The organism is Anabaena sphaerica FACHB-251 (assembly GCF_014696825.1).
Classification (GTDB): Bacteria; Cyanobacteriota; Cyanobacteriia; order Cyanobacteriales; family Nostocaceae; genus RDYJ01.
Genome location: NZ_JACJQU010000022.1, coordinates 1 through 57,671 on the forward strand (window position 1 = coordinate 1; position 57,671 = coordinate 57,671).

The window sequence follows — 57,671 nt, forward strand, 5'->3', positions numbered from 1 at the left end:
ATCTACTGTAGTAGATATTTCGGTTTGAGGTTGAGTTGGTAATTGAGGTTGAACAGCAATTTCATCTACTGTATTTGTAGATATTTCGGTTTGAGGTTGAGTTGCTAACTGCGGTTGAACAGCAATTTCATCTACTGTAGTAGATATTTGTGGTTGAGGTTGAGTTGGTAATTTTGGTTGAACCGGAATTTCATCTACTGTATTTGTAGATATTTCGGTTTGAGGTTGAGTTGCTAACTGCGGTTGAACAGCAATTTCATCTACTGTAGTAGATATTTGTGGTTGAGGTTGAGTTGGTAATTTTGGTTGAACCGGAATTTCATCTACTGTATTTGTAGATATTTCGGTTTGAGGTTGAGTTGCTAACTGCGGTTGAACAGCAATTTCATCTACTGTATTTGTAGATATTTGTGGTTGAGGTTGAGTTGGTAATTTTGGTTGAACCGGAATTTCATCTACTGTAGTAGATATTTGTGGTTGAGGTTGAGTTGGTAATTTTGGTTGAACAGAAATTTCATCTACTGTATTTGTAGATATTTCGGTTTGAGGTTGAGTTGGTAATTGAGGTTGAACCGGAATTTCATCTACTGTATTTGTAGATATTTCAGTTTGAGGTTGAGATGATAATTGAGGTTGAACCGGAATTTCATCTACTGTATTTGTAGATATTTCAGTTTGAGGTTGAGATGATAATTGAGGTTGAACCGGAATTTCATCTACTGTATTTGTAGATATTTCAGTTTGAGGTTGAGATGATAATTGAGGTTGAACCGGAATTTCATCTACTGTATTTGTAGATATTTCAGTTTGAGGTTGAGTTGGTAATTGAGGTTGAACCGGAATTTCATCTACTGTATTTGTAGATATTTCAGTTTGAGGTTGAGTTGGTAATTGAGGTTGAACCGGAATTTCATCTACTGTATTTGTAGATATTTCAGTTTGAGGTTGAGTTGGTAATTGAGGTTGAACCGGAATTTTATCTACTGTATTTGTAGATATTTCGGTTTGAGGTTGAGTTGGTAATTGAGGTTGAACCGGAATTTTATCTACTGTAGTAAATATTTCTGGTTGAGGTTGAGTTGGTAATTTTGGTTGAACCGGAATTTTATCTACTGTAGTAGATATTTGTGGTTGAGGTTGAGTTGGTAATTTTGGTTGAACCGGAATTTTATCTACTGTAGTAGATATTTCGGTTTGAGGTTGAGTTGGTAATTTTGGTTGAACCGGAATTTTATCTACTGTAGTAGATATTTGTGGTTGAGGTTGAGTTGGTAATTTTGGTTGAACCGGAATTTTATCTACTGTAGTAGATATTTCGGTTTGAGGTTGAGTTGGTAATTTTGGTTGAACCGGAATTTTATCTACTGTAGTAGATATTTGTGGTTGAGGTTGAGTTGGTAATTTTGGTTGAACCGGAATTTTATCTACTGTAGTAGATATTTCGGTTTGAGGTTGAGTTGGTAATTTTGGTTGAACCGGAATTTTATCTACTGTAGTAGATATTTGTGGTTGAGGTTGAGTTGGTAATTTTGGTTGAACCGGAATTTTATCTACTGTAGTAGATATTTGTGGTTGAGGTTGAGTTGGTAATTTTGGTTGAACAGCAATTTCATCTACTGTAGTAGATATTTGTGGTTGAGGTTGAGTTGGTAATTTTGGTTGAACAGCAATTTCATCTACTGTAGTAGATATTTGTGGTTGAGGTTGAGTTGGTAATTTTGGTTGAACAGCAATTTCATCTACTGTAGTAGATATTTGTGGTTGAGGTTGAGTTGGTAATTTTGGTTGAACCGGAATTTTATCTACTGTAGTAGATATTTGTGGTTGAGGTTGAGTTGGTAATTTTGGTTGAACAGCAATTTCATTTACTGTATTTGTAGATATTTCTGGTTGAGGTTGAGTTGGTAATTTTGGTTGAACCGGAATTTCATCTACTGTTGTATTTGTAGATATTTGTGGTTGAGGTTGAGTTGGTAATTTTGGTTGAACCGGAATTTCATCTACTGTTGTATTTGTAGATATTTGTGGTTGAGGTTGAGATGATAATTGAGGTTGAACAGCAATTTCATCTACTGTCTTTGTAGATATTTCGGTTTGAGATTGAGTTGGTAATTTTGGTTGAACCGGAATTTTATCTACTGTATTTGTAGATATTTCGGTTTGAGGTTGAGATGATAATTGAGGTTGAACCGGAATTTCATCTATTGAATTTATAGATATTTGTGGTTGAGGTTGAGTTGCTAACTGCGGTTGAACCGGAATTTCATCTACTGTATTTGTAGATATTTGTGGTTGAGGTTGAGTTGCTAACTGCGGTTGAACCGGAATTTCATCTACTGTAGTAGATATTTCGGTTTGAGGTTGAGTTGGTAATTTTGGTTGAACCGGAATTTTATCTACTGTAGTAGATATTTCGGTTTGAGGTTGAGTTGGGAATTTTGGTTGAACCGGAATTTTATCTACTGTAGTAGATATTTCGGTTTGAGGTTGAGTTGCTAACTGCGGTTGAACAGCAATTTCATTTACATCTATACTTGCTGAAGTGGAAGTTGGAAAGGTCGGCGAATTTGTAACTTGATTTTTAGAAAAATCTGCGCTTGGTGGATCAGAAAATCTTACCCGTTCTAATTCTGTTGTTTCGTTAACATTGAAAGGTTCTGTTTGAGTTTGAAGCAATGGTGACAAAAATTCGTTTCTCCGCAAGTTCTGTCCCAACGGAGGCTGTGGTTTGAGTAATTTAAATTTCTGTCCAAGTGTCCGAGGAGCTAGTAAATAGTTTTGAATTCCAAGGGGGTTGAGAGTCATAATTGTTCCCCCATTAAAAGGGAAATGATAATAAGTTTTAACCCTGTTTAGAAGTAGGAAAAGTTAGCTATTTCTTAATAGCAATATTAGGTAATAAAATATCCAGATGTATGGCGTTTAGAGAGATTCAAAGCACCTCCTCCTCCTCCTCCTTTTGTAATTTTCAATCCTTCGTATGCTAGAGTTAATTCTTCAATAGCTACTGTAGTAGAAGAAGCTTGTAATGCTGGTGCTTTCCAACCAATGGGAACAGCCGCAACTAGTGTCCAACACTGCATAGTTTCTCCAGCTTGGTTGAATAGTAAAATATTCACGTTACGGCGTTGAATTTTAACATTACTTATCCACTCCCAAAAACTTAAATCATCAGTAATACCTCTTTTAAGTGTCACATCAGAAAATTGAGGTTGACTTAAAATAACTCTTTGTTGTTCATTGACACCACCTTCATAAAAAACTTCTTTCTTAATTGTTACGCCTATACCACCGCATTCACTAAATGAAGCAGTAATATTACTTTGCATTTCTACATAAAAACGATTGGCTGTAACGTAATTCAGTTCGTAGTTCGTACTATTATTTCTTACCATGATAATTACACCTGATAATTTTGAGAGCGATCTCGTTGTAGTCTTAAATCTTGTAACATTAATTCGTAAACCTTATCACTCAATTTTTGGATAATGAATCTGTCTTGTAAGGCTTTATTCGCTAACTCAGAAATGGATGATTTTTTATTCATGATATTTTGAAATTCAAGTTACTAGTTTTCTTTTCTAATCGGTACTAAGCCTGTTGCACGTATTAAATATTGTCCCTCATCAGTCTGTAAACTTTCAGCGAATTTTGCCCCCACTGCAATAACTGGAGAAACTCCAGAAGATTGGGGATAAACTACTACAATTTCATATCCTAGAGGATATTTTTTTTGAGCAAAAACATCAATATTTGGGTAATAACTTCCCTTATCATTGCACAAATCAGTTTTTGGGTTTATGTCATTACCATCCTTTTGAATTAATGTTTGTATTTCTTTACCAGGTTGACCTAAACTTAAAGGATAAACCGAGCATTGACCAAAAACTTTACTTAAAAGTCCAAACCCAATACCAGCATTTCTATCATTTTCAAAATCACCCAGAATTTGCTTTCCTAGTGTTTCTCTTGTTTCTTGTTTTATAATTTCTCCTGTTGCAATTAATTCTTGAAAACGTTTAAGTCCCTCTGGATGATTATTGAATGTGGCCGCTTTAAATCGATTTATTACCTCTTCTTCATTCGGTATATAGAGTTGGACTTTTAAATCTGGTAAGTTTTTATCTAGTTGTTGCCAAGAAGTTATTTGACGAGTATAGAGTTTACGTAATTGTTCAAAAGTAATTTTTCCCTTCAAAGCTTCAGAAATACTTCCGCTTCTTTGTGAATCACTAAAGGGTACAAATATCACTATGCCATCATAAGCAATTGTTGAATAACTAAATTCATTTGCTTTAAGTTTGTTGTCAAACTTATTCACTAAATTGATTATCAAAAAATCAGTTTGTTTGTTTTTCAACATAGCAAAGGTATTATCATTAATCACTGAAACAGGTCGATAGGTTAGATTCAATGCCATACCACGTTGCTGAAGCTCTTCTTCAAATGTTTTGCCAAAAGATACTAAGCTAGTACGCTTAATACGCTTATTTTTATTCATATAATATATTAATGAATCCCACGTTCCTTCCGATTTTGATGCCGTATATCTAAAATTAGAGGGTGGAATACCCTTTATATCTACATCTTTTATCTTCTTGTATTGGAAAGAGCTTGCATTTAAAATAAGCGGTTTTCCCGTAAAGAATTTATTGATTAATGCCTGTATAAATAAAAACAATATCAAACCAAAAACACTGCTAATTATACAAAATATCAGAATTCTAGAATTAAATATTTGAGCATATTTTGCTTGAGGTTCTGTTATTTTTTTTTCGGTCTGTGGATCGATTAATAAGGGTAAGAATGGTGCTGCTAATAGGGCTTGACGAGCTTGTTCTGCATTAGCAAAAGGAGAGTTAATACCTATAAGAGACTGAATAAAATTTTTGAGGTAAATATCATCTACTGTTGACCAATGTTGTTCATGTTTAGGATTAAGTGCTTGTCCAAATAAGGGGTCTTTATCTCCTCCTAATAATAAATAAAAGCTAAGATATCCCAATTCACTTAAATCTTTGTTAACTGAATGATTAACACTTGGAAGATTGCGCGGTTGGAACAAATCTTCCCAAAGAGCTAAATCACCTAAATAGATAAAAAACTGCGGAGTTTCAGCCAGAGATTTTTCTTCATTTTGGACAATGAGTATACTATTAAGTGAGAGATTTCCATGAGGTAAACCATAACGTACTTCACCATTGGGTAAACGTATTTTTTGGTTGTGGAGAAACCACAAAGTTTGTAATACCTGTTTTAGAAATTCTCGTACCTGTAGAGAAGTCATAGGACAGTTTTTTTGCTCTATGTATTCTCTTAGGGTTATGCTATTTTCAATCGGTTCAGTAATGAGATAACAGCGTCTTTCATCTCTAGGTGCGATCGCATCCCAAGGAATTATTAAGCGAAAATCCTGTCCGCCAATTTTTTTGAGATTTACACCAGCTAATTCTTCAAATTGTTCTTTACATTTTCTTGCTTCCTTGAGATTAAAGTCTGCTTCAGGTAGTAAATATTCCTTAATCAAAATTGGTTTATTATTTGTAACTTGAGTACCTTCATACAGCCTCGCTCTATCTAAATTTTTGATTGGATTATTACTATTAACTCTATACCTGCCTCTACGTCCTCGAATTTCATCATTTCTTTTTAGAGGTAAAATATCAATTTCATTTGTTGATTTTGGTGGTAATAGCAACTCTACTTTTTGAGCTAATGATCCATTAGATAGATGATTATCTCTGACAGGTAGAGTGCTTTCTCGATTATTTTTGGCAGAAGATTGAGATTGAGTATTTTCTACAAATTGCTTTTTTTTATCATGTTCTTGACCAATAAAAGGAACCTCAATTTTATCATACTCTCCCTGAATCCTTTGCCGCATGATTCGAGATACGTTTTCAACAGGGTAGCGAATAAAATTGGTCACTTCTCTTACCCTAGTACCAACTGAGTTAACTAGCTCATTTAGTTTCATAAATTTTCTTTCCTTTTCAAATAAATTCCTAATTTTCCCATATTTTTTGGCTGTTATCTTTTAATGCCTACTTGATGTTCTAGCAGTTTGATCTGATGGAACTGATCTATATTCAATTGACAACAACATAAGCCAAAATCAACCGTCTGAATTTAATGATTCTAATGATGCTAAGGATTCTAATGATTTTGAGTTTATGTTCGTTGATATTGTTTTTTCATCTTTATCTAATTCATTAATGTGACGATAAAAATGATATAGGTAGTTGAGATCAGCAGCAAAAAGCTCTTCAATTATTACAGGTGTAACCTCTTCTAAAGCTCCCAAACAAGTAATCACACGAGAAAGAATAATCACAGTAGAATAAGCGGGATTTGACTGAACACGGGGGTCGCGTAGTGGCACAATTTCATCCATTGCTTTGGCTAAACGCATTACCCCTATGCGGTGTAAGTTACCATCTGCATCAAGATATCCTTTAGGTAAACGAAACTCAAATTCTGTTTGCAACATAGAAATTTACTTTTTTTACTTTTCTCGTTTGAACATTTCTACAGCTATTTCCATTTCTTCAACTTCAATTTCGGTGCTATTGGATAGCAAATCAGAAGCCATATAACTGACAGGCCAAGCACCCCGAAATTGAAATATTGCTTCTGCTTCTCCTGACTGATTATAGATACTCAAAGAACCATCACGAAGTTGTTTAGCCCAATTCCCTGTTTGCACTTCTTCAAACCACTTCCACAAAGTTTTGGATTTAGTCATACCCCGACGGAGGGTAATATTATTAGCTTTAAAATTTCCTGGAACTTTAGTTCTCACCATTTGACCTGATTTAGCTTTTCCCCACTGCAAGGGTGTTACTTCACAAACTTCTACGACATCTTGGGTATTTTTGAACCCTTTACATTCCAAAAAGTAAGCATCAACTGGTTCTAAACTCCCCTCTAGTTTTAGTTCTATATAAAATCGGCAACTGGTAAGAATTTCTGGAAAGTTCTGCATTATGTTTTATGTATAAACTCTGCTTGTTTGTAAGTTAAGAGTTAAAAATTAAGAGTATTTTGATAACTCTTAATCCTGCACTCTTAACTCTTTATTCCTATCTATGCAGGTACTCGTTTAAGTCCTTCATGAACTAATGTAATAGTTTCATTAGCTACATCATTGGAGCTTGCTTCTAGTTTAGGTCCTTCATATTTTGTGGGATAAGCATTCAGCAATTCCCAACGTGCTTTCATTGTTCCAGCTTGATCATAGACAGTAACTGAAGCTTCTTTACGATTGTCTTTCCATTGCGATGCACCACCATCATTTTTATTGCAGTCTTCATACCATTGATAAAGGTCTTTATTAGTGGTTGCCACAACTTTAATAACCACTGGAGTAAATTTGACTTGAGTAGGAGCGGCCTGACGTAAATTAACGGCATTTTTGCCCGAACCTAATACTTTGTCACCTCCTGCGGCTGGATTTTCTGCACTTAAACCTGAAACTTCCATGATTTGCTTATCTTGCAGCCCTGGAGCTTCAAAGTAAAACCTACAACTGACTAATAATTCATCTGTTGATGCCACGATTTAACTCCTAATTACTGTTTATTGGATTGGGAAAAACCTGATGATTGAAGTTTTTACGTTTCCAGTTTTGTCATAATTTCCAAAGTCCTATCATTTTAGCTTTACTGTTGCCATTAGTGAGCAATTATTTAGTAATTTTTAATGAAAAAAATCTCCAGGAATCATAAATCATTTCTGAAACTTTTTAAGTGCTGTAGGCAATGCCCACAACAATATAGATATAGATATAGATATGGTGGAAAATGTCCACCTTACCTATTTTGTAAGAATTCAGGAGTCATGAGTCAGGAGGTAGAAAGAAGGAAGGATGAAGAATATTTTCTCTTCTGTTCCCTATTCCCTATTCCCTGCTGTGTCAAACATTCTGTATCCTGAATCCTTACCCTATTTTTTCAAAAATCAAATATGATTCCTATAATTACTAAATTCACATCTTGCCTATTCTTAATTACCATTACCAAATTGCACTAAATGACTAGCTATTGGGGTGAATAGTAACTAATGAGAATATTCAGGATGAATGGTTTTATTCGTCTTCTTGACCAGTCCATTGACTAATACGGAAGATGACAAATTCTGCTGGTCGGACGGGACAAACACCAACTTCTACATACAAACGACCCAAAATCATGGTTTCGGGTGTGTTAATTGTTTCGTCACATTTGACATAGAATGCTTGTTCTGGTGTGCCTCCGAATAATGCACCTTCCCTCCACAGCCGTTCTAAGAAGTTGTTGATGGTGCGTCGTACTCTTGCCCATAAGTCTTGATCGTTTGGCTCGAATACAACCCACTGAGTACCTAATTCGATAGATTTTTCGATGTAGCTCATCAAACGGCGAACGCTGATATAGCGCCATTCCGTTTTTTCTGGTTCTACTAAGGTTCTTGCACCCCAAATTTTGATTCCTCTACCGGGGAAGGTACGGATACAATTAATGCCTTGGGGGTTCAATAATTCTTGTTCGCGGAAATTACAGTCATAGGCTAAACCGATCACACCGCGAGGAGTTTCATTAGCTGGTGCTTTGTATACACCTCTGGTTTCATCGGTACGCGACCACACACCCATCATGTGACCACAGGGAGGGACAAAAATTGGTTTACCGTTTTTGCGGGGATTGGCAACTTTCAGCCAGGGATAGTACAAAGCCGCGAACATGGAGCGACGTTGGAAGTCGTTGAGTAGCCAACTGCTGACCTGCTGGGGTTTGACTTTATCCGGTGGTGCATCTAGAACTACCATGCGGTTGGGTGGATTTGGTGCTGAGTTTTCGCACAAACCAACCATCAGTTCCATGATGCCGTGGACTTGATCTTGATCTAGAAGTTCAGCTTCATAGGCTCGCATCAAGTCAGGACAGGCAATGATGGTAACTTCATCAATCTCAAATAGCCCTTGAATGCCTTTGCGGTCGTTGCGATCGCCTTGTACATACCGAGCCAAGTTTTCTTGGGTAGGTAATACAGGAGGAGGACTAACCTCAAATTGCCCATCTAAAGGACGACGAACCAGGGGGAGTCCTGTTTGTGTCAGGTCAACCACATTTACATACTCTGACTCTTGCAGCGCCGTTACTGCATAAGTTCCAATCTCTTCCTCAACCTCGCGGTTCATGGTGAGATTATCAAACCTTTCTAGTTGTTCTCCATCCCGTTTGACTCTGAGTGTGAAAAACTCCGCAGGGACTGGGACTGGAGCATTGGGGTTAGTAGGTGTGTTGGTTTTCGGCTCTCCTGGGAGAATTTCTACATTTACTGCACCCTGTTCTGCTGTTTCTGGTTTGAGGCTAAATTGCAAAGATTGGCGCTTTCCAGAAGTTTTGAGGGTCAGTGCAGTCGAGTCAGGACTCGGTTGAATAGTTTCTTCGGCTGGTTTTGGTAGTTGCGTACCAATACTAACCACCCAACAGCGAGCGCCCCCATTTAAAAACCAGCCGTTGACTGCAAAAGGTAAATAAGCGTCAAAGTCTGTATAACCATCGGAATTTTCCCTAGCAAAATATTCTAGATACTGATCCCAGGTAGTAACCAACATCGGCTTACCGATTTCAGCACCATTGCGTATTGCTTCGGAAAAACCAATAAATGCGCCAATATTGGTTTGCACCCCTTCGATGGGGCGACTACCACGGTCAACCTCTTCGACGTATACACCAGGAGCAAAGTAATCAAGTCTGCCCATACTATGGTCGTCCTTAAATGGAATTGTCCAGGTAGTAAGGATGGCAACTCATTGGTGTCATACATAGACACACCCAAAATCTAAGTTGCTTTATTTCCGAGTTAAATGTCTCACTAGTGGAACAAGGTAGGAAGAAAAAACCTCAATACCTAAGTCTGGGTATAAATTCTAGATATTTCTGCCATCTTCCATTAGTTTGACTATTACTACCTAAGTGTGAATAGATTTCGGTGAATTTTACTTATGCAGTTGCGCTGGGAAAATAGAATTTTGGACAGCAGTTGCTACAACGGGTGGAACCCCTCTTCTGGTTCGCAGTTTCTGCAAATCAGCAAAAACTGCCGCAACCTATTTGGCTACACAGATAAAGCCCACCTACGTGGACTAGCCCGGATTCTCACAAAGAAATAAAAAAATGGGGTCAAAAACTGCGAATATACATACAGCGTATGTCAAGTTTATATAAGTACGGTAACAACATTTTGTAAACTCACATCTTGGACTTACCGAATAAACCCGTAAAAGATAAATTTTGCCTATTCCCTGCCTCAACACATAAAATCACAAATCAAATCGGATTGCTATATTACTCCTACATCACTTTGCCACTGACCAAGAGCGAAATTATCGAGGGTGTCTTATGGAAATATGGGTAAATTTGGAGTTTGGCGATGGGAATTTTGAGCGCGGATTTAGTAAAAATCAACTTGGGGTGAAGACAGCCAATGCACAGGGGAAAATCACACAGATAGAAGTCCAATTACCCGCAGATCAAGAAATTCCAGGTTTTTATCAACGTTGGAAAGAACAATACTACTCGCTACTTCAGAATTCCAGAGGTAGTTTTAAAAATAACCAGATAACTCATATATCCAAAGCAAATTGTGGCGATGATGCAGAGTCTTTACGGCATCGACTTCATCAGTGGCTCTACCCTATCAAGTCAAAATTAGAACAAGTATTGCTTCCATACCCCAACCCCGAAATTCGTCTGGTTATCCACACAGAGAAAATTGTATCCGAGGCAACCAAGGATATCTTACATCGGCTACCTTGGCAGGAATGGGATTTATTTGCGGGAAATTATTCCTGTGAAGCATCTGTTTGTTTTAACACTTGTGATCCCACTAATACACCACCTGAACAATCACTTACTATTGGTAAAATTAGAAGAGCAAGAATCATTAGTATATTTGGAGACAGCACCAATATTGATACTAGTATAGATCAAGAATTACTAAGACAATTGCAGAAACGAGCAGCAGAACTTATAGTTCTTACAGAACCAAATCGTTCTGATTTTAATGCCCTCTGGGAAGAAGCTTACGATATCCTATTTTTTGCAGGTCATAGCGAAACTCAAGGTGATGGTCAAACAGGTATAGTTAATATTAATCCCGATGACAGTTTAAGCTTGGAAGAAATCAAAAATACTCTCAGGGCGGCAATTAGTAAAGGTTTAAAATTAGCAATTTTCAATTCTTGTGATGGACTAGGTTTAGCCAGACAATTAGCAGATTTAAATCTTCCCTACATGATTGTCTGGCGTGAAGTTGTACCTGATAAATCAGCACAAAGATTTCTCCAATATTTTTTAAGTTCTTTTTCTCAAGGCGAATCTTTATTTAACTCAGTTAGACAAGCAAGAGATAGACTCAAAGAACTTGCCAATGACAAAGATATTGAAAAGCAGCTACCGGGGGTAAGCTGGTTGCCAATTATTTGTCAAAATACCATAGCGCCTCCAGCGAACTGGGAAGATTTAGGAGGACTGTCTGGCCAACTTCCTGATTGTCCATACCAAGGGTTATCTGCATTTCATCAGGAAAATGCAGATTTCTTTTTTGGTAGAGAAAAGTTTATTGCTAAATTAGCAGAAGCAGTAAATAGTCATCCACTGGTCCCTATAATTGGTGCATCTGGCAGCGGAAAATCCTCTGTAGTTTTTGCAGGGTTACTTCCTCATCTACAAGCTGCTGGTAATATAGAAATAGTTAGTTTTCGTCCGGGAAAAAATCCGTTTGATGCTTTGGCGATCGCATTAAGTAAATATTATCATTTTTTGTTACAAAAACCAACAAAAGTATCAGACAATACTATCATCAGATTAACTGAAATCGAATTTGAAGTCAACTTGCGACATAACGAGAGAGCCTTATCTAATCTTGTTGAAAATATTATTAAGTCTTCAGAATCTCACCATTTTGTATTAGTAGCAGACCAATTTGAAGAACTTTACACTCTTATAGACGAAGCCGAATGTCACAGCTTTCTCAATACACTGTTGTTTGCAGTAAATCATGCACCTAACTTTACCTTAGTGCTGACCCTGCGAGCAGATTTTTTAGGTATAGTACTTGATTACCAACCAATAGGTAAGGCTTTGCAACAATACACCCCCCTGTTATTAACTCCAATGGAAAAGGAGGAATTACGAGATGCTATTGAACAACCAGCTTTAAAAATGAAGGTAGAATTAGAAGAGGGATTAACCAGTAAACTAATTGATGATGTGGACAATCATCCAGGTCGTTTACCTTTGCTAGAGTTTGCACTAACACAGCTTTGGTCAAAACAGAAAAATTGGTATTTAACACATCAAGCATATGAAGAAATTGGTGGTTTAGAAAAAGCTTTAGCACAACAAGCAGATCAAGTTTTTCAATCTCTATCTACAAATGAGAAACGACAAGCAGAAAGAATATTTATTCAGTTAGTACGTCCAGGGGAAGGAACAGAAGACACCAGACGTATAGCGACTCGTATTGAAGTAAAACAAGAAAATTGGAGTTTGGTGAAACGGTTAGCTGATGAACGCTTATTAGTAACTGGATGGGATGAAATTGCCGGAATAGAAACAGTAGAAATTATCCATGAAGCCTTAATTCGCGAATGGATGACTTTGCGCGAATGGATAGAAATTAACCGTGAATTTCGTATTTGGCAAGAAATAATTAAACCTGAAGTGCGTAACTGGGAAAAAAGCAATCCTCATCCCGATACATTATTACAAGGAATGCGGCTGGCTATAGCAACAGATTGGTATAAGCAACGAGGAGAACAATTAACACAATCTGAACAAGATTTTATTACTGCTAGTATTACAAGACAACAACAAGAGCAACGCCTACAGAGGCGTAAGCAAAAACTGCTAATTTCAGGACTCAGTAGCGGTTTAGTATTAACTTTAATACTCGCTGGAGCAGCTTGGGTTCAATCACAAAATGCGCGTTTGAATGAAATTAAAGCTATAAGTTTATCAAGCAAAGCTCTTTTAGCTTCAGGTCTAGATTTTGATGCCTTAATAGAAGGTTTAAAAGCATCCATAAAACTGAATCAAGCAACCACGAATTTAACAATACATAGACTTCAAGAAAAAAAACAAATTCAAAATCAGGTTAATCTTTTCTTACAAGAGGCACTTTATAAAGTTAGCGAACGTAATAGATTAGAAAGACATAAACATGAAGTCACAGATATTAGCTTTAGTCCTGATGGTAAAATTATTGCTACTGCTAGTAAAGATAAAACTGTTAAGCTTTGGGGTTTGGATGGGCAAGAAATTATCACCCTTCAAGCACATAAAGATTTAGTAAGTAGTGTAAGGTTTAGTCCCACAGGAAATATCATTGCCACAGCTAGTTGGGATGGAAATGTCAAACTTTGGACTAGGGAAGGTAAATTAATTATTACCCTGACAGGGAATAAGACAAAGGTTAATAGTTTTAGTTTTAGCCCTGACGGAACGATAATTGCTACGGCTGATGCCAACGGATACATTAAACTATGGACAGAGAAAGGTAAATTAATCAAAACCTTCAAAGGGCATGATAAACCTGTCTTAAATATAACTTTTAGTCCCAATGGTAATACTATTGCCACCGCTAGTCAGGATGGAATAGTTAAACTATGGAGCCTAGATGGAAAATTACTGCGAACCTTCGCTGGAGAGCAGGGACATAAAAATTGGGTTTGGAGCGTTAATTTTAGTCCAGATGGTCAGAAAATTGCTACCGCTAGTCGAGATGAAACAGCCAAAATTTGGAACATTAACGGCAAATTAATCAAAAATTTAGATGCTCACACAAATGCGGTTACTAGTGTGATTTTTAGTCCAGATGGAACACAGATTGCTACCGCCAGTGCAGACAAAACAGTAAAAATTTGGAGCGAATCTGGACAAGAACTCCAAACACTAGGTGGGCATCAAGATTGGGTTTGGAGTGTCAATTTTAGTCCTGACGGAAAGATACTTGGTACAGCCAGTAAAGATGGAACTGCTAAACTTTGGCAACTAAAAGGAAAGCAACATCAAATCCATCAGGCACATCAAGATGCTATTTATAGTGTGAGTTTTAGTCCGGATGGTCAAGAATATGCTACCGCTAGTAAGGATAAAACTGTTAAACTCTGGCAGTCTTCAGGTGAATTAATAAAAACTCTGACATGGGATGAAGGTAAATTTCTCAAAACCCCGGATAGTTGGTGGTTTACTCACATCTCTTTTAGTCCTAATGGACAAATAATTGCTGCTGCTACTAGTCATGGAAATGTCATACTTTGGAATCGTCAAGGAAAGGAAATCACAACTTTTCAAGGACATGATAAAAAATGGATTTGGCAAATAAGTTTTAGTCCTGATAGTAATACTATTGCCACTGCTGGACATGATGGTACTATTGAAATTTTCAACTTGGATAGTAAAGTCATCCAAAGGATTTCAGCACATAAAAAATCTCAAGATGAAGATGGGGAGGGCGTGAATAGTGTTACATTTAGCCCGGATGGAAAAATTATCGCCTCTGCTGGTTGGGACAAAAAAGTTAAACTTTGGAAGAGAAAAGGCAAATCAATCACAAATATTATAGAGCATGAGCATAATGATGGAGTTCATAGTGTTATTTTTAGTCCAGATGGCCAAATGATTGCTACTGCTAGTGAGGATAAAACAGTCAAACTTTGGACAAGAGAAGGTAAATTGATGAGCAACCTTGAGGGGCATACTGCTGGAGTCTTTCGTGTTAGGTTTAGTCCCGATAGTAAAAAAATTGCTACTGCTAGTTTAGATAAGACAGTTAAACTCTGGAGTCTTGAAGGTAAAGAAATAAAAACTTATAAAGGACATAATGATTCCGTCTGGAGTCTCAATTTTAGCCCTGATGGTCATACCCTGGCTTCAGCAGACAACGCTGGAAAATTAATTTTGTGGGATTTAAGCTTAGATTCAAATCAGCTACTAATTGATGGTTGCAGTTGGGTGCGCGATTATTGGAAAAATAATCCCAACGTGAATGAGAGCGATCGCAATTTTTGTAAAACAGTTTTAAACTAAAACAGGACTTACGCAAACAGAACCAAAGTAGCGGTAATTCATGAATTACCACTACGCCAGAATAAGGTTTTTAGTCAAATCTTGCGTAAGTCCTATAAAAATATGGCTCTACCGTACTTGTTATGCTAAATTAACATTCTGTCAGAGGGAACAGGGAAAAGAGGTAATATTAAGAAATAATGTGAGAAATTATGCCTATTTTTTCATACTTGGTCAGCTTTTTGAGATTTTTTAGGCTAATTTTTGCATAATAGGTACTAAAGAACCAGAAATATTCACTAAACATCGACCGAATTTAAATATGCGTCTTGGGTGAACCCTTGTAGGACATATCCATTTAGGGTGCATCAAATTCAGGTTTGACTGATGCACCCCCTATAGCTAGGATTGCATTTTTCTAATCAAAAGGCGTTCTGAATCCGCCAAATTCTCTTAAATAAGCGAGAATAGAAGTGCCATTTTCATCTTGAGAAACCTGGTTATTTAGTAGCAGTTGGACAACCCCTCCTTCACCACGCAAATGAGCAGCTGCAAGGATTCCAGATGTGGTGATGACTACTCCTCCTCGTTGTTGTCCGATAAAGTCTTTGAGCGAGCGTCCATTCTGTCGAAGTTGACTGTTGATCCTATTCAAATTCAATGTAAAAGCTTCTTGAATAGCTATTTCTTGCACATTCTTATTATTTAATAAATCTTGTTTACTTTTAATCCCATTTTTCCCTGTCCACCTACCTCGCCACTCATTTCTACTAGCACCATTGCCATAATAAACATTGGCTTGATAGTATCCAAGGTCGATTAATAGAGCTTCTCCAAATTGATATTTACCAATAAAACCTAACTGGTTCTCAATATTGTAAGGAGGATTTTGCTGCCCAGTTTCTCTTCGTCCCAGTGCTAGTAACATATCCTGGAAACTTCCTCTGTTAGCCACAGGAGCAGACGGAGGCTGATTAGTTCCAGGTATAACCAGTACCATTCCAGCCCGTAGTTGAGTAGGATCTGGACCAATTAAAGACCGATTAGCATCATAAATTCTTCTCCAGGAAGCTTCACTGCCATCACGATAAAATCTCTCAGCAATATTTGATAAAAAATCTCCCGCTTGTACTGTATATTGAGTTCCTTGAGAACTTCCTGTGTTGGCAACAGGAGGAGTAGATGGAGACTGATTAATTCCAGGTATAACCAGTACCATTCCAGCCCGTAGTTGAGTAGGATCTGGACCAATTAAAGACCGATTAGCATCATAAATTCTTCTCCAGGAAGCTTCACTGCCATCACGATAAAATCTCTCAGCAATATTTGATAAAAAATCTCCCGCTTGTACTGTATATTGAGTTCCATTACTTTGTTGTGCTTGTGCTGTTGTTTTGCTTGTTTTGAAAACAGCATCGCTCAATTCAGGTAATATAAATGATGTGGTTAAAGACGAACAAACCACCAGTAAAATACCAGGAAGTTTATTAATTCTACGGAGGAATGTTTTGGTCTTGAGTAATGAAGTCATATAATTTGGTCGCAAATAAGGTTGGAAGTTCATAGGTATCTTTCTGGGAATTGTATGATTTTTAATTGAGTAGAAACAAGAGCATTAGGTAATTGCTTTTCTTCCTTCTATTTTTAAATAAATGCAAATTCAATTAACTTATACACTTGTGTAAATTAGTTTAAAGGGTAAACAGTTCGCGCAACTGCTAACCCCTTAAAACTCAGTGTTTATCGTCTACCGAATACCATTGTCCAGTAGATTTTGCCATCACCCCCTTGAACAGCACCAACACCACTGTCGCTATAATTTGAATTCATAATATTCCTGCAATGTCCAGGACTGTTTAGCCATGCTTGGACTACAGCACTCGCTGATTTTTGACCAGCAGCTACATTCTCAGCAATAGCTCTCCATTGATATCCTGCTTGCTTTGCCCGATCTCCAGCAGAACTGCCATTAGAACCTGTATGACTCATTTGTCTTCTTGCAGCCATATCTGAACTATGCAACTGTGCCGCACGACTCAAGCTACCATTTACAGATAGTGGACCGACAGAAGCAAATCTCTGATTACCACACACACGCCCTTGAGACCTGGCTTGATTAACTAATTGAATTACTTCGTCTGAAACAGAAGCTTGAGCTTGTTGTGCAGCGCCAACATTAAGCAAAAGAATAGCAGCTGATAGCAAGCCTGTCTTAACTGTGAAATTAGCCATTTTTTTGTTTCTTTTGTACTGATGGAAGTTAGTTTATTGATCGGCAAATCTTCGATTTACTTCGCTTCTAATTGTAGATAGATTCAAGCAAAATCTACTTATACAGTTCAGACTTGAGCTTCTTTACCAACTCCATGTTGCATGAAGATATAAGATATTATGCCAATATCTCAACTGTCACCTTTGTCAGTACCCACTACCTGAATCTTGATACTTTATACTTTAGCCAACAGTGAGTCAACAGCATCTGTATATGTTCAAAGAACTGCAATCTATATATAGATGTAGCTCTCCAAAAGATTCATAACAATAGTCTCTGGTAAAATAAATAGCTGTGTTGTTGATATCATGTGTGATAAAAAGCGAGATAATTTGAGGAACTATGCTAATTCCATCAAGATACTGGACAATTCAGGTAATTGATTCTCCCACAGTCCAACACAACAAACTAAGAGGGGGCTACAAAGTCAAGAACATTCATCAAGCACAGGAGTTTTTTAGAAAAAATTTTCCCGAATTCGTCAGCAAACCCACTCTATCGTCAGAAGAAAACAAGCATATTCAAGCTGTGCTGTGGGAAATTTTTGATTCTGCTGGCGATATTCACCAACGTGCCTTTGCCGGATTTTGTCTGAGGTGCTATATTTCTGAGACAATTCTTGTCGTCTGTAAAAAAATCGCTCACACCTATAAACCGGAAGTTGAGGAACTACTTTTCACCTATATTGATTTACTGCCATTCGTTTTAAATGACGATGGTAAAACACTGGTGATTTTCGATAGTACAGGACAAACTCAGCAAAGATTGAATAATGACGGCACAACTCAACAAATAGCTAAAGAAGGAGAGTTTTTTACTGTTGAAATTTTGCGGAAATTTAATCCCAACTTAAATTGTGGTGAAAGCTTAGATAATTGGACTTGGAGACTAACAAAACAAAATCAAAATTTAACTTTATTTCTGTGGGAGTTCGGGATACAAACTCCTAGTGATTGGGGGTTGTTATGTAGAGAGATGCCCCGTTCTATAAAACCACTTCTTGAAAAAGGAGACTGTGAAATTGTAGAGGTGTTTCATGCAGTCTACCGCCGAGATCGACGTAAGTCAAACAAAAAAGGACGTTGTTCTGAACCAAAAATCAACCAATTGCAAGAAATGCTCGTTTTGTTGCAGCAACGAAATATGATTTTGAATTCTTCTACAGAACTCATTAATCATCTTCAAAGAATTGCCGAAATCTTACGTCAGGATAAACTTTATCAGAAAACAGGGATTCTCAAAACAATACCTACAGAAGTTTATGATAAATCGATTAATGATTATGTTCCTAATCAGGAATTACCTTATCATACTGACCCAGATCTAGAAGATATTGAATTACAGCAATTACAAAGAGTCTGTAATGCATTGTTTGAAAAAATTTTATATCAAGCAATAGCAGAAGTTATTTCTCAGCATCTTGAATATTTAAAGAATAGCAAAGGGTACAAAAGTTTTGCCACAGAGCTATATAAAGGTTTGCAACTTTACTACCAAGACAATATGTCTTTAGGAGAGATTGCTAAACTATGGGAAATACCTTGGTGTAAAGCTAGGCGGATATTTAAATTAGAAAACCTTCTCGACAATGTTCAATATCGGACAGAAGAGAAATTTCTTGCAGAAATTCATAAAGTTTCTACAAAATCTGGCTTAATAACAAAATTAGCCAAAATTTCCAGCGACCCAGACTATTTAAAAAATATTGCCGAAGAAATTAGAAATTATGCTCTGCATAAAACATTCTTAGAAGCACGTGCAGAAATACAAAGCGGTAAGAAAAATAGTAAAAGAAGCTTATTCGCTCAACTGCTATGCCGCTACATCAAACATTCAATTCACAACATCGCATAAGCAAGTTCCTGTTATTAATATCATGAAATGACTTCTCACAGCTTACCAAATCAGCAGGAGATTAGATATAATGAATGCCTTAGTTTATTCACGATACTGGAGATGTAAATTGTCACCCAAATTTATGTGGCTAGAAGCAGAACATTTTGAGGAAGCTAAAAAAATTAGCGGACATAACCTGGACGAAGCGCAACAATGGAAAATCTATTTAAATGCACTAGCATTACTTGGCTTTGAACAATGGGTGAGCGAAAAAAATCGCAGCATTAACATTAATCGAGATAATTGCTCGATATTTCACCCCGAAAATGCAAATGCAACTGATGTTGTTTCTAATTTAAAATTAGGCGATTTTAACCTCTGCTTAATAACTGTAGATAACCTGAGTGATGATTTTGTTGCTCTCCCACAAGAATTCATAAATTCACTGGAAATTGCTGCTCATTTTTATGTTTTAATAGAGGTATTAGAAGAAGAAGAAAAATTAAAGGTTCATGGTTTTCTGCGTCAAGACCAACTAATTCAATATTGTCAATCAATGAATTTTAAAAATCAGGCTGATGGTCGTTATCTATTGCCGCTTGCCTGGTTAGACCATGAGCTAAATAACCTTTTGTTATCTGCTCGTTTTTTAGAAGCAACAGCAATTCCTTTAGTATCAGCAGTTAAAGCTAATCCCACAGTTATCTTGAGTCTAAATAACACAAAAAATATAGTCAGTAAGACCATAGTAAACCTGAGTAATTGGTTAAGTGGAGTTTTTGACGAAGGTTGGCAATCTACAGGAATTATCTGGAAGACGCTGCCAATTAACTTAGATGTAGGTTTTGCCCGGAGCGTAAACAAGTCAAATAATTATGAAGTTTCGGGAACAAAAATATTTGATTTTGGGCTAATGCTCAATGGCGAAAATTTCGCTTTAGTTGTCAACCAAAAAAGAGCAGAAAACAATGAGAAAGATATCCTTGTACAAGTTCTTCCTCGTGATAAGCAATATCTACCATCAGGGTTGAAGCTGAAAGTTACCCTGAATCCCAATACTTCCGAGTCAGAAAGTCAAGAAGTCACTGCCAGGAAAGCTGATAATGCCATTCAGTTAGAATTTAGTGAATCTCCAGACAAACAATTTCAGGTTGAAGTTAGTTTCAATGATGCTGTAGTTACTGAAGACTTTTTGTTGTAAGTTTTATCAAGCATCGCGTATTTAATCTGAAGTTCCCCCTTTGCCAATTTTTTTCACTGGCTAGTTATTTTTACCATACTGGACTAGCGTTGCAAAACTGATCTGCTCAGGTTCAGTGTGTATCTACTGGGAGGTTGAAATGAGAAGACAGCAGACAAGAAGCTGGGCATAATTGGAAGTTAAGCTATCTTTCCAGGTAAACTCTTCAGGCACGAGCAGGAAAAGAAGCTGATCGGAACTGTATTTAGGCAGGAAGTGCATAAGTTAATTTACTCGGCATCTATCAAGCATATAGATGAAGATTTTTTTGGTTTTAGCCTTCCTATGGTGAAACCATCTAAGCTGCTTCAGTCTGCGGTGCAAAATTGTGAGCGTAATTTATGGGTCATCAATCTTTTTCCTCACCACCTATCAATCCGTTACAGCGGCTTCATGTCTATGACAGCTTGATGATGAATGCTGAACGCTGGCAATTAGCGCATCAATACCATCGGCATCGTCAAAATGTCCACTACCAGTCCCTGAACGAACCAGGTATAGTCTGTGGTTTGGGTGTACGAGTGATTACTCCACCAGATGATGCACCTGCAAGATTTCGAGATCTGCGTTGGTTAGAAATTCAAGCAGGAATTGCCATTGATGTAGAAGGTAATCCCATTATTGTTGATCCATCAATTGATCGCAAGTTCAGAATTGCCACAGAAGCTCCTACAACTGGAACTTTAACGGTATATTTAGTTGCTAGTTATGTAGAACCTCAAAATTTAGGGCAAAAAAATACCTCTACCCTAATTAGAGAATGGTTTCGGTTTGATGAAAAAACTAGTCCACCAACAGAAAGAGAAGTGGAATTATGTCGCATCAAATTACAACCCAATGGAGTTCAATTAGCAAATCCACGAGATGCGTTATTTCCTGAAGTTAACGAGTTGGATCTTCGCTATCGTTCCCAAGCCCAAGCTAGACCACAGGCAGTTGTTAGTATTGCCACTTCTTTCAATACGAGCGATCGCAATTTTCATAACCTTTCCTATTTTATCCAATCTGTAGAAACACTTTATCCAGCTTTACAGGGAGGCGCACAAGTTGGACAAATAGATTTACAAACAAACCCTACAGAATATGACTTAATACATCTCACTGGTTGGCAGGTATTGAATCTGGAACAACAACAAATAGATGCTTGCAATCAATACTTAAAAACAGGTGGCGTAATTCTCATTGAAGTTCCTAGCGATGGCTCTATGTTAATAGAAGATATCAAAAATATAATTGCATACCATTTTGAAATGCCTTTACAATCTTGGCAGGAATTAAACCGCACCCATCCCTTAAGAACAAAACCCTTTTTATTTGCAAAACTTCCTAGCATCAACGAACAAACTCTTCATATATTAAATGCTGGAGGAATTATTTTAGTCGAAGGTGAACTTTCCGCAGCTTGGGGATTAGATGATGACTTGATACTTGAACGCCATGATATTCGCACAGCCCAAGAATTAGGCATTAATTTTCTTCATTTTGCCCTGCGCCGACGACAAATGACACAGTGGTTACAATAATTCGTAATTTATAACAATGCTTCACGCTTTTATAAGGGATACATAATTAAGTTTTTTCCGGAGATTTAGATCCACTGAATTAGTTAAAATAATGTCTTGCCTCTAAATTTATTCCCTTTTTTATCTTTAATTATGGCAGGTAATGTAAAAGTTATAGTTTCCAAAAAAAATCTGGAATTTACACCAGATGGTCACTCAGGATCTGGATACGATTTAAACATCAAAGACGAAAACGAATTTGATGTTATAGTCGTCAACGAAAGTGATAAATTTGCCAGTTTTCAAATAGAACTTTCAACACCTGGTTTAGATGAGAATAACCAGATTAAATGGTATAGGGTACAGCCAGAAATTTGTGCGAAAAAACCACCAGGTAGTCAAACAACTTTTCATGTCGAAATTACCAAAGTTCCCATTCCAGCTTACGACACTACCATTGACCTAATCTTAAAAGTTATTTCAGTCGAATATGAGCAATTATATACGAGTCAAAAACTCAGATTAACTATTAAAAAGCCTTTGAGAACATTGCGGTTAGAATTACCAGTTAAAGAACTCAAAGCTAAACCACAAGAACTAATTGAAATTCCTGTCATTGTCTATAATTTAAGTTCAAAATTTTCAGAAATAACTCTGACTTGTGCAGGATTAGATCCAGATTGGTTGCTGTATGATCCAGATTGGTTAAACCAAAAAACTCAACGTACATTTATTCTAGAACCAGGAGATGTGCAGAAAACTCGTTTTTTGTGTCAACCACCACAGGATACGTTGAGTAAAGAATATACATTTACAATTACTGCCCAATCAAGTACTAGTCAATATACTACGAGAGAACAGGGAAGTTTAAAAGTTATTCCTGATGGAGTTGTACAATGTATTTGTGAAGATAAGGAAAAAACAATACCTGGCAAAGGAAGAAAGAATTCCCACTTAGCAACTTATGAACTATTATTTAATAATTCTAGCAATTTACCCCAACAAGTAAAGGTTGATATTCCAGAAATCAAAATCGAAAAATGTACTTTTCAAACAATTCCTGAATGCATAAATTTAGTTCCAGGAGAAGCTAAAACTATGCAGTTATTAGCCAAAAAGAAACGCCATTTATTTGGTTTCAGAAAAACATTATTATTTGAAGTCTCAACAAGTTTAATTCATCCCAGTTCGGGAAAACCTAGCACGGAAATTTTTCCTAGCCCCAATACCCAAATATTGACATTAAAGGTTTTACCAATTATTCCTTTTTTTCTGCAATTCTTGGGAGGAAGTATACTTTTTCTGATGTTGATATTATATTTCCTAATTCCCAAAGCTTATCATACAGGGAATGTTAATTCTGTGCGTTTATTTGGCAATGGAAACCTTGTATTTAGCGGTTCTAGCGATCAGACTATACGACGTTGGCAAGTTGATGATAACCCTTTTTTGCTCAACATCTTTCGTCTGAAACATAAACAACCTTTGATAGCAGGAAAAAACCAAACTCAAAAAGCAGTCCGTGTAATTCGTCAAAGTCCCAAAGATAATGACAGAATAGCAGTTGGTTTAGAAAATGGTGAAGTAAAGTTGTGGGATATTTCCAAAAATACAGAAATCAAAAGCTTAAGTAATGATAAAGATAACCGTGTTTTTGATCTAGTATTTACTCAAAATGGTCGTTACCTTTTTAGTGGTCATGGTAGTGGACTTGTGAATATTTGGGATTTGGAAAGAATCAAATATATTCAAAACCCATTACCACAAGGTTATGTCAATGTTAAGTTTACAATTTCCGGGCTAACTATTAATGAGACAGTACAAAATAATCCTCTAATTTTTGTAGCCGGTCAGTTCAATCAATTTGTAGTATGGGATTGGAATAATAAAAATAAATATGAACTTAAATATCTATGGCAAGACTGGGAGAAAAGAGGAGATAAGCCAGTATTTGGACAGCAACATTATATCACAAGTTTAGCAACATCTGGTGATATCTTAGCGAGTTCTGATAATCAAGGTTATATTACTTTATGGAGCATTAAAGAAATATATAAATGTCTCAAAACCAGTCAACCATTATCTTCTCAAAATAAACAAAATCCCGTTTTGCAAACATCTCGTCGTCGAAGAAACATTAATCGAGACATTAACCAGGTTTCGCCAAAAACAAATCAAATAAATTCATTTGCAATTACATCATGTAACAATGCAATTATGGATCAAAAAAATGATGGTCATGGAAATCAACCTGTACGTTCAGTAGCTTTAACAGAAGATGGAAATTACTTAGCAACTGGAGGTGATGATGGCAAAATTATGCTTTGGGATTTAACAGCAAATAAAGAACAGAATAAATCGCTGAATACAGGACAAATTGTTGCAAAATCGAATGCCAAAATCAATAGTGTAGATATCAAAGCTTTACAAGGTTATCTTCTCATCACCAGTGGAGATGATAACTACAATGTGAATCTATATCGCGTTAACGAGAACAAAGACAATGACCGTAGTAAATAACCCACTCTTTATAGAAGAAATTCCTGGAAATGGTAATGATATTAGACGTGGTTCTACTATCAAACGCACCATCATTATCAAAAATATTGGTGATATCAAAGCAGACGTTGATATTTGGATAGCTGCTACTGATAATAAATCTGATTCTCTATTAAGATGGTGTACTTTTAGTGAAAAAAATCCTTTAAGTATCAATGCTAAAGAATCTAAACAAATAACATTTAATTTTCAAATACCTCAGGAAGCAATTCCAGACATATATAATTATGAAATTCTAGTTGAGGCTGCATCTCAATACCCTGGTAAAATATTTCGTCGTCCTCAGCAACTGCGGATTTTACCTTCAAATCAAGATGCTGAATTTGGTAATGAACCAGCCTATAGTATACAGCCTATTACCGCTTCTGCTAACCCTTTACCTCTCCAAGCTGGAGAAAAATTAGAACTAAAAATTAAAGTTGAAAATCGTTCTAAAAGAGTAGATCGTTATTATTTAAATTGTTCAGAATTAGTTAAACAATGGTATACAGTATCATATCCCGAAAGTAGCTTAAATCTTCCAGGATTAGTTAAAGAAACTGATGGTTTAGAACTCAATCCTGGTAATGCTGGTGAAATCACTTTAATTTTGCATCCACCACAATACACACCAGCAGGCAATTATTTTCCAACCATTAACTTGGTTTCTAGCAACACAGAAGATTTAGTGTTGTTGGATGTGGTGTATTTGCAGATTTTACCTGACGATAGATTAAGTCTAGAACTACTTCCTTTAGAACGCAAAGTACCCTTAGAAGCTGGAGAGTTTGAAATTGAGATAATTAATCATGGTAATATTAGGCGAGAAATTAGCATTTTTGTTAATGAATTAGAGGAAATTTTTAGTTATCAATTAGAACCTTCTCAAGTACAACTTGCACCAGGAGAACTGCAAACGGTTTTCTTAAAAGCAAAACCTAAAAAATGGTGGCGACGCAATTTTTGGAAAAAAGATTTAACCTTTAATTTTGATATTGAATTAGAAAACACGCCAACACAAACCGGGGAAATTCCTGATTTAGCAATACCTAAACAACTACCCCAAGGAACTTTAGTATGGGAACCCCGCCCAGCTTGGTTATTATGGCTAATATTCCTGTTTTGTTTAGGTTTGATAGCTTCCATAGGCATATTCTTTTTGTTGAAATATCTCAACAGTCAGAAACCCTCTCCTGAAGTGCTTAAAGTCGAAACAACACTCAATGAATATCAAGAATATAAGGAAAAAGATATTCCGGTTGACTTATATATTAAACATCCAGAACAAGTAAGCAAGTTTGCCATAATTCGTTTACAAAGTAATGTAGAAATTGATAGAAAAAATGTCTTATTAGAATCAGATAAATTTCCCAAGCAGTTAAATAAGCCATTCAAGATAGAGAATGGCACGTGTAAATTGAGTAATCATCAAGACTCAACGGGGAATAAACAAAAATCAAATAATTCTTTAACATCTGGAACTGGTTTAAAATTACCTTTTATACAAGAGAATTCCACATCTCCATCAAAATCACCATCAAATATAAATATTTTAAAATGCCAATTGAAAATTCCCAACAATCAAAAAGCAGGAACCTACACGTTTAAAGTAGAAGTATTTCCTAAACAAAATTTACAGCAAATTGCCTCAACACAAATTACAGATAGCTTCATTATTAAGCCGACAATTCTACCAATAATCACAGAATTATCTTCCACAGTTTCTGCTTATCAAGAAGTTAATACAGAATTAATAAAAGCTTTAATTGCTGCTTCACCAATACAAAACATTTCTGAATTACCAACCGTCTTAAAATCACCACCTATTCTGCTGAATTGGCAAATTAGTAACTTCGACAAAATCAAAGAATTAAAAATTATTGGTTTTGCAGATGACGGTTCAATTGGTAGTCCTCAAACCAGTTATTTGATCAAAAATAACAGCTTACCTAACGAACTAACTAAATTCTGTGCTTTAACCAAGAATAATCTTATTTGTAAAAGTATACCTACAAATGTAGTCCAACCAGGTAACTATACTTTTAAATTAACAGCAATTCCTAACATAGGAGAAGGAACACCAGAAATTACCAAAGAAACAGCTAAAATCAAAATTTTGCCGAAGACACCAACTCCACCACCCCCACCAATTCCACCAACACCTGTAAATATTATTTCTTTTACAGTCAATGGTAAAAGTGCTGCCACCACACCCAGCTTTATTTGTGAACTTAGTGAAGATAAAGTTCCTAATCAAATTTCCGTAGGTTGGCAAGTACAAGAGGGTGAAGATATTAAAGTTGAATTGCTGCCTTTTGGAAATATGACTAAACAACAAGACTCTCTACTTATGGCTGTTAGTCAAAGACCTAGCACTTATTTATTAACATTAAAAGTCACGAATAAAGCTGGTGAACAAAAAACTCAAGGTGTGATGATTGAAACTGTAGAAGGACCATTGACAAGTCTCTCTAAATTATCATCTTGTGTTGGTAATACTGCAAAAAAAACACCAGCAAAAGTTTCATCTCCAACACCAACGTCTTCCCCAAATGCTTCACCAACTTCTAAACCAACAGAAACTATTTCCCCAACTCCTAAACCAACTCCTAAAGCATCACCAACTTCTTCACCAACAGAAACTATTTCCCCAACTCCTAAACCAACTCCTAAAGCATCACCAACTTCTTCACCAACAGAAACTATTTCACCAACTCCTACACCAACACCAACTCCTTCTCCAGCAGTAACTATTTCTCCAATTCCTACACCAACACCAACTCCTTCTCCAGCAGTAACTATTTCTCCAATTCCTACACCTGTAGAAGATAAATTGCCACGAATTGAGTCTAAAATTCAAGATGATTCAGTTCAGCTAAGGCGATAAGATCCCCGACTTCTAAGATGCATTTATCATTTATGGACACAATAAATAAAAGAAGTCGGGGATCTGGATGTGAACTATTGCTATAGCTGAATACTTACGGTTTAAATTCCCACTTTTATCCATGTTAAAAAACCAGCATCATAGACAATATGAGCATAACAGCAAACAATTGGCAAGCTAATAATCACGCTTATCTGACAGCATCTCTAGGTAAAATTCGAGAGGCTTTGGTGCAGCATATTGATCCTAGTTTGCTGGGGGAAGAATTCCTAATTGATGAAAATTCAAAATCAGAAAATTCCACACTAGATGCCATTTATGATTCCGAATCATCTGCGTTAGAAGAACTTTGTGGTATTTTTGATTTGAGTGATTTTGAACACGATTTACTATTGTTGTGCGCTGGTGTAGAACTGGATGCGAGTTTTGCGGTGCTTTGTGGTGCAGCTTGTGGGGATGCAGAAAAATCCTATCCTACTTTTGGTTTAGCAATAACAGTATTAGAAAATCTGCACTGGAGTGCTTTTAGTCCCAGTGGAATGTTACGGAAATGGCGATTAATTGAAGTTAGTTCTGGCAGTGGGTTAATGAATAGCCCTCTAAGAATTGATGAGAGAATACTGCATTATTTAATGGGTGTACAACATCTAGATGCACGACTATTAGGGATGGTAGAACCTGTAGAAGTGGTGGAAGAATTAGTCCCATCTCACCAACAATTAGTAGAAAAAATTGTAGCTGCTTGGACAGTAGAAATTACAGATTTATTAAAATTGCCTGTATTACAATTGTGTGGAACAGAAGTAGCCAGTAAACGTCCCATTGCGGCTTTAGCTTGTGAATATTTAGGACAAAATTTATATACTATTGCTGCCCATAGTATACCTACTACTCCCATTGAATTAAATCAGTTTAAGTTACTTTGGGAGCGAGAAGTGGCATTAAGTAACAGTGTATTGTTAATAGATTGTGATGATTTAGAGACAGCAGATACAGCCAGGGAAGCGGCTATTGCCCATTTGTGTGAATGGCTGCATTCTCCCGTGATGATCACAACGAGCGATCGCAAACGTGCTAGACTGAGAGCTATGTTAGCCTTTGATATTGAACGCCCTACCAGCAACGAACAATATCAAGTTTGGCAAGCAGCATTAGGAACAAACACTCCATCTTTAAACGATCAAGTTGATACCTTAGTATCCCAATTTAATCTCAGCGCCCCCATCATTCAAGCCGCTTGTTCTCAAGTTCGTAGTGAGTGGCAACAGGCACAAGAATCACAACATAATGTAGATTTTAATTTACTGCTTTGGGATACCTGCCGCGCCCAAGCTAGACCCAAATTAGACGACTTAGCAGAAAGAATTGAATCAAATGCCAACTGGGATGATTTAGTATTACCAGAACCACAAATGAAAGTTCTCAAAGAAATAGCTTCTCATGTTCAACAAAGGACAAAAGTTTATCAACGCTGGGGTTTTGGTGGCAAAAGTGGTAGAGGTTTGGGAATTAGTTCTTTATTAGCTGGTGTTAGTGGTACGGGTAAAACCACAGCCGCAGAAGTGTTAGCGCGGGAATTACGACTAGATATATATCGCATTGATTTAAGTGCAGTAGTGAGTAAATATATAGGAGAAACAGAAAAAAATCTGCGTCGGGTATTTGATGCGGCTGAATTAGGAGGAGTTGTTTTACTTTTTGATGAAGCTGATGCTTTGTTTGGTAAACGTACAGAAGTGAAAGATTCCCATGATCGTCATGCCAATGTAGAAGTAAGTTATTTATTACAACGTATGGAAACTTATCGGGGGTTGTCGGTTTTAACCACTAATCTTAAAGATTCTTTGGATCAAGCATTTTTGCGGCGTATTCGTTTTGTGGTGCAGTTTCCCTTTCCCGATGCGGCCACAAGGACAGAAATTTGGCGTAGGGTTTTTCCCAAAGATACACCAACGGAAGGATTGGATTTTCAGAGGTTGGCACAGTTAAATGTAGCAGGAGGAAATATTCGCAATATTGCCCTCAATACAGCATTTTTAGCGGCTGATGCAGGGGAAGTGGTGACAATGAAACACATTTTACAAGCTACGATGAGTGAGTATATAAAATTAGAACGGGCGCTGACGGATGCGGAGATTAAAGGTTGGGTTTAGTTGATTTTTATGACAGTGAATTTTTGTTTTACCTATTAATAAATTGATGTGAGGAATATGTATATGGGTAGCCGACAACTTACTAAGAATAATAAAATTCAAGGTGAAACTTTAGCGCCAACTTCGGGGATGTTTGAGGGGCGATCGCTTGCAGTACAGGGGAAGGTAGAAAAGCCTGATTTTAAGACTTCTTTGATGCGGGCTGAGAGGTATGGGCATCATCTTGGTCAAATACACTTGCCAAGTGTCTCAACACCAAAAGCAATACAGTCTAAGAAGGGAAGCGAAACGTTACAAGAGACCCAAATACATAAGGGGCAGCAAGTCATTCAGAGAACTCCAAACAAGAAACCAAGACCAAAATCATGGCACGAAATGGATCGAACAGCACAGAATCCAGAGTTTCAAAAAAGCTTAGGCATAATGCGAGAAGCACTAAATATTGACCCAGCGCACAGGAATGACCCAAAAATTGGCTTTCCTTTTAGTCACTTCGACCATGCCTTTGGAACTAACCAAAAAGAAGAATCGGTAAAAGTAAAAGGAGGGGTAGAACACAAAAAAATAATCCAAACACCGAACGAGACTACAGATGTTGAACGAATTATGCCGATGCTACCAACTAGCTTGACACAGGGAGGTCATCTTGAACATCAACTTCGTCAAGGAGATGCAGCTAAAGCGAGTTCATCGAGTGATTCGCAAAACAAAGTGACGATGGATCGAGTTCGAGAAGCTGCTGTCGGCACAAAATTTGCCCATGATACTGGGTTATCTTTGGATAAGCTGCACCAACCATCAGCTGAGATTGACTTCCAGTCGGAGACGCCAAGTGGAAAGAAAGTGCAGTTCGATCCCTTCACCTCACCCCAATCAAAAAAGCCAACAACAAAACAACTTTTAGGTCAGCAACTGTTAGAAGAAGGAACTCTTACACAGAAGGAATTGCCAAATTCCTACAAACAAACCCCTGTTAAACGACAGCAGCAAGAGGGAATGGATAAAAAGTGGGTAAATGATGCTTTTACGAAGCATACCAATCAAAGTAAGGGAGACGGTGTGATTGGTCTTTGGGATCAAACTAGCGATTCTCAGCCACGAGTAAATGAACTCCAGCAACGCATACAAGATCAGCCTAGAGATTTTAAACCTCGCCTTCAAAATGTAGACCTAAAGCTGGATGAGGAATATGTTAAAGAAGATATGCAAGCACAGCGCGATTTGGCGAAAAGAAGAAGAAGAAAATCCATTTAAAATTTTTTGATTAAATCTATTGAGGACATCAAATTTTGTGAATTTTTACCTTGAAAAGGCTTAACATCTTATTCAATGCGATCATGTGAACGCTGACTTGTCAGTTAGCTAATCTTGAAAGCCCGTAGGTTGGGTTAAAGCATGAAACCCAACAACTCAATATTCAAACATTCCCAAAATATTACCACTGACTTCAGGAAATTCAAAAAAAACAGCAAAAATAACTGACGTGCTATCGCATTGAGATTGAAAGTAATCAGAGAAAATTAAATCTTCTATTTCAAATCTGGATAAACCTATGAAAAGCCGTATCCGTACCCACAAAAAAAGAACAAGAGAAGAAACACCGGATTTATCAAGTGTTCCATTTCCAGGGATGTTTGAGGGGCGATCGTTTGCAGTACAGGGGAAGGTAGAAAAGCCTGATGTTAAGACTTCTTTGATGCGGGCTGAAAGGTATGGGCATCACATTCAAAACACTTTGGTAGCAGAACCAAATAAAGAATATCATAACCAGACTAAGCAACCTGTAATACAACGTTGGAAGGCAAGTAATTTTTTGCCTAAAGGCAAAAAATTTTCTACCAAACTCCCATTTCTTAGAAGAAAGAAAAATATACCGCCCCAAACTTCTACAACAAACAATAACCCGAATGATCTAGTCACAGCTTTTAACCCAGGGGATAAACTATCCCAAACTTCTGCAACAAAAAATAACCCGAATGATTTAGTTGAAGCTTTTAACCCAGGTGATAAACTATACGGATTACGGGACCAAAGACCACAAGATGCTGTTAAACCAAAAGCCGGAAATATGGCGACCGTCCAAGATGAGTTAAATAATCAGTTTATTGGAACTAAAGGAATAGGTCGGATAAGCAAAACAATGGGATCTCTCGCCAAACAAAATGATCAAAATTCTGCCAACGACATTAAAAAATGGAAAAAAGGCGCAAGTTATGGGGAGGAGAAGACACCACCTAAAACACAAGAGCAACGTTTGGAGGCGTTAGAGTACAAAGAATGGCTTGAGAAACATCCAAAGTATAGTCCAAAAAATAAGATAGTTAGAGGTGAAGCATTATCTAGCCCTTACAGACAATGGGATAGGGTCAAGAAATCATGCAAAGCTGGGATAGAGTATGCAGTGACTCATGGAAAGAGAGTGCATTTTATATTGGATGACATAGACCTAGAAGCAGTAATTAATAAACAAAACTACCAGACCAAACAGCCAGAAGTGAAAGTTGATCCTATAACAGGTGATTCACAGCAAAATATAACAGCATCCGAATTAAGATTTATATATAGAAATTGGCATGATCCACTCTTCAAAAAAGGTGTGCAATTTTGGCAAGGAGGCAAAGAAGTCCCTGCGCCTTGGGAGCAAGATCCAAAATCTTGGCAGAGGTATTCTCCGAAGTCTAAAAATAGCCAGGAGGCAAAGAAGTCCCTGCGCCTTGGGAGCAAGATCCAAAATCTTGGCAGAGGTATTCTCCGAAGTCTAAAAATAGCCCGTAGGTTGGGTTAAAGCATGAAACCCAACAACTCAATATTCAAACATTCCCAAAACATCGATATTTCCTTTAACTAAATGCCTTCATACCACAGAAAAAATTGGGTATTGTTCACGCTCAACCAAACCCACCATATTCAAAACAAATACCAATTCTTAATTAGAGCCAGAGAACCCCCCGTTCCTCATGCTCTTTTCACCCTCAAACAGCAGTAAAAATCCTCTGTTTATTTCTGAAAAATCACAAAAATTACCACTCTGAAAAACAGTAACTAAGCAATATGCAAAAACAAATTCAAAAAAAACCGATGGCAAACATAGCCGCTGCGAAATCATCGCATAGTGGGTTTGCAAATCCTGGCTTTACAGTCCAGTCAAAATCAGATAAAGCCTCTCCCGACATAAAAACTCAATTGAGTCGAGCCACACGCTTTGGTCATAACATGAGCCAAATGACCGCAATGCAAACCAAAGCAGCAGAAGTAGGAAATCAGACTATTCAGCGTCAAGAAGAAAAAGAAGAACCTGAACAAATGAAGTCTGAGCAAAGTCCTGCTATTCAGCGTCAAGAAGAAAAAGAAGAACCTGAGCAGATGAAGTCTGAGCAAAGCCCAGCTATTGAGCGTCAGGCAGCTTCCCCTACTCCCACTGGTGGTAACTCCATTCCTGGAGGAGTCAGGGCAAAAATGGAAAACTCATTTGGGACGAGTTTCTCTGATGTGAATGTCCACACTGATAGCGTCCAAGCCAAGTCAATTGGAGCTTTAGCCTATACCCAAGGAAGCAACATTCACTTTGCTCCCGGACAATATAACCCCCAAAGTAAATCAGGACAGTCATTGTTAGGACATGAACTCACTCATGTTGTCCAGCAACGAGCCGGACGAGTGGCAGTACCTACCCAAACTAAAGGCGCTCCCATCAATGCTGACCCATCCCTAGAGAATGAAGCAGATGAAATGGGAGCAAAAGCCGCACGGGGTGAAGTCGCTCAAGTTCCCGGAGGAGGAAGTGCTGGAATGATGACAACTATCTCCCCAGTGCAAAACAGCACTCAACCGGTTCAGTTCTTTCTACCCATGTTAATGGGTGGTCTAGGTAGTGCATTAGGTGGTGCTGCTTCCGGTCTGATGGGTGGTTTAGCAGGTGGCGGTGGTCCTGGTGGTCTGCTCGGTGGAGTATTAGGCGGTGCTGCTTCCGGTCTGGCTGGCGGTCTAGCAGGTGGTGGCGGTCCCGGTGGAATGCTCGGTGGAGTATTAGGCGGTGCTGCTTCCGGTCTGGCTGGTGGTTTAGCAGGTGGTGGCGGTCCCGGTGGAATGCTCGGTGGAGTGTTAGGCGGTGCTGCTTCCGGTCTGGCTGGTGGTTTAGCAGGTGGTGGCGGTCCCGGTGGAATGCTCGGTGGAGTGTTAGGCGGTGCTGCTTCCGGTCTGGCTGGTGGTCTCATGGGTGGCGGTCAGAAATAACACCTGATCTGCAACTGAGGGATTTTCAACCAATAAATTCTTCAATCTTGTGGGGTGGGCATCCTGCCTGCCCTTGTCTACTTCACTCAAATGAAACTTGCTGTATATTGTTCTACCTAAGCATAAGGATATATTTATGATTAACCGACAACGTACCCAATCGAACAAGACCCAGAAACAAACATCGGCTTTGTCAATTGCTTCATCTGGAGGAATGTTTCAGTCGCCTTTGTTTGTGGTGCAGCAGCAAACAAGAGGAAATTCACAGCAGACTGACTTGAAGACATCTTTGATGCGGGCAGAGCGTTACGGACATCACTTAATTCAAACACAACCTACAGGTATTTCAACTTCAGCAGTGTTACAGCCAATGAACGCTGGCAAAAGTAGCAATACTGAAGTTATTCAAATGATGAATGGAGGAACGCAAAAAAGAAGAACTAATTACCGGCAAACACACCTGGGATCACGAGCATTTGGGAAAACCGGATCGCCAAACTTGGTAATCACGGAGCTGCATGACTCCGATTTTGGAAAAAAAGTCTCCGCAAAGCATAGTGAGTCTGAAAAGTTTAAATCAGCATATAGAGAACCACAAATTCAATACTTGCCAAATTCCGGTGGAGCGGGGATGGATGAGAGAGTAAGCACGGCCTCAACTGCCAAGATGAGGGATCAGATCCAAAAAGAAACTCCACAACACTCACAACAAGATATCCACAATTTTGTAGGGAAGGTTTCGGAAGAGAGAAGCCATGTAAACCATCTCATGTGGATAACAGAAAATAATGAAAGTCTGGCAGGACACCCAGGAGCTTTAAGCAAAGACAAACAAGATTTTAGAAAAGGAGTACCGCAAGAGCATGGCAAGAGAGATAAGCAACGTGCGGCTTGGGTTATGAACGAGTTCAAAGACTCAAGAAACAAAAAAGACCCCCTGAATAAGACCGCAAAAAAAGTGTCGATGCAGGGAAACATAGGGACTATCAACTCGATGAGCCAACCACATCCGCAACTAGTAAAAGCTAACCCAACATCTCTGAACAACGAAATACATCATGCAAAATATGGTCAACTAACGCAGTCAGGCTCAATGGGAAACAAGGAATGGAGTCCCCAATTCCATAAAGCTATTGTAGAGGCACATAATGAAAGAGAAATGTTGAAGATACGGACAGCTTACGATATGAAGCAAGAAGGTTATGGCAACCTCTTGTCAGATGGTATGCAACAGATGATTTCATCTCATAAAACAGCGGATAACGCGATAAATGAGCGGTTCAACCGCAGTAAGCCAGGTGATCTCGATTCTGGTCTACCAAGGTCACAGGCATCCTTACCAGATTCTCCAATGACACTGGATGCTATGAAGCAAAATAATGAAAAAGCGGTTACAACCAGTCCAAATCGCCGACTATACAGGGCAATAAGCAATCCGCGAACCATGATTAGACCAAACTCCAAGAGGCAAGCAAATTTGAAGAAGAGGTCATTAAATACGGATATGACGACAAATAAGAAGCAGAGGAGAGACTAACTACCCAATCAATACTATCGGGCTAACATACTGCTCTAATGTATTGCTGTCGGGATTTGTATCTACCTCTAAGGGACTTTCCGCACCATCTATTTGCACTCGCACTAAATATTGTCCCCCTTTAACTTCATAGATAGGGAATATCACCTCATTTGTTTCTTCACTGCGAGACTTGGCAATAAAGATATATGATGCAGGATTTGATGCTCGCTCGTTTAAGAACATTAACACTCGTTGTCCAGTACCAACAATCAAATCAACTTCCACTCTAAGTTTAGCTGTATAAAATCCATCGCGGTTATCTTCTAGTTCTTGTACTTCTATTTCCATCAATGTGGGACACAAAACAAAGGGCATGACATTAGAACCAATTGCTAGTTCTGGTTCAAATCGTAACCTTTTGGGAATTGTATGTAATATTTGTAGGCTTTGTACCCCGGCTCTGAGGTAACGAACTTGCTCTGTTGGTAAAGCAGATAATTCTAAACGGATTTCGTTTTCACTGATCTTTGATGGTATAAGTTTGGCATCACCGATTCTGATTTGAATGCGATCGCGCAGCGCCTGAGAAACTGATTCCCGCATTGTTTGTCTAGAAGTTTCCCGTAGTGAAACCGAATCATTATCACCGTCTAAATACTGACCACGAATAATAATATTACTACTAGTTAAAATTGGTTGATTTGTTCCCACTTCTGATGCCACTTGAGTAATTTGCGGCTGGTTGGGAGTTGTGTAAAATTCCACCCGACGCACGGGTAAGGCTCTACCACTGGTTTTATTACCTTCTATTAACACTGCACTAGCTTGGCAAGCAAAAGATAAAGCATAGGGAGTCTGAAATAATACTGACCAAACTTTTGATAATTCTTCGATATCCATCATACTGGGCAGAATTACCACTCTTTCCACTTGTTGCTCTAGGGTTGAATCTGCCAAATAACTATAAGTTGGGTTATTGACTGTCTCCCGAATCATCTCCGGTGTGATGATGGGATAGTCAACAATGGTGCGGACGGTGCTACCTAGTAGGCGTTGTGGTTCTAATTCCACCTCATTACCATAAAAACTCATTAAATAATATAGGTCTAATCCAGCTTGTGCCTGTTTAATTAATTCTCCTTTTGGACGACGGCTACGTAAATCATGATTTCGCCAAGCAGGGTTGGGAGTAGCTTGGTACAAAAAAATATTTACTCCCACCTCCGGGGTTTTACTGCCAGAAGTTTCAGGGCGTACCGTGGTTACTCTTGCTCCAGGTACATCTACTTGGATGGTAGACTGTATAATCCTGCGTAAAGTTGCGGTTACAGTGGCGATCGCTAGGTAATTACTCATAATCTTTGGCGTTGATGGCTATATGGTCAGCCAGGTTATATAGGATATAAAAATCCTGCTTATATAGTTCCAAAAAGCATAGACAAATGTCTCATGCCATTAGTTTGCCGGGAATAACCCCGACTTTCTCGGACTACAACGCCCCTTATCCTGTATCTTGCACCATTCTCAATCAAGTCTGGTGGGCATTCATTACCCACCCTACTAGAATTTACTATAGGACTACTATTTGATTTTTGAACAAGACTCAGTACACACGGAAACTCTTCTTACCTGTTCCCTGTTCCCTGCCTCTACGAAAAATATGGCTAACGCCACGCTACGCGGACATAAATCAAATCGGATCACTATAGATTGGAATTAATTGTCATCCTGTGCTGTAATTTCTACTTCTTCAATTTCACCATTATCAGTAGATTCTGCAACCATCACCAATTCATTATCTACTTGATGATTATGCCGCCATTCATCTAACACATCTTTAACTAATACTTCTTGTACCCAAATTTTAGCGACGACAGTTAAAGGTAGCGCCAAAAATAGTCCTAAAAAGCCAAAGAAAGTCACAAAAAATAGCTGAGAAATTAATGTTACTGCTGGTAGTAAAGATACCTGATGTGCCATGACTATCGGCGTGATAAAATTACTCTCAGCTTGTTGAATAAAAAAGTAGAGAACCAAGACAGCAACAGGTTTCCAGGGAGAATCTAAAAGAGCGATCGCCATGGCTGGAACTACACTCATAGTCGGACCTAAATTCGGAATTAAATTCATAAATCCCGCCAAAACTCCTAGTGCCAAAGCTGCATTAACACCCAAAATTGACAAGCCCAGCAAGCTCATCAAGCCCACCACCAAGACAGCAATAAAAGCCCCTGTTACCCATCTTTCTAGGGAAATTGCACACTGAACTAAAATTCCCTCTACTCGTCGTCGATAAAATGACGGAAATAGCCGTACAAATACTTTTCGATAAGCATCAGGATTAGCTAAAAACATCCCCGTCAAAACTAAAACTAATAAAATGTTTAGGACTATTACCAAAGAGCCAGAAACAAAAGCAAAAGAGTTTCCTAATACCCGATTGAATAAGGGTTGTATTTCCGCGATTAAGCTGTTTATATCCGGTATAAATGGTACTAATTGCTCAGGGATATGAGTTCTTTGTTCGTCAATCCAAGTATTAATGCGTTCAAAACCTTGGGGAACTCGTAAGGTGAGTTCTTGAAATTGTTGAGTAAAAGGTGGCACAATTAGCCAGAAGAAGCCGATAACACCAGCGAAAAAGATACTCACTGACAGAAAAACAGCTAATCCACGTTTCATCCCCAAGCTTTGGAAACTGCGTGCTAACCGATTTAAGGTAGTTGCTAAGACAACAGCAGCAAATATCAGTAACAGCACTTCCCGCAGTTGCCACAATATATATAAAGATATAACTAAGGCGATTAAACCAATCCATTGACCCAGTTTCACAGACTAACTCCCAAAGCTTGGTGAGATGAAATTGTTTAGCTAGGACTTACGCCAGTGTCACATCAAACATCTCTACTAGGGTTCATCAGACTACATAAATCCTGTCCATAAACCGATTTTTGACATCTGACGCACCCTACTAATATGCAAGTTGCGTAAGTCCTGTTTAGCTATGCAGGTTAGCTAATTTTAAAGGTTCTACCCAGAGACGTGCAGTTAATTTGGTTTCTGTGCTGGAATTCTCCAAAGTAAGACAGTTATCATAATTATAGTAGGTAACAAAACTAGAATTAGCGCGTTTGTTGACGTTAATGGAATCAAAAACATGGGTCCTGCATACTTAATCAAAAACGAGATTAAAGTTGAGAGCAGAAGTAGCTTCAGCAAGAACAAGATTTGATTTTTCATAAAAGTGCGGTAATACACATTTTTTTGGTGGGGTATACACGAATTTAGACTTCACTATCGAGTCTCTACAATAGATATCAGATACAAAACTTTACTTGTCCACATTCAGCCCCTGTAACTGTAACCATACTTTAAATTTATGATTGCCAAATGCTGGAATAAAAGCATTTTCTATTAATTGGAGATTTTCCCCAGACTGGATGTGATGCTTTTCGTTCCCAAATCATTCTATTTTTTTCTCATCCCCATGATCTATCTACCAGTTTCATTACTGTTATTTGTAGTTTTGTTACTGCTGCTGCCATTTATTTGGTTTGCTGTCGCAGTAGACGTGGTGGAAATTGCGGTAGCCAAGTTGGGGTTTTCTCCTAACATTGCCTTTTTATTATTGCTGCTAGTAATTATTACTAGCACAATCAATATTCCTATCTACCGCTTAGAAACTCCAGTGCAATTAGCGGATGAATTTGCAGCACTGTGGTTAAGGGAATTTTGGGGAATTCCCTTAAGGAAAATGCAGCGTTATACCGTAGTAGCCCTGAATGTGGGTGGTGGATTAATACCTGTAATCTTGGCATTATACCAATTTTCTCAGGGAAATGCGCTGGCAATTCTGTTGGTTACTGCCATTGTGACTATTGTCAGTTACTTTGCAGCGCGGGTAGTACCAGGAATTGGGATTCAAATGAATCCGATGCTTGCACCGCTGACTGCGGCGGTATCGGCAATGGTAATAGCCTCACCTCATGCGGCTCCAGTAGCATTTGCAGGTGGTGTTCTCGGTACTGTCATTGGTGCTGATTTACTACATCTCAAAGACATTCAAGCCATGAGTGAGGGGGTATTGAGTATTGGTGGTGCTGGTGTGTTTGATGGCATTGCTTTGTGTGGATTATTTGCTTTGTTATTAAGTTGAAAATAGGGAACAGGGAACAGGGAACAGGGAACAGGGAAGGTTAATAAGCCAATGACTAATGACTAATAACTAATGACAAAATTTGATTGAGGTAAATGAAAATGCCTGTAGAAACTAATAATAATAACCAGATGAAAACGCCAGGGAACAGGGAACAGGGAACAGGGAATAGGGAATAGGGAAGGTTAATAAGCCAATGACTAATGACTAATAACTAATGACAAAATTTGATTGAGGTAAATGAAAATGCCTGTAGAAACTAATAATAATAACCAGATGAAAACGCCGAAGATCCGGCAGTTTGGTGGCAGTTTTTTAATTTTACTGACTTTGTTGTTGCTGCTGAATCTGATCGTTCCCAGTATTTTTGGACCACGATTGCCACAAGTTCCCTATAGTGATTTTATTGCTCAAGTCCAAGCCGGTAAAGTAGAGAAAGCGATTGTGGGGAGCGATCGCATTGAATATTCTATCAAAACCCAAGCCCCTGAAGGTAAAAGCGTTGAACAGGTATTTAAAACTACACCTGTAGCCATTGACTTAGATTTACCGAAAATTCTCCGTGAGAATAATGTCGAATTTGCAGCACTACCACCAGCCGAAAACGCCTGGATTGGTACTGTATTAAGTTGGGTAGCTCCCCCGTTAATTTTCTTCGGAATTTGGGCTTTTTTAATGAGTCGTCAAGCTGGTGGTCCCGCAGCATTGACAGTGGGTAAAAGCAAAGCGAGGATTTATTCTGAAGGTAGCACTGGGGTAAAATTCCTGGATGTAGCAGGTGTGGATGAAGCAAAAGCAGAATTAGAAGAAATTGTTGATTTTCTCAAGAATGCGACCAAATACACCACCTTAGGGGCAAAAATTCCCAAAGGTGTGCTGTTAGTCGGTCCTCCAGGAACTGGTAAAACATTACTAGCAAAAGCTATTGCTGGTGAAGCTGGTGTTCCTTTCTTCAGTATTTCCGGTTCTGAATTTATCGAATTATTCGTTGGTGTCGGTGCTGCGCGAGTCCGCGATTTATTTGAACAAGCTAAACAACAAGCACCCTGTATCGTCTTCATTGATGAATTAGACGCTTTAGGTAAATCTCGCGGTGGTCCTGGTGGTTTCGTCGGTGGTAACGATGAACGAGAACAAACCCTCAACCAATTACTCACCGAAATGGATGGTTTTGACGCTAACACAGGTGTAATAATCATCGCTGCTACCAACCGTCCCGAAGTTCTTGATCCCGCTTTACGTCGTCCCGGCCGTTTTGACCGTCAAATTGTAGTCGATAGACCTGATAAAATCGGTCGAGAAGCAATTCTCAAAGTTCACGCTAGAAATGTCAAATTAGCCGAAGATGTGGATTTAGGAATTATTGCTACTCGCACACCAGGTTTTGCAGGTGCAGATTTAGCTAACTTAGTTAATGAGGCCGCTTTGTTAGCAGCCAGAAATAATCGTCAAGCTGTACTCATGGCAGATTTTAATGAAGCCATTGAACGTTTAATTGCAGGTCTAGAAAAACGTTCTCGTGTGTTAAATGAAATCGAGAAAAAGACCGTTGCTTATCACGAAGTGGGACACGCTATCATCGGTGCTTTAATGCCTGGAGCAGGTAAAGTTGAGAAAATTTCTGTTGTTCCTCGTGGTGTCGGTGCTTTGGGTTATACAATTCAAATGCCCGAAGAAGACCGTTTTTTAATGGTAGAAGATGAAATTCGTGGACGTATTGCCACTTTATTAGGTGGACGTTCTTCCGAAGAAATTGTATTTGGTAAAGTTTCTACTGGTGCTTCTGACGATATTCAAAAAGTAACTGATTTAGCAGAAAGGGCGATTACAATTTATGGCATGAGCAATAAATTAGGTCCTGTTGCTTTTGAAAAAGTTCAACAGCAATTTATTGAAGGTTATGGAAATCCCAGGCGTACAATTAGTCCCCAAATGACGGAAGAAATTGACCGTGAGGTGAAGGAAATTGTCGATAATGCTCATCACATTGCTTTAAGTATCCTGCACAATAACCGCGATTTACTAGAAGAAATTGCCCAGGAATTGTTGCACAAAGAAATTCTTGAAGGTAGTTATTTACGCGAAAAGCTAACTCAAGCCAAAGCACCAGATGAAATGGCTGAATGGTTGAGAACTGGTAAGTTAGATGCTGATAAACCTTTGTTGCAAACGCTTTTGGTTTAGTGTTCGATAAATGTAGGGGTTTAGCAATGCTAAACCCTTATTTTTTGGGATTTTTAATTAATTGGAATTGTCTGAATCAGGATATCCATGACACCCTTCGGGAAGTCATGATTTACTGTTTCTCAAATGCCTTTTTTCACTCTATATGTTTGTTTGTATGCTCACTTGGATTTTTTCGGTCTGTAATTTTCCTCTGTGACAGTTCAGGGTGCGGAATGTGGGTTAAAGCTATGGTTAATCCTAATATGCAGACCCCGGATTTAATCCCTCAAATTTAGACCTGAATCCTTACGGATTAGCTTACCTTTGGGTAGGACATACTAATGGTGTCCAAATTCAAATTCTTGGGACTTTAATTTTTTATTCGGTATTGAATCAATTAGTTTCAGAAGTAGCGAGCGCCCTTAACCAACCAAAAGAGAAAATCTCAGTCGAAATGGTGTTTAGGAGTCTATATTATGTTGCCAAAGCGGTCGCTAGGGGAGAAAACCCCGATGTCGTCACCTATTTAGTTGAACGAGCCAAATTATTTGGCTTGGTTAAAGCTACCAGGAAACGACACCGAGCGACAGAACAGATTAGTCAACTAATTTGGCAATCAGTTCCTTTAAGTTGACACCAATGAGCATTGCTAAACCCCTACTGACTGTTATATTGAAACTACACTGGCAGAAAAAGCAAAATCATTTGCTGTGAGACTGTTAGCATTAATTCCTACTAACAAAACGATTTCTGTAGTGTTAATTTTCAGCAAGGTATCAGATCCCATTTGTTCTTTGATTACTTGACCAAAGTTAAGGATTCCAACACCACCAAAGCCGATTTTATCAACTCCAATTGTGAAATCTGTAACGGTGTTTTTGCTGGTTGGTAAACTACCATTAGCCACCCAAAACTGATCAGCACCAGCACCACCTGTAAGTTTATTACCTCCTTGTTCTCCAGCAAAAAGGGCATCATTACCGTCACCAGCAGATAGCAAATCATTCAAGTTGGAAACTAATTTGTCATTTCCAGAACCACCAAAAAGCCGGTTATTGCTACCTTTACTGGTGATATTGTCGTCACCTGAACCACCAAATAATAATTGATTTGAACCTTCAATTACTGTTAGTTCATCTGCGTCTGCTGCTCCGAACATAATGTTAGTTGCATCAGCTTCAGCTACAAATAACTGATCTTCACCTCTACCACCATTAACGATGGTTTTGTGAGCAGGTCCATCTACACCAACGATGACGGTATCATCACCATCTCCTGCGGAAACGAAAGAGTCACTATTAACTGTGACCAAATCATTACCATCACCTGCAAAGATGTTGTTATTATTTGTGGCATTTATAGTATCGCCTCCACCACCTGCAAATAATGTTTGTCCTGATTTTGGGTTGAGTTCTTCACTATTGGGAGTACCAAATATTAGTTGTGCAGGTGGTTGATCATCGTTCAGAATAGTGACTAATTGTTCTCCTAAAATTAGAGAACTATCATTAACATCAGATAAAACTATTTTGAAAGTATCATCAGCTTCAATCTGAGTATCTCCAACAATAATCACTTCAACCGTTTTGTTAGTTTCTCCTGGTGCAAAAGTTAGAGTTCCAGATGTGGAGACATAATCAGGTGTGGTACTAACTATTTGTCCTCGCAATTCTCCACCAGGATTTGCTGTGGTGTGGATGTTGAAGTAGTAAGGTGTATCTGCACCTGTAGCGGCTGATTTTAAGGTTTCAATCTCTTCAGCAGTTAGTCCTTCACTTGCTTCCCAAATTCCTGTGATGATGGTTTTACCATTTTCAACGGTGATTTGTTTATCGTCATCTGCGAGGATGTCAAAATCTACGGGACCGTTTGCACCTCTAGCAGCATTGTGAATGTGTGCCAAGGTTACGTCATCGTCAGTTGTAGCTGTTTGATTGTTAAAGTCCAGTCCGGTGACTTCTAATCTATATGTGAAGGTTGCAGCTTCTGTATCCAGTTCTGCACTAGCTACACCAGTAGCGGTGGTGGTAATTCCTGGAACTTGTTGACTACCTTCTAAAATCGCTTCAAATACTTCTTTGGTGGGGACAAAAACAGGTGTTTCATTAATAATTTGTCCTCGCAATTCTCCACCAGGATTTGTTGTGGTGTGGATGTTGAAGTAGTAAGGTGTATCTGTACCTGTAGCGGCTGATTTTAGGGTTTCAATCTCTTCAGCAGTTAGCCCTTCGCTGGCTTCCCAAATTCCTGTGATGATGGTTTTACCGTTTTCAACGGTGATTTGTTTATCGTCATCTGCGAGGATGTCAAAATCTACGGGACCGTTTGCACCTCTAGCAGCATTGTGAATGTGTGCCAAGGTTACGTCATCGTCAGTTGTAGCTGTTTGATTGTTAAAGTCCAGTCCGGTGACTTCTAATCTATATGTGAAGGTTGCAGCTTCTGTATCCAGTTCTGCACTAGCTACACCAGTAGCGGTGGTGGTAACTCCTGGAACTTGTTGACTACCTTCTAAAATCGCTTCAAATACTTCTTTGGTGGTATCGCTGACGGGAGTAGCGGTAATGGGGATAGTTTGATAATTAACGGTGACAGATTCGGTGCTTGCTTCGTCCAGGAAAACTGTAAAGGCTTTGGTGTTAATCCCGCCATTTCCTTCGGATGTGGAAATGTTTATTCCTTGTATTTGCAGAGAGAAGATATCTGTGGCTGTCAAACCTTCTTTATCTGTAGCAATCACTTTTACATCTAGTTGACCTACATTTTCACCTGTGGGAGTACCAGTAAAGGTTCGAGTTATCTCATTGAATTTTAACCAATCTGGTAGTGAACTACCATCAGCTAAGGTTGCTGAATATTTAATTCTATCAGCAATAATTCCTTCATTTATTAGTGTATCTGCAAATCTTTCAGAAACTAATTGATGCAGTCTTGTACTGGGGTGAACTCTGTCCCAAAACGCATATTCATCAGGATTAACATCACCAGTTGCATTAATCAGAGGTTGGGTAAGATTAGTGAAGTTGTAATCTTCTGGATTGGCTTGAACTGCATCATTCAAACCGAAGATGTCTACTAAAGATGTATCAATGTTGAGTCCGATTTCCAGATTATCTAAGGCTTGACTTAAAGCATTGTTAAAAGCAAGAGAAATGGCTCTACCATTGGCTGAATTATTATTCTCAATGCTTAAAGGTGTAGCACCTAAATCTGTTAAGTTAGCAACAACAAATTCCTTTCCACCTAAACTGCTTAATGTCGCGATCGCATTACTAATATTCGTCACTGCATCAGTCACAGCTTGAAAAGGATCAGCCGGAGGATTAAGGAAATCGTTAGCACCAGCCCAGATGAAATACAGTGTATCTTCACTAACAGGAGTATTAGCATTAAGCGTTTTAAATTGCTCAATTTCTGTTAGTAATCCTGGTACTGTATAACCTCCAAAAACGTTATTTAATCCTGTATTTGCTCCACCAAAAGCGAAGTTTTTTACTGATTCATCACTAAAATTGAGATTATCCCTAAGGTAATCTATCCAAACTGGTCCATTGGAAAAACGCCCTTGGTAATAGGGTGGAGGTGGAAATGTATTACCTGAAGCTTGATAGAGATTCCCTGTATCAGAAAGGCTATCACCAAAGACAACTATATCTTCAAAGGGATTAATTGCATCTGGATCTGAGAAAATATTGTTAGCAACCGTATATCTAAAAGCAGAATTTGCTTTAGCATTTTGGTCTGAAAGGGGATTATTAAGAATTGGTGATTGATTCATTGTAGATACTGATTTTTTTCAAACTGTAAATGTTTTGATATTCCCTTAATATCAAAATCTTCTTTTTTATCCCCAAGTGATATCTTTCAGTTAAAAGAGTAAATAGACATTTACCCAAAAAATAAGGATAGAATTTTATCTATCCATCCTATCGAAGTATAAAAGTTATTTTAAAAATCTGCAACCCTAAAAAATTTACTAGGTTTACCAGGGATTTTTGGCAATGTCTGAGCTTAACCAAAGCTTAACCAGCTAAAAACTTCTGTGACTGTTAGTTCCAAGTCTATACCTGTCAGGATCGGTAATTTATCATCACTTTCATATAATTCCACTTTTTGTTCAGGAAACACAGCTAATACACTTTCTTCATCTGGGTTCATCAACCATCCTAATTCTGTACCATTGCGGGAACAATGCAATAATTTAGTTAGCACCTTTTTTTGTTGTTGCTCTGGAGACAGAATTTCAATTACCCAGTCAGGATGAATTTCAAAGCGGTTACTGATTTTCCCTGATGCAGTTTTAGGGATTCTTTCCCAGCGGAACACCGCTATATCAGGCACAATTGTATCACCACCAAAAGTACAGCGTAGTTCTGGGAAAGCATAAGCTATTTTTTGAGTTCTGGCTTTGGCATTGATAACTTCAATTAAATTAGCCTGAAGTAAGCTGTGTTCACCCTGTGGCATAGGTTTTTGTGTTATTTCTCCGTTAATAAATTCTGATGCTGGCTTAGTTTCTGGTAGTTTCAAAAACTCATCTAGTTTAATTTGGCGAGCGTTAGCTATAGTCATATTCGGTTATGAGAAAGTATACACCGATTTTAAATCATTCTTGAATAATAAGATCCCCGACTTCTTTGAGAAATCGGGGATCTAGTGATATGAGTAATATTAACTCCGTTGCCAAATTTTAATAGTTTTATCCGAACTGCCACTGACTAACATTTCTCCAGATGCCGTAAATACTAAAGCTGTCACAGTGTTAGCATGACCTGTAAAAGTTCCTAATAATTCCCCCGTTTCCAAATGCCACAATTTGATAGTTTTATCAGCACTGCCACTAGCTATAATTTGTTCATTAGGACTAAGGGCAACTGCATAAACTTTATCTCTATGACTTTTAAGAGTGTGAATTAATTCCCCAGTTACTAAATTCCAAACTCTTAGAGTTTTATCTTGACTACCACTCACCAAAAATTTAGCATTAGCACTAATTGCCAAAGAATTAACAATATGAGAATGACCCATCAGCGTATGTATTAGTTTAATGTCTTGCTGATTTTTCTTATTTAGTGAAGATGTTAACCGCCAAACTTTGATTTTACGATAGCTGCCTGTAATCAAAATTTTACCATCTTGACTTAATACCATTGAATGGGCTGCGGTATCATCTAAACATAAGGTATTTTCTACTTGGCGATCGCGTAAACTCCAAAACAAGATTTTTCTGTCATCTCCACCAGTTGCTAACATCTTACCATCTGGAGTAAATGCCACACAACGTACATTTCCATGATGGGTATGCAGAATATCAATTAAATCCAATGCCCCAGTATGCCAAATTTTAATTGTGGCATCTGCACCAACACTAACTAAAGTTTGTCCATCTGTGCTAAAAGCCAAAGAATTAACTTCATCTACCACCCCAGACATAGACCAAGGAGATTCTGATAATGTCTCAATTAATTGACCTTTAGCTAAATCCCATAATTTTGTCTCCCCACGACTACCACTAGCTAAAATTGGGATAGTTTTTACATGATCACCACCAAATTCATTCACCATCAAAGCCTTTATAGAATAGGCTAAACAGTTAATTCCTCTAGTGTGTGCCTTTAATGTTTGCCAACATTCCCAATCTCCAATGATATTTTTTTGCGGATGTTCTGATGGCAATGTTTGAATTATTTCAGCCACCATTTTATCCTCGTCGGGAGGTAGATCATATTGCTTTCCGTCTAGGGATTGTAAATACCAATTTAATCCCCCCGCATACAATAAGCTACTAGGGTGAACATACAGCTTTGGTTCAAAAAATCCTAATTGACTGGTAGGTAAAAAACCAGTGATAACAGTTTGTTTCTGGTATCCTAATTTAGTATTTCCTGGATAGAACAAACACAGAAAAATTAAAACTTGGTGGTTTTTCACATCTTCTTGTGTGACAGACCAGCGAATTTTGTCTTTTTTAATTCCGTTAAAACTTTCTCCATCTGCTACATGAACTTGAATACTTATCTTTGGATTATTAGTCAACCAATAACTAAACTTACTTTCACCACGCAAATTTCCCTCATCATCCAAAACCATATTTTCTAAAGTGTCTTGCGGCACTTTTTTCACTAATTTACCTAGCCGTTCTGTGATTACTTTATCTACAATTTGTTCACGGACAAGATAATCTTCTGCTTGAGTTTGAAAATATATAGGAAAAGGAATTGTCCAGTCTGGTGGTTCAGGATATTCTGGAGGCATAGGGGGAGGATTTTTGGCCAGAATTTCCGCCTGTTGACGAGAACATTCCAAAATTTTAGCCAATGAATCGCCTTCAAATACCATAATTTCACTGTGACAACCTTTGACTTGACCTTCTAAGAGAGATAGATCAATTGTCTTAGGTTTTTTCACCCGTTGGAGGAAGTCCGTTTGTTGAGCTTTTAGTAAGCTAATCCAGTCGATCTGCATGATAGTGGCACAGTCTTGCATACTTAAGGTAACTTATACCAAAGCAATTACACAATTTAATCAATTCTAGTTAAATAAAAATTAAGTAAATTTTACAGTCTAATAGAATACAAAATTATATTTATGTTGATGGTAAATATACTTCTGAATATTCATTAGCTATTTGCACAACTCATTTAGTAGGATATAGAGATTTAAATGATTTCCATAAATTCTAACTAACTCAGAAAACAACTTACTGTTTCTAGAGAAACAGTTATGGGAAAGAATGAGTGTATGTCAATAAATCAAAATTTTTGGTCAGATAATTTCTGAAATTGAGCAAACCAGGATATATTAATTAGATGTGTAACCAAAGCATCTATCTGAGAAAATAAATATGTCAACCACATCTTACATTTTTGTAGCCGGGACTAGTCGTGGTGTTGGTCAAGAAATCGCTAAATATTTGATAGCGCACAATATTAAAGTTAAAGCACTCCTGAGAACAGAAACTGCTGCTAAAGAATTAGAAGTTATTGGCGTTCATCCAGTTTTAGGAGATGCTTTAAATATCGATGATGTTGAACGGGCAATTTTAGAAAATGAACCTATTCAAGCTGTCATCAGTACCCTTGGTGGTTTACCTACAGATAGTGTCAAGCCTGATTTTATTGGTAACAAAAATTTGATTGATGCCGCAGTAAAAGCGGGAGTGCAGAAGTTTATTTTGGTAACTTCTATTGGTAGCGGTGATAGTGTAGTTGCTATGCCTCCCCAAGCTTTAGAAGCACTTAAACCAGTTTTAATTCTCAAAGAACAAGCCGAACAATACTTAATTAATAGTGGACTCAACTATACAATTATTCGCCCTGGTGGTTTAAAATCAGAACCCGCTACAGGAAATGGCATTTTAACCGCCGATCCGCGTATAGTGGGTAGTATTCATCGTGCTGATGTTGCCCAGTTAGTTTGTCGGTGTTTAAATTCAACTAATGCTAATAATCAGATCTTATCAGCATTAGATAGAAATATGATTTATCCAGGTTTACCAGAATTTGTAGAGTTTAATTTGGATTAGTTTTTGGTGATTGGTGATTCAATTGTGGATTTTGGATTTTGGATTTTGGATTGTATTGTGCGGCTTCCAACCTAAAATCTAAAATCTAAAATCTAAAATTTCTTGCCCTGTCACCTATAGTCAGCTTTACAATCCTAATACTTGCTTTGATTTTTCAAGTACCTCCTTGGGGCGGAATGGTTTAGTCAAATATAAGTCTGCGCCTACCTCAATTCCTTTTTGTTTATCAAATTCCTGTCCCTTAGCTGTCAATATCACTATGTAGATATCAGTCATTTGTAAATCATTTTTAACAATGTGACAGACTTGCAGACCATTCATTTTAGGCATCATGACATCAAGAAAGACTAGGTTCGGTTTTTCAGTTTTGATGGTTTCCAGTGCCTCTTCTCCATTTCTGGCTGTTAGGAGTTCAACTCCCTCGTCTTCTAATTCTTCTAGGGCTTGTTCCATCAAAATCAAAATATTAGGTTCATCATCAACAATGAGAATTTTTTGAGACATAAGGAATTAGGTGACAGGTGACAGGTGACGGTGTAAGAGGACGTTTGTAAAGTCCCTCATGGTGTATCAAACAATCTCTAAGAGGCAAGAGTAACTAATTTTCAGTTTACGCGATTACCGATCAGATAACATAATGAAAACTACATTCTCTAATTCCTTCTCAAACCGTAGGGCTTTCACTAAGTCACCTTCTTGAGAGAGGATAGAATCAATGATGATCATGTCAGGTTTGATTGATAGGGCTTTATTAATACATTCTTGCGGATCAGAAGCTTCAATCACACTGTATCCTTGAGTGTGTAGTACATCTGATATGGTTTTTAAGGTTGAAGCATTTTTATCAACAACCAATACCTTTTTATTGGAAGTAACTTGGGAAAGTAGTGAGCCAATTTCGCGCAAGAGTTGCTCTGTATCAATGGGTTTAGTGAGATAGCGATCAATCCCAATGTGATAGCCCCGTTCCTTATTTTCAATAATTGATAACATGATGATCGGAATATCTGCGGTCTGAGGATCATTTTTGAGGACGGCTGCCACATCAAACCCGTTGATTTGGGGCATCATTACATCTAAAAGAATCAGATCAGGACGGTGTGTTTTGATTTGATGAATTGCATCTACGCCGTCTTTTGCTTCCCGGACGTTGTAACCTTCGTTTTCTAGTTGTTGACGCAGTAGTTCTCGAATATTGACATCATCATCAACTACCAAAATGGTTTTGTGGTTTTCGTTTTGTAAAGTGTTTGTGGTGATGACGTGATCTTTGAGTTGTTTAACCAGAGCATCCAGATTCAAATTAGAACTTGTTTGGTGGATATCGCTGAGGTCGGTGGGAATAATAAACGAGAATGTGCTGCCTTTTCCCGGTTCACTCTCTACCCAAATCCTACCACCGTGATGATCGATGATTTGTTTGCAAATGGGTAGTCCTAACCCTGTACCTTTGGGTTTATCGGTGAGGGTGTCACCAACTTGCCGGAATTTCTCGAACACTTTCGGTTGGTCTTCTGGTGCAATGCCAACACCTGTATCAATGACGCTGATGCAAACACCATCTTTCCCTTGTTTGACGCGACAGGTGACAGAACCAGATGTGGTAAATTTAACGGCATTAGAAATCAGGTTGATTAGGACTTGTAGCAGTCGATTGCGATCGCCTACTATCTGCGGTAGTCCGGGTTCAATCTCTTTGAGCAACTGCAAGCCATTGGTTTCAAATAATGCTGCTGTGGAATTGCTTGCCCAATCTAATAATTCGCTGGCATCGAGGGGCTGCATTTGCCATTCCACCTTCCCTGCTTCCATTTTGGCGATATCTAAAACATCGTTAATCAAGGATGTCAGCCTTTCTGCTTCCGCAACAATAATGTTGAGATTGTCAGCTACTCGTTTAATGGTTTTCTGAAGCTTGCGGTCTTCGGTAGAAAGCATGGGGAAAACACTGGTTTCCAGCTTTTCTTTAATGATGGAGGCAAAACCGAGGACAGAAGTCAATGGTGTTCGCAACTCATGGGAAACTGTGGAGATGAAGTCAGTTTTCATCTTGTCAACTTCCTTTTCTGCCGTGATATCCCGAATTAGCAGTGCTGAACCAAAACAAGTAGCGGGTTCCTTGTCTGCTGTTCTTTTGAAGACGGCGGTGGCCACTGCTTGGCCAATACGTTCCTTAGCCAGTGGGACTTCTGACGCAAAGACCTCTCCAGGATGGGTTTGAGTGCGTTCCACCAAATCTGCTAAACCAGAGATGGGCAGTTCCTGGTAATGTCCATTCATGCTGCTGGTTGTCAATCCATACATGACTAAAAAAGCAGGATTAAAGTGAGTGATCAGTCCACTAGTGTCTATTACTAATAAGCCATCCGCTAAGTTATCCAAAATAGCATTTAAACCCTGTGCTTCTGCTAGGGTATTTTGTAGGGCGGCTGTCCTTTCTATAACTCTGGCTTCTAGTTCTTGATTCAGTTCCCGCAAAGCAATTTCTGCTTGTTTGCGAGCAGTAATATCGGTATTAATTTCTAAGGTGGCACATGGTTGACCAGATAAATCTCGTTGCACTGTCCAGCGACTCTGAACAATAATTGATCGACCATCGCGGGTGGTGTGTTGTACTTCACCTTCCCAGATTCCTTGTTGCCAACACTCTGCCTCGATTTCTTCTAGAGGTTTAGGAAAGACCGTCTTTAACAGGTCGTGACTGATAGCTTGGTTTTTCACTTCGTTAGCAGTCCAGCCGTAGAGCCTTTCTGCTCCTTGACTCCAGTGAGTAATGTAATCAGTGAAGTCACGGACAATGAGGGCATCACTGGAATTATTTAACATATCCAAGAGACGGTGATTTTCGGCCTCTGCTAACTTGCGGTCGTGAATATCTGTGCAAGTACCAATCCATTCCCGAATCCTGCCATCGTCTGCTAAGACAGGCGCACCACAAACAAAGAAGTGACGGTAAGAGCCGTCTTTGCTACGAATTCGGTATTCAACTTCATAGAGAGTACGGTTAGCCACAGCTGCTCCCCAGACTTGAGCGGTGTGACCGCGATCTTCAGGATGAACGGCATTAATCCATCCTCCATTGGCGGCTTCCTCTAGACTTTGACCTGTATAGGCGATCCAGCTTGCTAGTTCAAAGCAAATTCCTTCTGGTGTAGATACCCAGACAATTTGTGTGGTAGCTGTCACCAAAGATCGGTATCGTGCTTCGCTCTGTTTGAGAGTTGCTTGAGCATTTTGGCGTTCTTGTTGGGCGCGTTGGAGACTGCTCAAATTTTCGACACTACACCAGAGTAGGCGATAGCTTCGCTCGCCTTCGGCATCGCCATCCTTTTCCATCATCACTCCGGAAATCCTGACCGGAACTAGATGCCCGTCTTTATGGATATACTCCTTTTCATAAGGTCCATAGCAAGCAGTTGGTGCTAAATTCTCTACCATAGCTTGCTCGCTGGCAGCATATTTTTCAGAAGTAATCTGCCAGTGGTTGAGATTCAAGGTTTCGGAAACAGTACGCCCCAACATGGCAGCATAAGCAGGGTTAACATCAATCAGCGTTCCATCTGTTCGACAAAGTAAAAGACCAACTGGACATTGTTCAAATAGCTGACGATTATATTTATCAATTTGGTTGGACATAATAATTTGTAATTTGTAATTCGTAATTTGTAATTCGTAATGGGGGAAAAATAAATTCAGAATTCAAAATTCAACATTCAAATTTAACAAACTTCTGCCTCCTATTCTCTATCACCTTTTATCTCATCAATTTTCGTAGGACAATAGAACCAAGATAACAAAGTGGTGTAAAGCTTTAAAGAAATTGGGTAGTGTAAGAACATCTGGTAAATTTGCTCAGGAGACTCAGCTAAAACCTCTGTATTTTGATGTGAAAGTCGCCGAATTAATTGAGCATGACGGATTAGTAAATCCGTTGGTTTGAGTATAGGAATAGTTGCAGAAATGAATCCATCGGCATCAGGTGTAGGAGATGATTCAGGAGTGGTAATTGGTGGTGCAGTTTCTACTTGTGGGGCAAAATTCATGCCATTCTGCTCTTTAGAATTGGCCACTTCTGCACAACTCACCGGAATCTGTATCCAGAATTCTGTCCCTTCTCCCGGTTGAGAACGACACTTGAGAAGTCCTCGATGCCTGTCCACAACAATTTGGTGGCTGATGGCCATACCTAACCCTGTTCCTTTGCCTACCTCTTTAGTGGTGAAGAAGGGATCATACATCCGTCGCATTACCTCCTCCTTCATCCCCTGTCCGTTGTCTGTAATGCGAACCACCACCCCCTCGTTTTCAAGAATTTCAGTGCGAATGGTGATTTGAGGAGTATAGGTAGATATTTCTTGATGTTCCATTTTTTCCTCCAAGGCATCAACAGCATTTGACAGGATGTTCATAAATACCTGGTTCAACTGTCCGGGATAACATTCAATCAGGGGAAGTTTTGCATAGTCTTTAGAGATTTCTATGGCTGGACGGTGAATACCTGCTTTGAGTCGATGGTGAAGAATCATCAGTGTCCCATCAATACCATCGTGAATATTGACAGGTTTCATTTGGGCTTCGTCATGACGAGAGAAGTTTTTCAGGGATTGGACAATTTCTACTATGCGATCAGTACCTAACTTCATTGAATCCAGAAGTTTGGGAAGATCCTGGATAATAAATTCCAAATCTATATTGTCTAACTCTGATTGCAAAGCTGGGGGAGCAACAGGTAAAAATTTCTGATAGTCTTGTAACAAATGTAATAGGTCTTTGGCGTATTCGGCAACATACCTTAAATTGCCACAAATGAAGTTCAGTGGGTTATTGATTTCGTGAGCGACTCCGGCCACAAGTTGCCCTAGACTTGACATTTTTTCGCTTTGAATTAACTGGGTTTGTGCCAGTTGCAAGTCACGGAGAGCTTGCTGAAGTCTCTGGTTTTGGGCTTGTGCTTGTGTGGCGGCATGAGTGCTTTGCTCGTAAAGTAAAGCTTTTTCAATAGCGATCGCGGTTTGCGTGGCAAAGATACTCACTAGCTTGAGGTGTTCAGCTTTGTATACGTCCGTTTTCTGTGTGCCAATAGCGATCGCTCCCAGTATTCTTTCCTTCGCTTTCAACGGTACACAAATCAAAGCGCCAACGTTTTTCTGCTCCTCTAATCGCGGGTCAGTTTGCACATCATTGATCAGTTCTGCTCGACCAGATTGCACAATGCTACCAATAATTCCCTTACCAGGTTCTGGCTGATTGCTGTCAAAAAACACGCCAAATTCCGCAATAGTTTCAAATACTGTTCCATCTGAATTAAGAAGCAGAATCATCCCTGCTGACGATGCAATTAATTGACTCATTTCCTGAAGTACGAGTTGGGCAATCTGTCGCGTATTCAAACTCGTTGTCAGTTGAGTCGAAATATCCTCAAATAAATCAATTTCCTGGTATCTTTCTAACAGTTCTTTAGCGAGTTCTTTTTTCTCTGCTTCCTGTTTTCCTAGAACTGAGAGCAAATTCGCCACTATGATTGCTTGTTTTTCCCCAACTACCCAACCGATGATTTCTCCTGACACCTCAATTGGATATCTATTTTCTGAAGTTTGCTCTCCAAAACTCATCACTTTTGTGCCGTCTACTAGTTCGATGTCCAGGGCAATGCTAAACTGATGTACTAAGTCCTGAATCAGAGATAGCAACTCCTTTTTGTGAAGAATCTTTTTAAGGTTAACTGTGGGCATGATACACCTTATTTTAATAAAAATTAATTAATGTAATTAAAAATTGTAAAAGCAGGATTTTATCTGGGTTTTTAGGTTACAATTTGGCAGATCCTTTTGCAACCTGGTATTATTTATCTATTCCCCGGAGAGTTGTAAAAATATGGTTCTTTTACGCGCACCATCTAATTCAAAAAATAAGACAGCTTGCCAAGTTCCTAATCCTAACTTACCATCAACAATAGGAATTACTTCACTAGTGGTTAACATCATTGCCATGAGATGAGAATGAGCATTGATAGGTTCATCTTCAGGAACATCTCTTAAATGCAAGTCGTTATGTAAATATTTATCTCCTTCTGGTGCTAATTTTTGTAAAAATACTTTGACATCTTCCAACAGTCTAACTTCATTTTCGTTGATAGCTAAGGCAGTTGTGGTATGCCGAGAAAATACCAATACCTGACCGTTGTTAATTCCTGATGTATCTACAAATTCTTGGATTTGTGGGGTGATATTATGAATATTTATTCCTGGTTCAGTGGTGATTTCCAGTAATTTGTGAATAATTGGCATGGTTTGAGTTGGGGATTTGTCAATATTAAACCGCAGATACACGCGGATGCACGCCGATATTATCTGTGTTTATCCGCGTCTATCTGCGGTTATGATAAGATAATTTGTAATCCTTTGACTAATCTTTCTATCCCTGCTTTTGCTGTATCTTGTTGCAATGCACCATAAGCAACGCGCAGATAACAACCGTCTTCCATCCCAAAGGTTGTACCAGGTATGACTGCTACTTGATGTTCCTGAATCAATCTTTTCACTAATTCCAAAGCATCCATTTGGGTATGCACTTTCAAGAAAAAGTAAAAAGCACCATTTGCGGATGTGATAGTACATAAACCTTGGAGTTGGTTGAGTGCATCAATAACTATTTTCCGAGTTTGGGCAATTGTTTTTATATTATCTCTTAAATAATCTTCTTTTGCTTGTAATGCTCCCAATGCTGCATACTGAGAAATCACAGGGGGACAAATCAAAATAGTATCTTGCACTTTTTTGACAGCGTTTAATAGATGTTGAGGAATTAGCATATAGCCAATTCTCCAACTAGCAAAACCATAAGCTTTAGAAAGACTATAAAGGGAAATTGTATATTCACTACTTCCCGAAAATGCACCGGGTGAAATGTGCTTTACTCCATCGTAAGTAAAATATTCATAAGCCTCATCACTAATATGATAAATACCTCGTTCCCGACAAATTTCATTAACTTGTTTTAATGCTGCTTCTGAATATACTACACCTGTGGGATTGTTAGGCGAAATTGTGACAACAGCACGAGTTTTATTTGTAATTGCTGCTGCTATAGCTTCAGGCATTAATTGATATTTTTCGTCTGTTCCTACTAATACAGGATGACAACCAGCCATTGTAATTGCCATTTCATGATTGAAATAGTAGGGAGTATTTAAGATAATTTCATCACCTGAGCAAGTAATAGCTAAAATGGCATTCATAAAGCCCATATTGCTGCCGGCTGTGACAACAATGCAATTTTTATCGTTAATTTCAATGCCGTTAAATGTTGATAATTTGGTTGTTAATGCTGTTAATAATGGGGGAATACCTTCAACGGCTTTGTAAAGATTGTTTGTTGAGTCGTTGAGGAATTTTGGTAATAGTTCTATTGCTTCCGCTGGTGGGTTATAGTGAACTACACCCTGTCCTAAAGAAATTGTACCGGGAGAGTTTTTGATTAGTTCGCCAACTACGGGAATAATTGGCGATTGTACCGCATTCATGCGAGATAATTTATTATTCATAAGTAATAAGTAAAGAAGGCAGTATTGTTGATGAAACTTTTTAATTTGTTGCTTGTAAAATTTTTATTAGCAGCCTAATCACGCCAGCGATGAGGCGGTTTAATTGTTGGTTTATACTCAATTCCCCCTAATTCTGCTTCTGCTTCATGCAGTTTCTCGGAATCATCCAACAATTTCAAGAACATAATCCAAGTCAACTGGGGAAGTCGGTCTAATTCTCCATTTAGACCTTTAAGTAACTTGGCACAATTAAATATAAAACCTCTCTCCAAACCTCTCCCCTACCAGGGGAGAGGCTTTGACTCCCCCTTCCCTACTAGGGAAGGGGGCTGGGGGGTTAGGTTTATATTATATTTTTTAACGCCCACTTACTTATCTGTCCGCATGATATCACGCGCTGATTTTACCACGCTTCCTAGTTTTTGGGCGGTGGTTACGGGTTTATCGTTTTGTTTGGTAGTGCGTTTTGGCATCCTGAATTAATTATACCTAGCTTTAAAATCTTTAAAATTTCGTTGAAAAGTGTACATTAATCGTTGAATTTCATTTACTTGTCTAGGAATGATATTATGCTCCCACTTCTTTCGATGACTACTCAGCAATTTTTCAATATTATCTGAAGTTCTATTAGATATAAAATATATGTCTTCTTTTACATTCAAATCAGAAGCTAATCCTATAAAACTCCTACCCAAGTGTAATTGTAAATTGGATGTATAGTGCTTGCATTCGACGGCTATAATTACTTTTGTATGTCTAGGTTCATAGACCAGATTTCTACAGTTTCTAGCCTCTTCTTGTAAGATAACAGATAAATCGCATTCATGAGCAACTTGTGATCGTCCCTGAATCATGATACCCACATGAGCTTCTAACACAGGTTTATTATCAAATTCTATTACAGCATGAGTATAAGGTTGTGTTGTTACATAAATTTGCCCTGGACTCCTACGAAAAATTAAAGATTGAACTTCTTGTTCAAGGGGATTCTGAAAACTGATATTTGCACCTTCATTTTTAGCCGCTCTAATCAAAATACTAAAAA

General features: G+C 38.4%; 35 protein-coding genes and 2 pseudogenes (1 of these 37 running past the window's edge). 15 read left to right on the forward strand and 22 right to left on the reverse strand.

What is annotated here, in order from left to right; genetic code table 11:
• From H6G06_RS23480 to H6G06_RS23515, 8 genes and pseudogenes are all read right to left on the reverse strand, one after another.
• A pseudogene (locus H6G06_RS23480) lies at positions 1-2,805 on the reverse strand (hypothetical protein); the annotation flags it as partial.
• 86 nt (positions 2,806-2,891) lie between these two features.
• Entirely contained in the window at positions 2,892-3,395 is a 504-nt protein-coding gene (locus H6G06_RS23485) for a phage tail protein (RefSeq protein ID WP_190564482.1), read from the reverse strand.
• Positions 3,396-3,400: 5 nt separating this feature from the next.
• Entirely contained in the window at positions 3,401-3,547 is a 147-nt protein-coding gene (locus tag H6G06_RS23490) for a hypothetical protein (RefSeq protein WP_190564483.1), read from the reverse strand.
• Positions 3,548-3,568: 21 nt separating this feature from the next.
• Positions 3,569-5,977: a substrate-binding domain-containing protein gene (locus H6G06_RS23495; RefSeq protein ID WP_190564484.1), complete on the reverse strand. Its 2,409-nt coding sequence runs from the start codon at positions 5,975-5,977 to the stop codon at positions 3,569-3,571.
• A 138-nt stretch (positions 5,978-6,115) separates the two neighbouring features.
• Complete coding sequence (locus tag H6G06_RS23500) at positions 6,116-6,490, reverse strand: hypothetical protein (protein ID WP_190564485.1); 375 nt, start codon at positions 6,488-6,490, stop codon at positions 6,116-6,118.
• Between the two features lie 15 nt (positions 6,491-6,505).
• Entirely contained in the window at positions 6,506-6,985 is a 480-nt protein-coding gene (locus tag H6G06_RS23505; protein WP_190564486.1) for a phage tail protein, read from the reverse strand.
• Positions 6,986-7,086: 101 nt separating this feature from the next.
• Positions 7,087-7,557 (reverse strand): phage tail protein, encoded by a 471-nt coding sequence (locus H6G06_RS23510; protein WP_190564487.1) that lies wholly within the window; start codon positions 7,555-7,557, stop codon positions 7,087-7,089.
• Positions 7,558-8,086: 529 nt separating this feature from the next.
• Positions 8,087-9,745 carry a phage tail sheath family protein gene (locus H6G06_RS23515; protein ID WP_190564488.1) on the reverse strand — a complete coding sequence of 553 codons (1,659 nt, stop codon included), beginning with the start codon at positions 9,743-9,745 and terminating at the stop codon, positions 8,087-8,089.
• Between the two features lie 640 nt (positions 9,746-10,385).
• Between H6G06_RS23515 and H6G06_RS23520 the strand changes: the two genes are divergently transcribed.
• Positions 10,386-15,077, forward strand: coding sequence for an nSTAND1 domain-containing NTPase (locus tag H6G06_RS23520; protein ID WP_190564489.1), 4,692 nt, complete (start codon positions 10,386-10,388; stop codon positions 15,075-15,077).
• 397 nt (positions 15,078-15,474) lie between these two features.
• Here H6G06_RS23520 and H6G06_RS23525 read toward each other — a convergent pair whose 3' ends face one another.
• Both H6G06_RS23525 and H6G06_RS23530 read right to left on the reverse strand, forming a co-directional pair.
• Positions 15,475-16,620, reverse strand: a complete 1,146-nt coding sequence (locus tag H6G06_RS23525) for a LysM peptidoglycan-binding domain-containing protein (protein WP_242039832.1) — start codon at positions 16,618-16,620, stop codon at positions 15,475-15,477.
• Positions 16,621-16,796: 176 nt separating this feature from the next.
• Positions 16,797-17,288 carry a CAP domain-containing protein gene (locus tag H6G06_RS23530; RefSeq protein WP_190564490.1) on the reverse strand — a complete coding sequence of 164 codons (492 nt, stop codon included), beginning with the start codon at positions 17,286-17,288 and terminating at the stop codon, positions 16,797-16,799.
• Positions 17,289-17,670: 382 nt separating this feature from the next.
• Between H6G06_RS23530 and H6G06_RS23535 the strand changes: the two genes are divergently transcribed.
• The 10 genes from H6G06_RS23535 to H6G06_RS23580 all read left to right on the forward strand — a co-directional run bounded on the left by H6G06_RS23535 (position 17,671) and on the right by H6G06_RS23580 (position 35,254).
• The gene (locus tag H6G06_RS23535; protein ID WP_190564491.1) at positions 17,671-19,182 is read left to right on the forward strand and encodes a hypothetical protein; all 1,512 of its coding nucleotides are present in this window, start codon (positions 17,671-17,673) and stop codon (positions 19,180-19,182) included.
• Between the two features lie 109 nt (positions 19,183-19,291).
• Positions 19,292-20,365: a DUF1822 family protein gene (locus tag H6G06_RS23540; RefSeq protein WP_190564492.1), complete on the forward strand. Its 1,074-nt coding sequence runs from the start codon at positions 19,292-19,294 to the stop codon at positions 20,363-20,365.
• A gap of 380 nt (positions 20,366-20,745) precedes the next feature.
• Positions 20,746-21,927 carry a DUF4159 domain-containing protein gene (locus H6G06_RS23545; RefSeq protein ID WP_190564493.1) on the forward strand — a complete coding sequence of 394 codons (1,182 nt, stop codon included), beginning with the start codon at positions 20,746-20,748 and terminating at the stop codon, positions 21,925-21,927.
• A gap of 132 nt (positions 21,928-22,059) precedes the next feature.
• Entirely contained in the window at positions 22,060-24,426 is a 2,367-nt protein-coding gene (locus tag H6G06_RS23550) for a WD40 repeat domain-containing protein (RefSeq protein WP_190564494.1), read from the forward strand.
• Positions 24,410-27,331: a hypothetical protein gene (locus H6G06_RS23555; protein ID WP_190564495.1), complete on the forward strand. Its 2,922-nt coding sequence runs from the start codon at positions 24,410-24,412 to the stop codon at positions 27,329-27,331. Before H6G06_RS23550 ends, H6G06_RS23555 begins: the two co-directional genes overlap by 17 nt.
• A 149-nt stretch (positions 27,332-27,480) precedes the next feature.
• On the forward strand, positions 27,481-29,484 hold the full coding sequence (locus H6G06_RS23560) for an ATP-binding protein (protein WP_190564496.1): 2,004 nt from the start codon (positions 27,481-27,483) through the stop codon (positions 29,482-29,484).
• A gap of 48 nt (positions 29,485-29,532) precedes the next feature.
• A complete protein-coding gene (locus H6G06_RS23565; RefSeq protein WP_190564497.1) occupies positions 29,533-30,738 on the forward strand; it encodes a hypothetical protein in 1,206 nt (401 codons plus the stop codon).
• A gap of 298 nt (positions 30,739-31,036) precedes the next feature.
• Positions 31,037-32,269, forward strand: coding sequence for a hypothetical protein (locus H6G06_RS23570; RefSeq protein ID WP_190564498.1), 1,233 nt, complete (start codon positions 31,037-31,039; stop codon positions 32,267-32,269).
• Between the two features lie 266 nt (positions 32,270-32,535).
• Entirely contained in the window at positions 32,536-33,717 is a 1,182-nt protein-coding gene (locus tag H6G06_RS27100) for an eCIS core domain-containing protein (RefSeq protein WP_199306857.1), read from the forward strand.
• A 136-nt stretch (positions 33,718-33,853) separates the two neighbouring features.
• A complete protein-coding gene (locus H6G06_RS23580) occupies positions 33,854-35,254 on the forward strand; it encodes a hypothetical protein (RefSeq protein WP_190564499.1) in 1,401 nt (466 codons plus the stop codon).
• Here H6G06_RS23580 and H6G06_RS23585 read toward each other — a convergent pair whose 3' ends face one another.
• Positions 35,255-36,592, reverse strand: a complete 1,338-nt coding sequence (locus H6G06_RS23585; RefSeq protein ID WP_190564500.1) for a Pvc16 family protein — start codon at positions 36,590-36,592, stop codon at positions 35,255-35,257. It abuts the gene before it with no gap.
• Positions 36,593-36,952: 360 nt separating this feature from the next.
• Positions 36,953-38,068 (reverse strand): AI-2E family transporter, encoded by a 1,116-nt coding sequence (locus H6G06_RS23590; protein ID WP_190564501.1) that lies wholly within the window; start codon positions 38,066-38,068, stop codon positions 36,953-36,955.
• 655 nt (positions 38,069-38,723) lie between these two features.
• On the opposite strand from H6G06_RS23590, the gene H6G06_RS23595 reads away from it, so the two are divergent.
• The 3 genes and pseudogenes from H6G06_RS23595 to H6G06_RS23605 all read left to right on the forward strand — a co-directional run.
• Entirely contained in the window at positions 38,724-39,392 is a 669-nt protein-coding gene (locus tag H6G06_RS23595) for a DUF1614 domain-containing protein (protein WP_190564502.1), read from the forward strand.
• A gap of 246 nt (positions 39,393-39,638) precedes the next feature.
• Complete coding sequence (gene ftsH / locus H6G06_RS23600; RefSeq protein ID WP_190564503.1) at positions 39,639-41,576, forward strand: ATP-dependent zinc metalloprotease FtsH; 1,938 nt, start codon at positions 39,639-39,641, stop codon at positions 41,574-41,576.
• Positions 41,577-41,868: 292 nt separating this feature from the next.
• Positions 41,869-42,192 (forward strand): annotated as a pseudogene (locus H6G06_RS23605) (IS4 family transposase); the annotation flags it as partial.
• A 33-nt stretch (positions 42,193-42,225) separates the two neighbouring features.
• Here H6G06_RS23605 and H6G06_RS23610 read toward each other — a convergent pair.
• The 3 genes from H6G06_RS23610 to H6G06_RS23620 form a co-directional block, all read right to left on the reverse strand.
• Positions 42,226-45,336, reverse strand: a complete 3,111-nt coding sequence (locus tag H6G06_RS23610) for a CHRD domain-containing protein (protein ID WP_190564505.1) — start codon at positions 45,334-45,336, stop codon at positions 42,226-42,228.
• Between the two features lie 233 nt (positions 45,337-45,569).
• Entirely contained in the window at positions 45,570-46,130 is a 561-nt protein-coding gene (locus H6G06_RS23615; RefSeq protein ID WP_190564506.1) for a Uma2 family endonuclease, read from the reverse strand.
• Positions 46,131-46,229: 99 nt separating this feature from the next.
• Positions 46,230-48,023, reverse strand: a complete 1,794-nt coding sequence (locus tag H6G06_RS23620; RefSeq protein ID WP_190564507.1) for a WD40 repeat domain-containing protein — start codon at positions 48,021-48,023, stop codon at positions 46,230-46,232.
• 379 nt (positions 48,024-48,402) lie between these two features.
• Between H6G06_RS23620 and H6G06_RS23625 the strand changes: the two genes are divergently transcribed.
• Positions 48,403-49,083, forward strand: a complete 681-nt coding sequence (locus tag H6G06_RS23625; protein ID WP_190564508.1) for an SDR family oxidoreductase — start codon at positions 48,403-48,405, stop codon at positions 49,081-49,083.
• A 126-nt stretch (positions 49,084-49,209) separates the two neighbouring features.
• On the opposite strand, the gene H6G06_RS23630 is transcribed toward H6G06_RS23625, so the two are convergent.
• The 7 genes from H6G06_RS23630 to H6G06_RS23660 form a co-directional block, all read right to left on the reverse strand.
• Entirely contained in the window at positions 49,210-49,587 is a 378-nt protein-coding gene (locus H6G06_RS23630; protein ID WP_190564509.1) for a response regulator transcription factor, read from the reverse strand.
• A 114-nt stretch (positions 49,588-49,701) separates the two neighbouring features.
• Complete coding sequence (locus tag H6G06_RS23635; RefSeq protein WP_190564510.1) at positions 49,702-52,719, reverse strand: PAS domain S-box protein; 3,018 nt, start codon at positions 52,717-52,719, stop codon at positions 49,702-49,704.
• A 101-nt stretch (positions 52,720-52,820) separates the two neighbouring features.
• On the reverse strand, positions 52,821-54,815 hold the full coding sequence (locus H6G06_RS23640; RefSeq protein ID WP_190564511.1) for a sensor histidine kinase: 1,995 nt from the start codon (positions 54,813-54,815) through the stop codon (positions 52,821-52,823).
• 117 nt (positions 54,816-54,932) lie between these two features.
• Positions 54,933-55,370: a secondary thiamine-phosphate synthase enzyme YjbQ gene (locus H6G06_RS23645; RefSeq protein WP_190564512.1), complete on the reverse strand. Its 438-nt coding sequence runs from the start codon at positions 55,368-55,370 to the stop codon at positions 54,933-54,935.
• Between the two features lie 89 nt (positions 55,371-55,459).
• Positions 55,460-56,626 (reverse strand): pyridoxal phosphate-dependent aminotransferase, encoded by a 1,167-nt coding sequence (locus H6G06_RS23650; RefSeq protein ID WP_190564513.1) that lies wholly within the window; start codon positions 56,624-56,626, stop codon positions 55,460-55,462.
• A gap of 74 nt (positions 56,627-56,700) precedes the next feature.
• Positions 56,701-56,898 carry a type I restriction-modification system subunit M N-terminal domain-containing protein gene (locus H6G06_RS23655; RefSeq protein ID WP_242039834.1) on the reverse strand — a complete coding sequence of 66 codons (198 nt, stop codon included), beginning with the start codon at positions 56,896-56,898 and terminating at the stop codon, positions 56,701-56,703.
• 207 nt (positions 56,899-57,105) lie between these two features.
• Positions 57,106-57,671 carry the 3' portion of a hypothetical protein gene (locus H6G06_RS23660; RefSeq protein ID WP_190564514.1) on the reverse strand. Its footprint extends 118 nt past the window's final position, so only the last 566 of its 684 coding nucleotides appear in the window; its start codon lies beyond the right edge, outside the window; the stop codon is at positions 57,106-57,108.

Bases quoted from the DNA above. Each gene is read 5' to 3' on its own strand.
- H6G06_RS23650 (WP_190564513.1), bottom strand. From the start codon at position 56,626: ATGAATAATAAATTATCTCGCATGAATGCGGTACAATCGCCAATTATT.
- H6G06_RS23560 (WP_190564496.1), top strand. From the start codon at position 27,481: ATGAGCATAACAGCAAACAATTGGCAAGCTAATAATCACGCTTATCTG.
- H6G06_RS23515 (WP_190564488.1), bottom strand. From the start codon at position 9,745: ATGGGCAGACTTGATTACTTTGCTCCTGGTGTATACGTCGAAGAGGTT.
- H6G06_RS23630 (WP_190564509.1), bottom strand. From the start codon at position 49,587: ATGTCTCAAAAAATTCTCATTGTTGATGATGAACCTAATATTTTGATT.
- H6G06_RS23555 (WP_190564495.1), top strand. From the start codon at position 24,410: ATGACCGTAGTAAATAACCCACTCTTTATAGAAGAAATTCCTGGAAAT.
- H6G06_RS23505 (WP_190564486.1), bottom strand. From the start codon at position 6,985: ATGCAGAACTTTCCAGAAATTCTTACCAGTTGCCGATTTTATATAGAA.
- H6G06_RS23530 (WP_190564490.1), bottom strand. From the start codon at position 17,288: ATGGCTAATTTCACAGTTAAGACAGGCTTGCTATCAGCTGCTATTCTT.
- H6G06_RS23580 (WP_190564499.1), top strand. From the start codon at position 33,854: ATGATTAACCGACAACGTACCCAATCGAACAAGACCCAGAAACAAACA.
- H6G06_RS23520 (WP_190564489.1), top strand. From the start codon at position 10,386: ATGGAAATATGGGTAAATTTGGAGTTTGGCGATGGGAATTTTGAGCGC.
- H6G06_RS23485 (WP_190564482.1), bottom strand. From the start codon at position 3,395: ATGGTAAGAAATAATAGTACGAACTACGAACTGAATTACGTTACAGCC.
- H6G06_RS27100 (WP_199306857.1), top strand. From the start codon at position 32,536: ATGCAAAAACAAATTCAAAAAAAACCGATGGCAAACATAGCCGCTGCG.
- H6G06_RS23495 (WP_190564484.1), bottom strand. From the start codon at position 5,977: ATGAAACTAAATGAGCTAGTTAACTCAGTTGGTACTAGGGTAAGAGAA.
- H6G06_RS23535 (WP_190564491.1), top strand. From the start codon at position 17,671: ATGCTAATTCCATCAAGATACTGGACAATTCAGGTAATTGATTCTCCC.
- H6G06_RS23615 (WP_190564506.1), bottom strand. From the start codon at position 46,130: ATGACTATAGCTAACGCTCGCCAAATTAAACTAGATGAGTTTTTGAAA.
- H6G06_RS23635 (WP_190564510.1), bottom strand. From the start codon at position 52,719: ATGTCCAACCAAATTGATAAATATAATCGTCAGCTATTTGAACAATGT.
- H6G06_RS23500 (WP_190564485.1), bottom strand. From the start codon at position 6,490: ATGTTGCAAACAGAATTTGAGTTTCGTTTACCTAAAGGATATCTTGAT.
- H6G06_RS23610 (WP_190564505.1), bottom strand. From the start codon at position 45,336: ATGAATCAATCACCAATTCTTAATAATCCCCTTTCAGACCAAAATGCT.
- H6G06_RS23545 (WP_190564493.1), top strand. From the start codon at position 20,746: ATGGGTCATCAATCTTTTTCCTCACCACCTATCAATCCGTTACAGCGG.
- H6G06_RS23645 (WP_190564512.1), bottom strand. From the start codon at position 55,370: ATGCCAATTATTCACAAATTACTGGAAATCACCACTGAACCAGGAATA.
- ftsH (WP_190564503.1), top strand. From the start codon at position 39,639: ATGCCTGTAGAAACTAATAATAATAACCAGATGAAAACGCCGAAGATC.
- H6G06_RS23625 (WP_190564508.1), top strand. From the start codon at position 48,403: ATGTCAACCACATCTTACATTTTTGTAGCCGGGACTAGTCGTGGTGTT.
- H6G06_RS23620 (WP_190564507.1), bottom strand. From the start codon at position 48,023: ATGCAGATCGACTGGATTAGCTTACTAAAAGCTCAACAAACGGACTTC.
- H6G06_RS23595 (WP_190564502.1), top strand. From the start codon at position 38,724: ATGATCTATCTACCAGTTTCATTACTGTTATTTGTAGTTTTGTTACTG.
- H6G06_RS23570 (WP_190564498.1), top strand. From the start codon at position 31,037: ATGAAAAGCCGTATCCGTACCCACAAAAAAAGAACAAGAGAAGAAACA.
- H6G06_RS23525 (WP_242039832.1), bottom strand. From the start codon at position 16,620: ATGAACTTCCAACCTTATTTGCGACCAAATTATATGACTTCATTACTC.
- H6G06_RS23490 (WP_190564483.1), bottom strand. From the start codon at position 3,547: ATGAATAAAAAATCATCCATTTCTGAGTTAGCGAATAAAGCCTTACAA.
- H6G06_RS23585 (WP_190564500.1), bottom strand. From the start codon at position 36,592: ATGAGTAATTACCTAGCGATCGCCACTGTAACCGCAACTTTACGCAGG.
- H6G06_RS23640 (WP_190564511.1), bottom strand. From the start codon at position 54,815: ATGCCCACAGTTAACCTTAAAAAGATTCTTCACAAAAAGGAGTTGCTA.
- H6G06_RS23550 (WP_190564494.1), top strand. From the start codon at position 22,060: ATGGCAGGTAATGTAAAAGTTATAGTTTCCAAAAAAAATCTGGAATTT.